A 57,265-nucleotide genomic window follows, 5' to 3' on the forward strand; every position below is an offset into this window, starting at 1 on the left:
CTGCGCCCGCGCCAGCGGCGCCGACAGACTCAAACCCAAGACCAAGCCCGCGCTGCCACAGCGGCGCAAAATAAGCGGCAACAACCCGTTGATTCTCATAGGACGCAGCTTACCGTGAACACACCCCTTTACGACCCATTGTCCCCAGAACTCCCTCAGCATTTGCGCGCCGATCTGCGCCGCGAGCTCATCGCCCGGCGTCAGGCTCTGCCCGACCTGCCGCGACGCCAGACCGAGCTGGCCGAGCGCCTGTTGCAGGTGCTTGACGCCCTGGAGCCCGAAACCCTCGGCGCCTACTGTGCCACGCGCGGCGAATTCGACCCCCTGCCCACCCTGGAGAAGTGGCTGGCTGCGCACCCCGAATGCACCCTCGCCCTGCCCCGCGTCGACGAGGCGACCAAGACCATGACCTTCATCGCCTGGAAGCCCGGCGAGCCGCTGCGCCCTGGCCCCTACGACATCGCCGAGCCCGTCGGCGACGCGGTGATCGAGCCGACCACCCTGCTGGTGCCCTGCGTGGGCTTTGCCGATGTCGGCCTGCGCCTGGGCTACGGCGGCGGCTATTACGACCGCTACCTCTCCGGGCGCGAAGAGGTCTACACCGTCGGCCTGAGCTGGGCCTGCTGCGAGCTGCAGCAGCTCGACATGCAGCCGCACGACCAGCTCATGGATCTGGTGCTCACCGAAGACGGACTCTACGGCCTGGATGCCCTCTCGCTGACCTTGGTCGATTGAACCACCGATTGAGCGCCGCTTGAAGCCGTCTTCCAGCCCGCTTCTCGAACCCGCCGATCTCGCCCTGGACGCCAGCGGCCAGCCCGCCAGCCCCCGCTACGGCGACGTTTACGCCAGCCGCGCAGGTGCCCTGGGCCAGGCCCGCGCGGTGTATCTGGGCGGCTGCGGCCTGCTCGACACCCCCGCGCGCTGGGCAGGCCGTCAGCAGTTCACCCTTCTCGAAACCGGCTTCGGTCTGGGCGTCAATTTCCTCGCCACCTGGGCGGCATGGCGCGCCGACCCACAGCGCTGCGAGCGGCTGCACTACGTCAGCCTGGAGCTGCACCCGGTACGCGCCGCCGATCTGACGGCGCATGCCCCGGCGGAACTGCAGCCCTTCGCCGCCGAACTCGCCGCCCAATGGCCGCCCGCTGTGCGCGGACTGCACCGCATCGAACTCGACGCAGGCCGCGTGCACCTGCTGCTGGCCTTCGGCGACGCCACCGACCTGGCGCCGCGTCTGAGGCTGGCGGCCGACGCCCTCTATCTCGACGGCTTCTCCCCTGCGCGCAATCCCGAGATGTGGACGCCCGAACTGTTCCGCGCCCTGGCCCGGTTGACCCGGCCCGGCGCCCGCGCCGCCAGCTACACCGTGGCCCACGCGGTGCAAAAGGGCATGAGCCAGGCCGGTTTCGATCTAGACCTGCAACCCGGCTGGGGCGGCAAGCGCCAGCGTCTGCAGGCCACTTTCAACCCGCGCTGGAAGCGCACCCGCCACACCCTGCCCGAGCCCTGGCCCGCTGCCACGCCGCGGCATGCCGTGGTCATCGGCGCCGGCATCGCCGGTGCTGCCTGCGCCCAGGCGCTGGCGCGCAACGGCTGGACGGTCGAGGTGCTCGACGCCGCTGCCCAGGCGGCCAGCGGCGGCTCGGCCATGCCCGCGGGCCTTGCCCACCTGCAGCCCTCGGCCGACGACAACCTGCTGTCGCGCCTCACCCGCGCCGGCATGGCCGCGCTGCGCCGCGCCCTGCCGCCCGATGCCGCATCGCTGGCGAGGTTTCAGCCCGCCACCCTCACCGCGGCCAACGCCGCCGAAGCCCGACGCATGCAGCACTGGCAGCACAAGGTGAATCTCCCCCCGGAACTGGCGCAAGGGGCCGAGCATGGCTGGCAGGTGGACAGCGCCGTGCTCGCCAACCAGACCGTCTGCGCCGCATGGCTGGATGCCCCGTGCATCACCCTGCGCTGCAACGCCACCGCCGCCCGGCTGCAACGCGACGGCTCGGCCTGGAGCGTGCTCGACGCCGCCGGGCAGACCCTCGCCCGCGCCCCGCAGATCGTGCTTGCCACCGCCCACCAAACGCCCGAGCTGCTCGCCGCCAGTGGCCTGATCCCCGGCCCCGAGTGGCTGCCTCTGCAAACCCTGCGCGGCCAGGCCCAGGCGCTGCCCGCGCGGTTTTGGCCCGCCCTGCAACATCTTCGGCAGCCTTGGATGGGCAGCGGCTATGTGCTGCGCCTGCCCGAAGCCGCCGCGGGCCGCTTGCAACAAACCGACCCTCCTAACCCCCAGACCGCCCGCGACAACGACTGGCTGCTCATCGGCGCCACCTTCGAGCCGGCCGAGCAGCCCCTCACGTCCGAGCAAGCCTGGGCGCACAACCGCGCCGGTCTGCAAGCCCTCACCACCACGGCCCCGCTGCCCGACCACGCCGGAGCGCTGCGCCACTTCGCAGGCATCCGCGCCTACGCGCCCGACCGCCTGCCCTATTGCGGCCCGCTGCCCGACCTGCGGCCGCTGCTGGCCGCGCCGCAGCGCGCGGCGGGCAAGCAGTTGCACGAACTGCCCCGCCTGCCCGGCATCGCCCTCTGCGCCGGTCTGGGTTCGCGCGGCCTCACCCTGGCCGCCCTGCTGGCTGAAACCCTCGTGGCCGGCCTGGAAGGCACGCCCCTGCCGATCGAAACCGATCTGGCCGACGCCCTCGACCCCGCCCGAATCCCGCTCAAACGCCTGCGGCACCCCCCTTTACCGGGGCACGCCGTATAGACAACGGTCGGCAAAACTGTAAAGTGGGCCGAACAAACACAAAAACCCACTCCCTGGAGGTCGTCATGCTGGGTGAATTCCTTTCCAACGCGCAGTACGCCAGCCTGTTGCAGCGCGGGCGCCAAGCCGGTGAGGGCTGGCTGCAGTTCGATGCGGCCACGCTGCAGAGCCACTACAACCGCCGCCCGTTCCTGCTGGAGCACCGGCTGCAGGAGCATCCCCTGTTCGACATCGACTCGCTGTTCGAGCTGGCGCGACGCATGCCTGAAAGGAAGGTGAGTTTCCGGCGCGGCGACATCGCGCCCGACGCCGACTTCGAGGCCACTTTCCGCGCCCCGCAGGATGGGCTCACGCTCGACCACCTGCTGACGCACTTCGAGTCGCTGAAGGGCTACATCTGCATCAGCAACCCCGAGGTGGACGCGCAGTACCGGCCGGAGATGGAGGGCCTGCTCGCCGAGATCGCCGCGCACGTCCACCCGCTCGACCCGCACATCACCTGGTATTCGACCTACTTTTTCCTCTCGGCCCAAGGCGCGGTGACGCCCTATCACATGGACCGCGAAATGAACTTCCTGCTGCAGATTCGCGGCGAGAAGACCGCCGATCTGTGGAATCAGGCCGACCCGGTCATCATGAGCCCGGCGCAGAAAGACCGGTTGCTGGCCTACGAAGGCACGCGCCCGCCTTACCGGCCCGAATTCGAGCAGCGCGCCGTGCATTTCGCGCTGCGACCGGGGCTAGGTGTGCATCACCCCTTCATCGCGCCGCATCGGGTGTGGACCCATTCGAATCTTTCGGTGTCGCTGGCCTTCACCTTCCGCACCCGCCAGTCCGACCGGCTGACCGCCGCCCACCAGTTCAACAACCGCTTGCGCCGCCTCGGCCTGCAAAACCCAAGACCCGTAGGCGAAAGCGTCTGGGTGGACGGCACCAAGGCACGCGCATTGAAAGTGCTGCAACGCCTGCGCCACCCGCTGCACAACGCGATGCAGTGATTCAATCTCAATCGACGGCGATGGCCTGCCAGGCGGCGAACTGGCGCTGCAGCCAGTCGAGCATGGCCTGCACCTCGGGGCGCGGCTGCGTGTCTGGGCGGGTGGCCAGGTAATAGCCATACCCGGCATCGACCCGGCGCCCCACCGGGGCGATCAGCGTGCCTGCGGCGAGCAGGTCGCGGATCAGGCCGATCTGCCCCATCGCCACCCCCTGCCCGGCCACCGCGGCCTGAATGACCTGATAGGTGTAGTTGAACCGCAGCCAGCGCAGCGGCTCGGGCTGCGGCAGGCCCAGACCCGCATACCAGCCACCCCACGACAGCGCCTGCATGTTGGCGCGGGCGATGGGCGGGGCACCATGCACGCGCACGTCGTCGATCCAGACGCAGCGCGGCAGCGCCTCCAGGCTGGTGGGTGCGCGGTCGGCGAGCACGGGGCTGCACACCGGGGTGATCTCCTCGCCGAACAGAAAGGTGGTGCCCGGCGCGTGCGCCTGGGGGTTGTCGTGGCGCAGGCGGCGAATGGCGATATCGATGTCGCCATGCTCCAGATCGCTGAGGCTGTCGAAGGTTTCGACCGCAATGTCGATGTCGGGATGAGTGGCCTGAAACTCGCCCAGCCGCGGAATCAACCACTGGCTGGCCAATGAGGCGAAGGTGGTCAGCCGCACCCGCGGCCGTCCCTGCCCGGCGCGCAGGGTGTCAACCATGGCGTCCAGGCTGTGCAGCGCCTGCCGCACCACCGCGGCGAACTGCTCGCCCGCGGGCGATAGCCGCACCCTCGGCCCCTCGCGGGTGAACAGCGGCACCCCCACCTGCGCCTCCAGGGTCTGGATCTGACGGCTCAGCGCCGATTGGGTCAGCGCCAACTCGTCCGCCGCAGCGGTGAAGCTGCCCAGCCGCGCCGCGGCCTCGAATCCGCGCAGGTGTCCGGCGTCGATCTGGCGGCTGCGCGGCGTGGCACGCGCGACGTGCGGTGCCGACCTGGCGCTTGCAACATCACTTTTTTGCATGATGATCCTTCGAGATTTGCGCTTTTTTCAAAGGGATCCGTTGCCTAGACTTCCCAATCACAAGGAGCAACGGAACGATTCATCGCTCTTTTGTACCCGGCTGACTTCATGCCTTTTTTACATGCTAGCGGAGAGCATCATGTCGCATACCGAAGTATCCATCCAGCGTGACTGGATCGAATTGCAACTCGGCGACTCGCTGTCGCTCAAGGACGCTGCGGGCCTGAGCCTGCGCATCGAACCGCCGCGCGGCGAGGCCTTACACGGCAGCGCCTGTTGCGTCTGGCTCACCGAAGAAGGCGAGCCCGACGATGTGTTTCTGTGCGAAGGCGATGCGTACCGGGTACGCGGCACGGGCCGGGTGGTGCTCACCGTCTGGCGCGGTGCGGCGCGCTTGCGGCTGACGCCGCCGACCGTCATGCCTGCTCAAGCCGCGAGGCCCAGGAGTCTGTCGGGCTTGGGGCGCGGAAAGCGAAAAATGGGCATGCGGATGCCATGCGGCGGCGGATTTGCAGCCCCATAGCCGTAGCTATGGGGCAAAAAGCCGCTGCCGCAGGGCGCCGCAGGGCGATTTTGCAGCCCGCGATCCTCAAGTCCGACAGACTCCCAGGTCGCGCTCCATCCAGTCGGCCAGCGCGTGGGCCACGGCGTGCGGCGCTTCGGCCATGAGGTTGTGACCGCAGTCGAGCAACACCGTGCGCTGGCGCGGCAAGGCGGCGCGCAGGGTTTCGGCCTGGGCCACCGGGGTCATGCGGTCGTGTTCGCCGAGCAAAAACAGGGTGGGGCCGCCCCATGAGCGCGCGGCGGCTTCACCCCCCTCGTAGCGATCACACGCCCTCAGGTCGGTGGCGAGCAGGCTGCCCTCGGCCCAGTGCGCCTGCTGCCGCAGCAGCAGCTCGCGATAGGCCTGCGGCGACTGAAAACCCGGCGCCGGGGTGAGCGGTTCGGCCTGGGCATAAGACCAGCGCACCACGTTGTCGATCGCCTCCTCCGGCTCCTGCTCGGCCTGCGCCAGCAGCCGACGCGAAACGCGCATGGGAAACGCCGAGCCGAGCAAGGCCAGGCCGCGCAACTGACCCGGACGCTGCCCGGCGGCGTGCAGCGCGATCAGCGAGCCCATGCTGTGCCCGGCCAGCACCACGGGGCCGATCTGCCGGGCGTCGAGCTGCGTCCACACCCAGTCGGCCATGCGTTCGATGCCGGTCAGCGGCGGCCCGGGCGTGTCGCCGTGCGCGGGCAGTTCCAGCGTCACGCACTGCCAGCCGCGAGCCGTAAGCCAATCGGTCTGCACCGACCAGACGCTGGCGTCACCTCCAGCGCCGTGCAGCAGGACAAGGGGAAGAGAAGAAGGATGATGGGCGGACATGGCGATCGGGCGTTCCACAAAGCAGGAACCTGCGGGAATGACCTCTGGTGGGCAGCAGATGCACTGACTATATTTCACCTATTGAAATCAAGAGGAGATGCCATGAAAGTCAGCGACATTCTGCGCGTGAAAGGCCATGTGCTCTTCACCGTTCCCCCTCAGGCCAGTCTGTTGCAGGCGGTGCAGACCATGGCGCAGCACGACATCGGCTCGCTGGTGGTCATGGAGCACGGCAAACTCGTCGGTCTGCTGACCTTCTCCGAGGTCATGGCCGCCGTGGCCGAGGGCGGGGGCGTGCTGGGCGATCAGGCCGTGTCCGAACGCATGGACGTGCACTACGAGGTCTGCGGCCCCGAGACCACCCTCGACACCCTGCGCCGCACCATGCTCGACAGCGGCACGCGCTACATCCCGGTGATGCAGGACGACGCGCTTCTGGGCGTGATTTCCTTCCACGACGTGGCCATGGCCGTGGTGCGCGAGCAGGACTTCGAGAACCAGATGCTCAAGGCCTACATTCGCGACTGGCCCGAGGAAGACACCCGCGCCGACTCGGCCTCCGCTTCCGCGCCCGCACGGAACTGAGATAGAGCCCCCAGGGTCGGCTCGCCGACCCGCCCCCCGTGGGGGTCAAGGAAACTTGGGGCGGCCCTGCGTTTCCTTGAGAAGTCGCGGCAGGTAGCATTCGGGGGCGGCGACCGCTCGCGCCGCAGCCTCCCCATGCCCACCCTGCTCTACCTCCACGGCTTTCGTTCCTCGCCGCAGTCCGCCAAGGCGCGCGCCACGGGGCGGCGCGTGGCCGCGCTCAACGCGCAACGGGCGCAACAGGGGCAGGAGGCGGTGCGCTGGCTCTGCCCGCAGCTCCCGCCCTCGCCGCGCGAGGCCATGCAGCTCTGCGCCGAGCTGCTGGGCGACACGGAAGGTGAAGATCTCGCGCTCATCGGCAGCTCGCTCGGCGGGTTTTATGCCACGCATCTGGCGCATACCCTGGGTAGCCGCGCGGCGCTGCTCAACCCTGCGGTCGATCCGGCGCGCGATCTGCGCACGCAGATCGGCACGCTAACCGCCTGGCACGACCCGTCGCTGTCGTTCACCTTTACCGCCGCGCATGTCGAGGAACTGCACGCGCTGGAAGTCGGCGACCTGAGCCAGCCCGTCCCGAACCCGCAACACTACTTTGTGATCATCGCCCAGGGCGACGAAGTGCTCGACTGGCGCGAGATGGCCGCCCGCTACCGGGGCGCACACTGCACCGTGCTGCCTGGTGGCGACCACGCTCTTTCCGACTACGCCGAGCACCATCTCGACGCCGTGTTGCGCTGGTGCCTGGGAACCTGATCAACGCCTTTCAAGCCAACTCATCATGCGACTTCAAGACCACATCGCTCTCATCACCGGCGCGGCGCAAGGCATCGGCCTGGCCACCGCGCGAAAATTCGCCGCCGAAGGCGCCAGCCTGGTGCTGTGCGACCGCAACGCTGACACGCTGGAACCGGTCGCCGCCGAGCTGCGAGCTGGCGGCACCCAGGTGCTGACACAGGCGCTGGACGTGGGCGATCGCGCCGCGTTCACCGCGCTGGTCGATGCCGCCATTGCCCGCTTCGGCCGCATCGACACCCTGATCAACAACGCCGGCATTACCCGCGACGCCCGGCTGGTAAAAATGACCGACGAGCAGTTCGACGCCGTGATCGATGTCAACCTGCGCGCGGTGTTCCGCTGCACCCAGATCGTCTCTCCGCACATGATCGAGCGCGGCAGCGGCTGCATCCTCAGCGCCTCCAGCGTGGTCGGGCTCTACGGCAATTTCGGCCAGACCAACTACGCCGCCACCAAGGCTGGCATCATCGCCATGACCAAGACATGGGCGCGCGAGCTCGGGCCCAAGGGCGTTCGCGTCAACGCCGTGGCGCCGGGCTTCATCCAGACGCCCATGCTCGCCACCATTCCCGACAAGGTGATGACGCAAATGGCCGAGCGCGTGCCGCTGCGCCGCCTCGGCCAGGCCGGAGAAATTGCCAGTGTCTACGCCTTTCTCGCCAGCAGGGATGCCAGCTACATCAGCGGCGCGGTGATCGAAGTCGACGGCGGCATGACTCTATGAACGTGCTGTTCGAAGACGGCGGCAAGTTTCACGCCGGGCGCATCATGAGCGAGGCCGAGGCCAGCCTTCAGGTCGAGCTCGACTCGGGCAAGCGGCAGAAGATCAAGTCGGCGCAGGCGCTGGTGCGCTTCGACAAGCCGACGCCCGCCGAGCTGATGGCCTGGGCCCAGGCCCAGCAGGAAGAGCTCGACCTGGACCTGCTCTGGGAATTCGCGCCAGAAGACGAGTTCGCCTTCGACCAGGTCGCCGCCGATTACTACGGCGGCACGCCCGACGCCGGGCAGCGCGCGGCCATCCTGCTGCGGCTGTTCGGAGCGCCGCATTATTTCCAGCGGCGCGGCCGCGGCGGGCAGTTTCGCAAGGCTCCCGCGGCGCAGGTGCAGGCGGCGCTGGCGGCCATCGCCCGCAAGCAGGAGCAGTTGCGCCAGATCGACGCCTTCGCTGCCGAGCTTGCTGCCGGGCGCTGCCCGAGCGACATCGCCGACAAGCTCTATGCCATTCTGTTCCGCCCCGACAAGAACAGCGTGGAGTTCAAGGCCGTGGCGCAGGCGGTCAAGAACACCGGACGCGGCGCCCTCACCCTGCTGCGCGATGCCGGGGCCATCACCTCGGCATGGCGCTTCCACATGCAGCGCTTCCTGATGGAGCGCTTTCCCAAGGGCACCGCGTTTCCCGAGCTGCCCATTCCGCCTGTCAGCGACCTGCTGCCGCTGGCCGCGGCGCCTGCTTTCAGCATCGACGACTCGGCCACCACCGAGATCGACGACGCCTTCTCGCTGCAATGGCTCGACGACGGTCGGGTGCGGCTGGGCATTCACATCGCCGCCCCGGCGCTGGCGCTGACGCGCGACTCCGACTGGGAACGGGTCGCGCGCAACCGGCTGTCCACCGTCTACATGCCTGGCGACAAGATCACCATGCTGCCCGACGCGCTGGTGCAGGCTTTCACGCTGGAGGCCGGACGCGACTGCCCGGCGCTGTCGCTGTATTGCACCGTCGGCCCGGACCTGCAGCCCGCCGACTTCGAGACCAGGGTGGAGCAGGTGCGCATAGCCAGCAATCTGCGCCACGACCAGCTCGATGCCGTGGTCACCGAGGAGGCTCTTGCCGCAGACCCGGCGGCGCAAAGCTACCCGCATGCCAGGGAACTCGTCTGGCTTTGGACCTTCGCACAGGCGCTGAAAAAAGGCCGCGAGCAGGTGCGCGGCAAGCCTGAACGCGCGGGCGGCGTGGACTACACCTTCCGCATCGACGGCCTGGAGCAAGGCGCCGAGACCGCCACCGTGCGCATTGAACCGCGCCGTCGCGGCGCGCCGCTGGACACCATCGTCGCCGAGCTGATGATTCTGGCCAACGCCACCTGGGGCGGCTGGCTGGCCGAGCTGGGCATGCCCGGCATCTACCGCAGCCAGAGCGGCTTCGGCGCCAATCTGCGCACCCGCATGGGTCTGAAGCCCGCGCCGCACCAAGGCCTGGGCGTGGCGCAGTATGCCTGGTGCACCTCGCCGCTGCGGCGCTACGTCGATCTGCTCAACCAGGGCCAGCTCATCGCCTGCGCGCGCTTCGGCAAGACCGCGCTGCTGCAGGCGCCGTTCAAGCCGCGCGACCCGCTGCTGTTCGCCATCGTCGAGTCGTTCGAAGACACCTACAAGGCCTACGCCACCCATCAGTCGGCGCTGGAGCGCTACTGGACGCTGCGCTATCTGGCGCAGGAAAAGCTCGACACCTTCGACGCCGCCGTGCTGCGCGAGGGCGCGGTGCGCGTGGACGGCCTGCCGCTGGTGTTCACCGCCGTAGGGGCGCAAGACCTGCCGCGCAACACCCGGGTGCGCGTGCAGATCACCGGCACCGATCTCATCACCCTGGAGGTGTTTGGCCGGGTGATCGGCCAGATCGAAGCGCCGCAGCAAACTGCACAGGCCGATGCCGGCATCAGCGCCGACACGGAGGAGGAAGAAGACGCCGTGGCCCTGGCCGCCCCGATCAGCGTCGCCGTGGACACCGAGGAGGCCGAAGCCGAGCCTGGCGCCGACGCCTCCCGGCAGGCTTCGTAGAATCGCCGCCTCTGCCCTGCCGCCACCGCCGTGCCCGCCTTGAGTCTGCGCTCCTTCAGCCCCCTGCAATGGGCCCTCATCGCCTCAATCGGGGTGCATGTGGCCCTGCTGAGCCTGCGCTTTGCCGCGCCGCAGACCTTCAACCGCATGTTCGACAACGCGCCACTGGACGTGGTGCTGGTCAACCAGCGCACCGAAGATGCGCCAACCAAACCGCAGGCCATCGCCCAAGCCAACCTCGACGGCGGCGGCGACGCCAACAAGGGCCTGGCCACCACGCCGCTGCCCTTCACCGCGGATGTCTCGCACGGCGACGCCGCAGTCCATCAGCAACGCAGCCTGTCCGAACTTGAGCAGAAGCAGCAACAGTTGCTCACCCAGGTGCGGCAGCAGATCGTGCAGCTGGCCCAGACCGTCCGGCAGGAGAGCAATCCTGAAAAACAGCAGGCTCTGGAGGAGAAGCGCCGCCAGTTGCTCGACATGCTCGGCGCCATCGAGCGCCAGATCAGGCAGCAGAACGCCAAGCCGCGACGCCGCTTCATCGGCCCGTCCACGCGCGAAGCCGCCTACGCGCTGTATTACGACAAGCTGCGCACCAAAATCGAAACCCTGGGCACCCGCGAGTTTCCGCAAAGCGGCGGCAACAAGCTGTATGGCAGCCTGATCATGTCGATCACCATCGCTGCCGACGGACGCCTCGTTGCCGCCGACGTGGTGCAGAGTTCGGGCAACCCCACCCTCGATCGTCAGGCCCGCGCCATCGTCGAAGCGGCGCAGCCCTACGGCCGCTTCACCGACGCCATGCTCCGGCAGGCCGATCAGATCGTGGTGATCTCGCGATTTCGCTTCACCCGCGATCAAGGCCTGGAAACCGCCGTCCAGGCTCCGCAGAGCCCGGAGCAAGCTGCCCCATGACCCGGGAGACCGATTGATGACTGCGCTTTACGCCGTGTTCGGCAACCCAATAGCCCACAGCCGCTCGCCGCGCATCCATGCCCTGTTCGCACAGCAGACCGGCGTGTCGCTGCGCTACGAGGCGCGGCTCGCGCCCATCGACGGCCTGGACGCCGCGCTCGACGCCTTTCATGACGAGGGCGGCTGCGGCGCCAACATCACCGTGCCCTTCAAGTTCGACGCCTGGCGTCTGTGCTCCCGCCGCAGCCCGGCGGCGCAACTCGCCCAGGCGGTCAACACCATCGGCTGGGACGAAGGCGGCCTGTGGGGCGACAACACCGACGGCATCGGCCTGATACGCGATCTGGCGCGCGTGCTCGCCGCCGATGCCCACACCCCGCTGCAAGGCCAGCGGCTGCTGCTGCTCGGCGCCGGCGGGGCGGCCAGCGGCGTGCTCGGCCCGCTGATCACGGCCGGCACGCGCGTCATCGCGCTGTGGAATCGCAGCGCCGACAAGGCGCAGGCGCTGGCCGCGCGCCACAGCGCCCTGGCCATGCAACACGGCGTCGATCTGCAGGTGGTGCAGGGGCCGCCCTCGCGCTGGGCCGACGGCGTCATCAACGCCACCTCGGCCAGCCTGGGGGGCAGCTCGCTCGACTTGCCCGAGGGCGTGCTGCACGCAGGCAACTGGGCCTACGACATGATGTACGGCGCGCACGATACGCCCTTCGTCGCCCAGGCCCGCGCCGCAGGCGCGCGCGCGTGGGATGGTCTGGGCATGCTGGTCGAGCAGGCGGCGCAGAGCTACACCCTGTGGCATGGCGAAGCGCCGGACACCGCCCCGGTGCTCGCCACACTGCGCGCCGAAATCACCGCCTCCGCCACGTCCTGACCATGGTCAAGAGAGCTTCCGCGCCGCTGTGGCGCCGTTTGCTGTGGCTGTTCTTCCTCTCAGGCGTGGTGCTGCAGGCCTATTTCGCCCTTCGCATCGCGCTGTGGACGGTCATTCCGCCCTCCAGCACCACCTTCATGCGCGCAGCCGAGTTGCGCATCCTCAAAAGTGGCGACAAGGTCGAGTGGCAGCACGACTGGGTGCCTTACGACGCCATCAGCCCGCACCTCAAACGCGCCGTCGTCGCCTCCGAGGATGCGACCTTCCTCACCAACGACGGCGTGGACTGGGACGCCATCCAAAACGCCTGGGACCGCAACCACAGCAGGCGCAATGAGCGCAGCGGCAAAATCGTCGGCGGCTCCACCATCACCCAGCAACTCGCCAAAAACCTGTTTCTCTCCCCCGAGCGCGACTATCTGCGCAAGGGCCAGGAGCTGATCATCACCTTCATGCTCGAAGGCATTCTGGGCAAGCGCCGCATTCTGGAGATCTACCTCAACAGCGTGGAATGGGGCAACGGCATTTACGGCGCGCAAGCCGCGGCGCAAACCTACTTTCACACCAGCGCCGCCCGCCTGAGCCCGGCGCAGGCCGCGCGGCTGGCCGTCATGCTGCCCGCGCCGCGCATCTATCAGAAGCGCCTGTATTCGCCGTATATGAACGGCCGCACCGCGGTGATCGCCGCGCGCATGTGGGACGTGCAGATACCGCGTTGAACCCGGAGAGTTTTTAAGACAGCGTCGCGGCCTTCAGCCGCGCGCCAGTTCGGCAAACGCGGCGTCGGCCGCGCTCAGAGTCGCCTCGATTTCTACATCGCCATGCGCCGCCGAGACAAACCCGGCCTCGAACATGCTCGGCGCCAGATACACGCCGCGATCGAGCATGGCGTGGAAGAAGCGCTTGAACACCTCGACATCGGCATCGGCCATGTCGGGATAGTTCTGCGGAAGCCGGGTGGAGAAATAGAAGCCGAACATGCCTCCTTCCGAGTCGGTGCAAAACGGCACGCCGTGCCGCGCTGCGGCTGCCTCCAGGCCGCGCATCAGCTTCTGCGTCGTGGCGCTCAGACGCTCGTAGAACCCGGGCTGCTGGATCAGGCGCAACTGCGCCATGCCCGCGGCGACGGCCAGGGGATTGCCCGACAACGTCCCCGCCTGATAGACCGACCCCAGCGGCGACAGCTTGGCCATCACGTCCGCCCGGCCGCCGAAAGCCGCCAACGGCATGCCGCCGCCGATCACCTTGCCCATCACCACCATGTCGGGCCGAATGCCGTAGACCTGTTGCGCCCCGCCCAGTGCCACGCGGAATCCGGTCATCACCTCGTCCCACACCAGCATGGCGCCATGCTCGGTGCACAGCGCGCGCAGCCGCTGGTGCCAGGCCTGCGTGCCCCGGATGAAGTTCATATTGCCAGCGATGGGCTCGACGATGACGCAGGCGATCTCGCTGCCGCGCTTGGCGAACAACTCTTCGATCTGGGCGATGTTGTTGAACTCCAGCACCAGGGTGTGCTTGGCCAGATCGGCCGGCACACCGCCCGAACTCGGGTTGCCGAAGGTGAGCAGGCCCGAGCCCGCCTTGACCAGCAGGCTGTCGGCATGGCCGTGATAACAGCCCTCGAACTTGACGATGGCATCACGCCCGGTGAAGCCGCGCGCTAGGCGGATGGCGCTCATGCCGGCCTCGGTGCCGCTGGACACCAGCCGCACCTGCTCCACCGCTGGCATGAGCTTGCAGATCGCCTCGGCCATGTCGATTTCGTCGGCGGTGGGCGCGCCGAAGCTCAGCGAGCGCGTGGCAGCCTTCTGCACCGCGGCGGTCACCTCCGGGTGGGCATGGCCGACGATCATCGGCCCCCACGAGCCGATGTAGTCGATGTAGCGCGTGCCCTCGGCGTCGATCATGTAGGGCCCTTCAGCGCGGTCGATGAAGCGCGGCACGCCGCCGACCTGGCGAAAGGCGCGCACGGGCGAGTTCACGCCGCCGGGAATGGTGCGCTGGGCGCGGTCGAACAGTTGCTGATTGGTGATGGACATGGTGCTCTTTCTTGAATGGACATCGCCCCGACGAGCAGGGCGATGGAAGTCAAATGGAAAGCGAATGAGATACCGACGTCAGTCAGGCGCGCTGGCCCGGAATGCCGAACGCCTCGCGGATCACTGCAAGGTCGGCGTGCCCGGCTCGCCAGGCATCTCGTCGTCCTCTTCGGTGGGCTGGGCCCAGAAGAAACGGTCGGGAACGACCTGGCCCATGCCCGGGCGGTAGCCGAAATCGAGGCAGTGATCGAGGTATTCGATGGCCTCGTGCACGGCCTGGTCGAGCTTGGCGCCATTGGCCAGAATCGCGGTGAGCACCGCCGACAAGGTATCGCCGGCACCGGTGAACCCGGCCTCGAACAGCTCGAAGCTCTCGCGCAGCAACACGCGCCTGGGGCTCATCAGCACGTTCTCGACCTTGCCTTCGCTGGCGACGATGCCCGTCACCAGCAGGTACTGCACGCCCAATTGATGCGATTTCTGCATCAGCGCGTCGAGCGTGGGCGGCGATTCGCCCTCCCATTCGGGCAGCAGCAACTGAGTGAGCGCGCTCTGGTTGCCGGTGAGCACGCGGGTCTGCGGCAGGATGAGATCCTGCATGGCCTTGATGTAGTCGTCGGTCTGAGATTCGTCGAGCACATGGAAATTGCCGGCATAGGTCACGAGCGGCACCTGGCTGTAGTCGGCCAGCAGTTCGGCCACCGCGTTGACCACATCGACGCTGCCCAAAAACCCGACTTTCCACGCGGAAATCTCGACATCTTCGAGCACGGCCCGCGCCTGCTCCACCACCGCATCGGCCTCGATCTCGATCGTGTCGAAGATCTCTGCGGTGTCGCGCACCCAGAGCGCGGTGGTGATGGGCAAGGGATGGCAGCCTACGGCCGAGCACGATGCCAGATCGGCCGCAAGCCCCGCGCTGCCGCTGGGGTCGGCGGCGTTGAAGAACATCACGGCGGGAGGGGATTCTGTGGATTCGGTCATCATGACGGCATGGTAGTGCCCAGGCGCGGCGGCGCAAGCGCGGGCAACCTTCGCCTTGATCTGCCACACGCCTTGCACGGCCGGGCTCTGTGTCTTGGGTCAAAATGCAACATCGACCCCTAGAATCGTTGAATCTTCTCTCTGACCCCGATACGCTGTGGAAAAACAAGACTATTGCAGTTGGATGTGCCTGATTTGCGGCTTCATTTATTCCGAAGCCGAGGGCCATCCGGAAAGCGGCATTGCACCAGGCACGCGCTGGGCGGATGTTCCGATGAACTGGACCTGCCCCGAGTGCGGTGCACGCAAAGAAGATTTCGAGATGGTGCCGGTTTAATCGGGAACGGCCAGTCAAAACAGCATCGCAGCAGCGTTTTTCCCTTTTCCTCTATCGCAAAGGATGTGCATGGTTGCGCCTACCAGCCCATTCAAAGTGTTGGTCATCGATGACAGCAACACCATCCGCCGCAGCGCCGAGATCTTTCTCAAGCAGGCCGGTTACGAGGTGCTGCTGGCCGTTGACGGCTTCGACGCTCTGTCGAAAGTCAACGACCACCACCCCGATCTGATCTTCTGCGACATCCTCATGCCCCGGCTCGACGGCTACCAGACCGTGGCCGTGATCCGCCGCAGCGGCAAGTTCACCCACATACCCATGGTCATGTTGTCCAGCAAAGACGGCGTGTTCGACAAGGCCCGTGGCCGCATGGTCGGCGCTCAGGACTACCTGACCAAGCCTTTCACCAAAGACCAGTTGCTCGACGCGGTCAAACGCCACCTAAACGCCGCGCTCTCCGGCGCCTGAAGCTCCAAGCCTCGATAGCCATGCCCATCCACAACATTCTCATCGTCGACGATTCCAAGACCGAGCTGTACTTTCTGTCCGACCTGCTCACCAAGCACGGCTACAGCGTGAACACCGCCGAAAACGGCGAGCAGGCGCTGGCCATGCTGGCCGCCGTCAAGCCCGATCTCATCCTGATGGACGTGGTCATGCCCGGACAGAACGGCTTTCAGCTCACCCGCCAGATCACCCGCGACCCGGCCTACGCCGGCATTCCCGTCATCATGTGCACCAGCAAGAAGCTCGAAACCGACAAGGTCTGGGCCATGCGCCAGGGTGCGTCCGACTATGTCATCAAGCCGGTGAATGCCACCGAGCTGCTCGACAAGATTCGCGCCATCGCCTGAACCACGCCCCACTCCTGCCATGTCCAGAGCCTCGCTGCGTGAATTCCAGACCCACCTCGCCCAACGCCTGACGGCCGCGCAGAGCGGGCAGTCCCCTTCGCGCTGGCTGGCCGTGATGGCGGGACAGTGGCGTCTGCTGCTGCCGCTCGAGTTTTCCGGCGAGATCTCGCCGATGCAGCACTGCGCCCCGCTGCCCCATGCCCGGCCCTGGTTTCTGGGCCTGGCCAGTCTGCGCGGACAGGTCTGCGGCATCGTGCATCTGGGTCGCTTTCTGGGTGACATCAGCAGCGCTCTGACGCCGCAGGCGCGGCTGATCCAGTTCGCCTCCGCCCTCGATCTCAACACGGCCCTGCTGGTCGATCAGCTCGTGGGCCTGCGCAATCCGGACCAGATGCAGAAAGACCCCAGTATCGCTCGCGATGCGTCCCGTCCCTGGCTGGGCGACGCCTATATCGATGCCGAGCACAAGCTCTGGAACGAGGTCGATCTGCTGGCTCTGGCCGAGAACGAAGCCTTCCTCAACGTCACCTGAGCCAGCAGATGACGACCTTCGCCTGCTATTTCTCGTAAACCGGCACCGAGCGGTTTACTGCCTCAGTCCATCAGTCTTCACGGAGCGGTCATGTCCTTACTCTCGTCCCTTTTCGGAACGAAATCCAACCAATCGGAAGGCGATACCGAAATCGCCCCGGCGGCGCTCGGTCGCAGTGGACAGGAAACCCTGCAGATCGATTCCAGCATCAGCGACCCCGCCTCCACGTTGCATCAGGCTCAGGGCAGTCGGCCGCTGATCCTGCGGCTGCCCATGATCAGCCGCATGATGCTGGCGCAGCAGCAGCGCTTCTTCGGGGTGCTGCTCGTCATCTCGCTGGTGTTGCTCGGCCTGACCCTGATCGTGGTGCTGCGAGGCGCCTCCGATTCGGCACGCCAGCTCGAGGCCTCGGGCTCGGCGCTGACCCAGTCGCAGCGTCTGGCGCGGTCGATGAACGCGGCGCTGCTGGGCAACAAAGATGCCTTCGCCGCCGTGCGCTCCAGCGCCGAGAAACTCCAGTCGGATATCGCCGTGTTGCGGCAGACCAGCGTTCCGATCGGCGGGCAGGCACTGCTCGACAAGATCGAGCCAGCCGCCGAGTCGAGCGTGAAGAACGCCAATCTGCTCGTCAAGCAGGAGGGCGTGCTGACCACCACCGCGCAGCAGCTCAACGACATCAACCGCCAGACCGACGCCCTGCTCGACAGCGCCGAAACGCTCACCTCGCTGCTGTTGCAGCAAAAGGCGCCACCTGGCAACATCAACGCGGCCAGCCAGCTCTCCATGCTGACTCAGCGCATCGCCAAGTCCGCCAATGCGTTTCTGTCGTTTCAGGGCGTGCGGCCCGAAGCCGTCTTCACCCTGGGCAAGGACCTGAGCACCTTCAGCGACCTCACCAAGGGACTGCTGAGCGGCAACGCCGATCTGCAGCTCTCGGCCATCACCGATCCGCAGTCGCGCCAGCAGTTGCAAAGTCTGATCCAGGCCTACGCCAAGACCGAAGCCTCGGCCCGTACTTTGCTCGCCAATCTGCCCGCTCTAGCCTCGGCGCGTGAGGCGCAAAGCGCCGTGCTGGCGGCCTCCGGCGATCTCTACCAGAACCTCAATCAGTTGCAAGGCCTCTACACCTCCCGCACCGGGGTGAGCTGGCCTGCGATTGCATTCATCGCCTTGCTCGGTCTGCTGGCTATCATCGCCGCGACCGACCTGATCTACATCATGCTCAACGAGGCGCGCCAGCGTGCCTCGCTGATGGAACTGCAGCGTCGCCAGACCGAGCGCCAGGAGCTCGAAGCCAGGCGCACCAACGAATCCAACCAGGCCGCCATTCTGCGACTGATGAACGAACTGCAGACCGTGGCCGAGGGCGACCTCACCCAGCAGGCCACCGTGACCGAAGACATCACCGGCGCCATTGCCGACTCGGTCAACTACACCGTGGAAGAGTTGCGCACCCTGGTGGGACAGGTGCAGCAGACCGCCGACCAGGTGGGTGAAGGCGCCGCCCAGGCGCAGGCCACCTCCGACCGGCTGATGCAACAGGCCGACGAGCAGCTGCAGAAGATTCGTGAAACCGGTCAGTCGGTGCTCGACATGGCCCAGCACATCAACCAGGTCTCGGTGCAGGCGCAGCAATCGGCGCAGGTGGCGAACCAGTCGTTGCAGGCCGCCGAACAGGGTCAGCAGGCGGTGCGCAATTCCATCGACGGCATGAACAGCATCCGCGAACAGATCCAGGACACCTCCAAGCGCATCAAGCGACTGGGCGAGTCGTCGCAGGAGATCGGCGAAATCACCGAGCTGATTTCCGACATTACCGAACAGACCAACGTGCTGGCCTTGAACGCCGCGATTCAGGCCGCCTCCGCGGGCGAAGCGGGCCGCGGCTTCTCCGTGGTGGCCGAGGAAGTGCAGCGGCTGGCCGAACGCTCGGCCGAATCCGCCAAGCAGATCGCCGCGCTGGTGCGCACCATTCAGACCGACACGCAAGACGCCGTGGCCGCCATGGAAAAGAGCACGCAGGGCGTGGTCGAGGGCGCCAGGCTGGCCGACAACGCCGGTGCCGCGCTGACCCAGATCGACCAGGTGTCGCGCCAGCTCGCCGACCTGATTCGCCAGATCGCGCAGCAGACCGAGGTCGAAGCCCGTTCGGCCAACAAGGTGGCCGACAACATCCAGACCATTTTCACGGTGACCGAGCAGACCTCCGAAGGCACCCGCTCCACCGCCTCGCTGGTGCGCGAGCTGGCGCGCGTCGCCGACGATCTGCGCCAGTCGGTCTCGCGCTTCAAGATCAACTGATCCGACTTTTTCGCTTGCTTCCCAACGTCCGCCCCTCGCGTTTTCCGGCATGAACACAGTCCCCGCTTCGAATCCCGCCGTGGCATCCGCCCCTGAGACGGACATGGGGCCTCTGGCCTGGCTGCTCGATCAGATCAGCGACAACCTGCAATCGGCCCGGACCGCGCTCAAGCGCGCGGTGCAGCAGCAGGACGACGGGGTGCTCGGTTCGGCCCAGGCTGAATTGGCGGGGCTGCGCGCCGCCCACACCCAGGTGCACCAGGCTGCGGGCGCCATCGAACTGCTGGGCTTCTTCGGCGCGGCTCGCCTGATGCAGGCCGCCGAGAACGCCCTCGACCGCCTGATCGACCATCCGGAAAAGCTCGACGCCGCTGCGCTGCAACGCTTCGACGCCGGTTTCAACGCCCTGGTCGACTTCCTCGAAGCCCAGCGCGCCGGGAAAAACGAGCCCGCACTCAAGCTCTATCCGCAGTATCGCGATCTGATGGAGCTTGCCCAGGCCGAGCGCATCCATCCCGCCGACCTCTGGGACTACGACTGGTCCTGGCCTGACGCTCCATCCATCACCCCAGGTGCCGCGCTCAACCCCGACGACCGGGCCCAGTTCGAGACGGGCCTGCTGCAGGTGCTGCGCGGGCAGCAAACGGCCCAGGCGATGCAGACGCTCGATGCCGTGGCGCAACGCGCCCAGGGCAGCAGCCAGGGGCCGACAGCCAGTCTGTGGTGGCTGGCTCGTGGCTTGTTCGAAGCCATCGAGAACGGCCTGCTCACGCCCGACCTCGACATCAAGCGACTGCTCAACCGGCTCAACCTGCAATTGCGCAGCCAGCTGCAGGGGCAAAGCCCGGCGCCGCAGCGTCTGGGACACGACCTGGCCTTTTTCTGTGCCGAGGCGATCAACAGCGGCGGCAGGGCGCAGCCCTTGCCCGTGCTTCGCGCCATCGACGCGCGCATGGATCTCTCCGCCGCGCCCTTTGCCGACTACCACCAGAGCCATTTCGGCCTGATCGATCCGGCGCTGGTGCAGCAGGTCAGAAAGCGGGTGCAGACCCTGCGCGAGGCCTGGGGCGCCCTGGCCGGTCATGCCCAGGTCCACGTCGACGCCACGCGTATCGGGCGTCTGAGCGAGCTGGCCCAGGCGCTGAGCCAGCCGCTGCACACCTTGGTACCGGGCAGCGAGGCGCTGCCGCAGTCCCTGGCGGCCCTGTTCAAGAAGATCGGCGCCCAGGCCGACTTTCTCACACCCGAACGTGCGCTCGATGTCGCCACGGCCATCCTGTTCCTCGAAATCACCTTCGCCCATTTCCGCCCGGAGGAGCAGCGGTTTCTGGAGCGCGCGCAGATCCTCGCCCACCGCCTCGACCAGAGCGCCGACGGTCTGACGCCCGACCCGCTCGCCGGTTGGATGGAAGACCTGTTCCGCCAGGCCTCCGAGACCCAGACCATGGGCAGCGTGGTGCAGGAGCTGCGCGCCGACATGAGCACCGTTGAGAAGCTGCTCGACGCCTATTTCCGCGACCCCTCGCAGAAGCCCGAGCTGGCGCAGGTGCCGCATCTGCTGGGCCAGATGCGCGGCGTGTTCTCCGTGCTGGGGCTGGACGTGGCCAGCCAGGCCGTGGGCCATCTGCGCAGCGAAATCGACGGCCTCGTGGCCGAAGACTCACAGCCCGACAGCCAGCGCTTCGACGCCCTGGCCAGCAATATCGGCGTGCTCGGCTTTCTGGTGGACATGCTGTCGTATCAGCCCGAACTGGCCAAGACCCTGTTCGTGTTCGACGACGACAAGAAAGAGCTGCGCGCCGTCGTGCCCTCGACCCGTCGCACCGCGCCACCCACGCCGCAACAAGACGTCGCCCAAGCCGCGCAACAGCTCAAGGACGACATCGCCCAGGGCCTCTCGCCGGACGAAACCCAGCAGCGGCTGGCTCAACTGCGCGCAGAAGCCGCGCTCGCCGGTGTGCCTGACATGCCGACGCAACTGCTCCAGCCAACCAGCCCCGAGCCTCCACCGCCCTCAATCACGCCCTCGCTCGAAGCCGAAACCCAGCCGCCGATGCCGGTCGAAGCGGTGGCCGAGCCGCTGTCGGCAGGCCAGGTCGAAGTCGCCACGCCAACCCCCACTTCGGCCGAAGACGATGCCCAGCAGGAGTTGATCGAGATCTTCCTGGAAGAAGCCCGGGAAGTCATCGGCAACGGCCACGATCTGGTGCAACAACTGCATGCCCACCTCGAAGACGAAGGCGCGCTCACCAGCCTGCGCCGCGCCTTCCACACCCTTATTGATCCAGCCGCATGAAGTTTGAACTTTTCGGTGATCCCGGAGTCAGAGCGTTATGGACAAAGAATTCAACCAAAGGGCAGTTCGCGCATGGTCGGCCTGCGCGACTATGGCGAGGCAGCCTGGGCGCTCGAACAGGTGTTCAACCGGCAGATCGCCGACGAACACCGCGCCTCGCTCGGCCTGCTCGCACTCGCCGGGCAGGCGCTCGACCAGCTCGGTGCATGGACCGAGGCCATCGCGCAAGGCCATGCCGAAAGCTACACCAGCGATGCGCTGCGAAAGGCCGCCGAGGCTTATGCCGCCGGAGCGCCTGCGGAGATGCCGCCCATGCTGGCCGCTGCCGCACCCGCCGAGCCGCCCGCCGAACCCCTGCCGATCCTGTTCGATCAGCCGGTCGAAACGTACCACCCGACCGAGCCAGAGTCTCACCCCGCAGCCGCAGAGCCCGAGAGCGTTGAGCGAGGCACCGAAGAGCCTGACGTCGCCGATCTGCCCGATCACCTTTTCCTCTCCTCCACCGAGCCGCAAGCGCCTACGCCCGCGCCGCCCGCGCCGCCCGAGGCGCCGATGTCGCACGAACTGCCCGCCGCCGAAGAGCCATCGCTCCACCACGAGCCAACCGACTTCAACGCGCTCTTCGAGGGCATCGATCTCGAACTCCCGGCGCCTGAAGCCGAACCTGCCGCCGCAGCCCCGACCGAAGCCCCGACCGAAGCCCCCACCGAGCCGCCCCCCGCCGCTGCCGATCTGGCGGTTGCCGCGCCGGGCGAGCCCACAGCGACTGCGGAAGAAGAACCGGGCTACCGCCTCATCGGCGACCTTCGCATTCCGACGCCGCTCTACAACATCTACCTCGCCGAAGCCGACGAACTCTCCCGGCATCTGCAAAGCGAGATCCACGCCTGGCTGAGCGATCCCGCCCAGCCTCTGGGCGATGCCGCCGTGATCGCCGCGCACAAGCTGGCGGGAAGCTCCGCCACTGTCGGCCTGCGCAGCGTGGCCGAGCTGGCGGGAAGCTCCGCCACTGTCGGCCTGCGCAGCGTGGCCGAGCTGGCGAGCCAGACCGAGCATGCGCTCGACGCCCTGCGCGACCAGGCCCCAAACGCGCCCCGCCCCTCCGACCTCGACGCGCTGGCGCAGGCCAGCAGCGACATCAAGCAGCTGTTGCATCAGTTCGCCGCGGGCTTCCTCAAGCCCGTGCAGACCGAACTGCTGGCCCGGCTCGATGCTCTGCGCGAAGCCGCGCTGGCTCAAAGCGCCACGAGTGCCGAAACGGCCGCGCCTGCAGCCGAGGCTTTCGAGCCAGCCTTCGCTGACCAAGCGCCGATCGCACCACCCCCCTCGGCCACGACGCCCTCACAGGAGATCGCACCAACCTGGACCCCCGAGCCCGCCGCAGCGGACGAGGCCGTGCCCCAGCCGGAAGCCGCACCCCTGTTCACTTCGGCGCCCGACCAACTGATCGACACCATCGACCCCGACCTCTTCCCGATCTTCGAGGAAGAAGCCAACGAGCTGCTGCCCGCGCTGGCCGCCAACCTGCGGCAATGGGAAAAGCACCCGATGGATCCGGCCCCTGCGGCGCAGGCCATGCGTGCCCTGCACACCCTCAAGGGCAGCGCCCGCATGGCGGGTGCGATGCAGCTCGGCGACCTGGCGCACAGCCTCGAATCGGACATCGACAGCCTTACCGCCAATGCGCCGGTGAGCGAGGCCGATCTGGGTGAGCTGCTGGGCCGATTCGACCATCTCAGCACCCGGTTCGACCGCCTGTGCGCCGCCGCGCAACGCGGCGAGAGCCAGCTCAGCGATGCCCCGGCGGCCAGCCAGTCCGAGGTGTTCGCCCCGTCTCTCGCCACCGAGACACCTGCCAGCGCGCCCGCTCCGCAAGAGGCCGTCGCGACCGTTGCGGCCGAGGCGCCGACCCGCGTTCTCGCGCCGCGCATCGCCGCGCAGGCCGTGCGCGTGCGTGCCGGTCTGCTCGATCGCCTGGTCAACCAGGCCGGTGAGATCACCATCTCCCGGGCTCGCCTGGAAAACGAGATCGCCGCCATTCGCACCTCGGTCGGCGATCTGAGCGACAACCTCGAACGTCTGCGCCAGCAAGTGCGCGAAATCGAGATTCAGGCCGAGGCGCAGATGACCGCCCAGGTGCAGGCCGCGCGCGACGAGAACCGCGACTTCGACCCCCTCGAGTTCGACCGTTTCACCCGCGCACAGGAACTCACCCGCATGATGGCCGAGTCGGTCAACGACATCGCCATGGTGCAAGGCACGTTGGGCCGCCTGCTGCGCGAGGTCGACGACGACATGTCGCGCCAGGCCCGTCAGACCCGCGAGCTGCAGCGCGATCTGCTGCGCACCCGCATGGTCGAGTTCGACAGCCTGTCCGAACGTCTGTACCGCACCGTGCGCCAGGCCGCCAAAGACCTGAACAAGGCCGTGCGCCTGGAGATCGTCGGCGGCACCATCGAACTCGATCGCGGGGTGCTCGAACGCGTCGCCGGCAGTTTCGACCACCTGCTGCGCAATGCCGTGGCCCATGGCATCGAGACCGCCGAAGAGCGCCAGGCCGCAGGCAAACCCCCCGTGGGCACCATCACCCTGACTCTGCGTCAGGACGGCAACGAAGTGGTCATCACCCTCGCCGACGATGGCCGCGGACTCAACTACGCCGCCATTCGCGCCAAGGCCGAACGTCTCGGTCTCGTCGCGCCCGGCCAGGCCATGTCCGACGACGAGCTCGCCCAGCTGGTGTTCCGGCCGCATTTCAGCAGCGCCGAAAACACCACGGCCGTGGCCGGGCGCGGCGTCGGCCTCGATGTGGTGCGCACCGAAGTCAACGCCCTGGGCGGCCGCGTGCTGCTCGACAACCAGCCGGGCGCCGGTGCGCGCTTCACCCTGCTGTTGCCGCTGACCACCGCCATCACGCATGTGGTGGTGGTACGCACGGGCTCATCACTGTATGCCGTGCCCGCCAATCTGGTCGACATCGTGCTGCGCTTCAAGCCCGAACAAATCGCCACCGCCGCGCAGGCCCTGAGCATCGACTACGCCGGCAGCACCCTGCCGTTCTACTGGCTGGGCGCGCTGCTCGGGCAGTCGGGCGCCAGTGGCGAGCCCTTCGGCAAGAGCGTGCCGGTGGTGGTGATACGCAGTGCCACGCAACGGGTCGCCGTCCAGGTCGATGAAGTGGTGGGCAACCGCGAAGTGGTGGTGAAAAACCTCGGCCCGCAGCTCTCGCGCGTGCCGGGCTTGGCCGGCATCTCGGTGCTGCCCAACGGCGACGCCGCGCTGATCTACAACCCGGTGGCCCTGGCCTCCGTGTACGGCGATGCCGCCGCCGAACAAATGCGCGCCGCGCTCCTTGCCCCGGCGTCGCACGAGGCCATGGCCGAGCCCGCACCGTCCATCGCGGAGCAGCGCGCCGGTACCGCCCACGCAACGGCTGCGCCGGGCACGGCGCCGCTCATCATGGTGGTCGACGACTCCATCACCGTGCGCCGCGTGACCCAGCGTTTCCTCTTGCGCAATGGCTACCTGGTGCAGCTCGCCAAGGACGGTCTCGACGCGCTGGAACAGTTGCAGCAGACCACCACCCTGCCCGACGTCATCCTGCTCGACATCGAGATGCCGCGCATGGACGGCTTCGACCTCACGCGCAACATTCGCGCCGATGCCCGGCTGAGCAAGCTGCCCATCATCATGATCACCTCGCGCATCGCCGACAAGCACCGCAATTACGCGGCGCAGCTCGGGGTCAATCACTACCTGGGCAAGCCCTATTCCGAAACCGAGTTGCTGCAGCTCATCGAGACCTTCACCTCGGCCGCCGCTTCACCGCAGGCCTGAGAGCTTGTGAACATTTCAGCCATGGCCGCCTTGCACGTCAAAACGCCCCCGCTCTTTGTTGCAAATGCTCGCCATAGCTCGAGCTATGGCTGCGCTTTGCGCCTCGATCGGGAGCGTTTTGACGCGCCTTTCGGTCACGGCCGAAAAATTCACAAGCTCTGAGGAGCCAGTCGGACTTGAGGATCACGGGCTGCAAAATGGCCCTGAGGCGCCCCAAGCCCGACAGACTCCTGAGGCGCTCAACCCACCCTCAGACCTCGCCCTTCACCACCGCATAACGCTCCAGCGTTTCGGCCCGCGCCAGGTCGTGTCGCACGATGGGCGCGGGGTAGGTCACCCCCAAGCTCACCCCGGCGGCCTGCAGCAGCGCCGCCGGTGCCTTCCATGGCGCATGAATGTCGCGCGCCGAAAGCGCGGCCAGCTCGGGCACATAGCGGCGGATGAAATCGCCGTTGGCATCGAACTTCTCGCTCTGCGACACCGGGTTGAAGATGCGGAAATACGGCTGGGCGTCGCAGCCGCTGCTCGCGGCCCATTGCCAGCCGCCGTTGTTGGCCGCCAGGTCGAAATCGTTGAGATGATCGGCAAAGTAACGCTCGCCCCAGCGCCAGTCGATGCCCAAATCCTTGGTCAGAAAGCTCGCCACCACCATGCGCAGGCGGTTGTGCATATAGCCGGTCTCGTTGATCTGGCGCATGGCCGCGTCCACCAGCGGATAGCCGGTGCGGCCCTCGCACCAGGCTGCGTATTGCGCCGGGTCGTTGCGCCACTCGATGCGGTCGTAAGTCGGCTTGAAAGCCGCATTCACCACATGCGGGTGGTGAAACAGGATCTGAAAATAAAAGTCGCGCCACACCAGCTCCGACAGCCAAACCCGCGCACCCTCGCTGCCCGCCTGCTGCCGCGCCCAGGCGATGGCGGCCAGTTCGCGCACCGAAGCCGTGCCGAACCGCAGGTGCACCGAGAGATAGCTCGGCCCCTTGCGCGCCGGGTAGTCGCGCGCCTGGTCGTAGTCGTCGATGCGCCGCTGAAAGTCGTCGACCAGTTCCCGTGCCCCCGTTGCGCCCAGCGGCAGTTTCAGCTCGCGCAGGTTCGTCGGCGCAAAGCCCAGCTCGGACAGCGTCGGCAGCGGCCGCTGCATCCTCGCGGGCAGCGGAGCCAGCCGCTCGGGCTGCACCCGACTGTCGAGCGGATGTTGCGGCTGGGCGTCATAGCGCGCCAGCCAGGCGGTGCGATAAGGCGTGAACACCGAATACGGCTTGCCCTGAGCAGTGAGCACTTCGTCACGCTCGAAGATCATGTGCTCCTTGACCGCATGCAGGTCACGGCCGTCTGCCCGCAAGGCGCGCTCGACGGCTGCGTCGCGCTCGAGCGCGTCAGGTTCATCATCACGGCCGCAGAACACGGCCTGCGCGCCGAGTTCGGCCGCCAGCGCCGGAATGGCCTCGCGCGCGCGCTCGTGGCGCACGATCAGCGCGGCACCGCGCTCGTGCAGCAAGGCGTCGATCTCCGCCACCGCCGCGAGGATGAACTCGACCCGCCGGTCGGCACGCAAGCCCCGCTGCAAAAGCGGATCGAGAATGTCGCGGTCGAAGACAAAGGCCAGCGCCACCTTGTCGCAGACGCGCAGGGCCGCATGCAGCGCCGCGTGGTCGTGCAGGCGCAGATCGCGCCGCAACCAGACCAGGCCCAAAGGCAGACGCCGCGCGCGCAGCGGTTCGGAGGAAAAAGAGGTTTCGGAGGTCATGGCCTTGAGTTATGTCGGGCAAGCCAAAACCATAACCCGACCGCGGCGACAGCGTGCGCCAGCGCGATAAACTCCGGGCTATGAACCCCCGGCCCGATGCTTCCAATCTCAGCAATCAGTTTTTGATCGCCATGCCCGGCATGGCCGACGAAAACTTTGCCGGAACCGTGGTCTACGTCTGCGAGCACTCGCCGCGCGGCGCTCTGGGCCTGATCATCAACCGCCCCTCCGACATCACCGTCAAGGAATTGTTCGAGCGCGTGGGGCTGGACACCTCCGGCCTACCCGCCGCGCAGCCGGTGCTGCAGGGCGGCCCGGTGCAGACCGAACGCGGTTTCGTCCTGCACGAGGCCACCGAAACCGCCTACGCATCCAGCCTCGACATTCCCGGCGGATTGCAGATGACCACGTCCAAGGACGTGCTCGAACACATGGCCGCAGGCGACGGCCCGGCCCGCAGCCTCATTGCCCTGGGCTATTCCGGCTGGAACGCCGGGCAGCTCGAAGAAGAACTCGGGCAGAACGGCTGGCTCACCGTCGAGGCCGATCCGGCCGTGCTGTTCGACACCCCGGTGGAGGCGCGCTTCAACGCCGCCATGGCGCTGCTGGGTTTCAACCCCGCCATGCTGTCCCAGACCGCAGGACATGCCTGACGCAGGCCATGCCTGACATCACCGCTGAAATCACCGTCCTGGGCTTCGACTGGGGAAAGAAACGCATCGGCACCGCCGTGGGCAACAGCATCACCCGCAGCGCCACCGCGCTTCGCACCTTGCGCGGCGATCGCAACGACCTCAAGTTCGACGCCATCGCCGCGCTGATCCGGGAGTGGCAGCCTCAACAACTCGTCGTCGGCCTGCCCTTGCACCCCGACGGTACCGCGCACGACAATACCGCCCACGCTCAGCGCTTCGCGCGCCAGCTCGAAGGCCGTTTCGGGCTGCCGGTGGCGCTGGTGGATGAACGCTACACCTCGGTCGCCGCCGAAGATGGGGGCGCCGACGACGTGGACAGCGCCGCCGCCCAGCTCATCGTCGAACAATACCTGCAGCAACGCTGACCATGTCTTCCGCTCCCGCTTCCCCCATCGCCCCTCCGCCCGATGCCGAGGCCCTCTACGCCCAGTTGCTCGCGCAGGTTCGCAGCACCGTGGCGGCGCAGGCCGAGCCGCCCTTGCTCATCGGCATCTATTCTGGCGGCGCCTGGCTGGCGCAACGTCTGCACGCCGACCTGCTACTCGCGCAACCCTACGGCGTGGTCTCGTCCACCTTTCACCGCGACGACTTCGCCACCCGCGGCCTGCATCCAAGCGCCAACCGCACTGCCCTGCCGGTGCCCATCGCCGACCGCGCCGTGCTGCTGATCGACGATGTGCTGCACACCGGACGCACCACCCGGGCGGCCATCAACGAGTTGTTCGATTTCGGCCGTCCGGCGCGCATCGACCTGGCGGTGCTGGTCGATCGCGGCGGCCGCGAGCTGCCCATCTGCCCGCAGATCGCCGCAGCCACCTTCGCCCTGCCCGATACGGTGTCGCTGGCGCTGCTGCGCGATGAAGACGTGCTCGATGGCATCCGCTTTCGCTTCGATCTGGTGAGCAAATAGACCGAGCTGGTGAACATGACCCGCGCCCACAACCCCCAACTCAACCAGCACGGCGAGCTGCGCCACCTGCTCACCCCCGAAGGCCTGCCGCGCGACGTGCTGCTGCACATCCTCGACACCGCGCAGGGCTTCGTGAGCTTCGGCAGCCGCGAGGTGAAGAAGGTGCCGCTGCTGCGCGGCAAGAGCGTGTTCAACCTGTTCTTCGAGAACAGCACGCGCACCCGCACCACCTTCGAGATCGCGGCGCAACGCCTGTCGGCCGATGTGTTCAACCTCGACATCCAGCGATCAAGCACTTCCAAGGGCGAGTCGCTGCTCGACACCATCGCCAACCTAGAGGCGATGGATGCCGATGTGTTCGTCGTGCGCCACTCCGACAGCGGCGCGCCCTTTCTCATCGCCCAGCACACGCCGCCACATGTGCACATCGTCAACGCCGGCGATGGCCGCCATGCCCACCCGACCCAGGGCCTGCTGGACATGTACACCATCCGTCATTTCAAGGGCGACTTCAGCAATCTCACCGTGGCCATCGTCGGCGACATCGTGCACTCGCGCGTGGCGCGCTCAGCCATTCACGCGCTCACCACCCTGGGCGCCGCCGAGGTGCGCGCCGTCGGCCCCAAGACCCTGGCGCCCGACAATCTGCGCGACATGGGCGTGCGCGTCTGCCATGACATGGCCGAGGGCATCCGCGGTGCCGACGTCATCATGATGTTGCGCTTGCAGAACGAGCGCATGTCGGGCGCGCTGCTGCCTTCCGCGCACGAGTTCAACATGACCTACGGCCTCACGCCCGAGCGTCTGTCGCTGGCCAGGCCCGACGCCATCGTCATGCACCCCGGCCCGATCAACCGCGGCGTCGAGATCGACAGCGCCGTGGCCGATGGCCCGCGCAGCGTCATCCTCGACCAGGTGCGCTTCGGCATCGCCGTACGCATGGCGGTGCTGTCCATCGTCGCCTCCGCGGAAAGCCAAGCATGAGCACCACGCAACTCCTGATCCGCGGCGGCCACCTCATCGACCCGCTGCGCGGGCTCGATGCCGAGGGCGACATCGCCATCGCCGGTGAGCGCATCGTCGCCGTCGGCAAACCACCCGAGGGCTTCGTCCCCGACCAGACGCTCGATGCGCGCGGCCTCATCGTCCTGCCCGGCCTCATCGACCTCTGCGCCCGCCTGGGTGAGCCCGGCTACGAGCACGAGGGCATGCTGGAGACCGAACTCAACGCGGCGCTGGCCGGTGGCGTCACCCGCGTGGTCTGCTCGCCCGACACCGATCCCGTGCTCGACGAACCCAGTCTGGTCGAAATGCTGCGCTGGCGCGCACGCCGCCTCAAGCGCGCCCGCGTCTATCCGCTGGGTGCGCTCACCAAGGGCCTCAAGGGCGAACGGCTGAGCGAAATGGCCGAACTCACCCGGGCGAGCTGCATCGGCTTCTCCCAGGCCGATACGCCCATCACCGACACCAAGGTGCTCTACAGCGCCATGCAATACGCCAGCACCTTCGGCTACAAGGTCTGGCTGCGCGCTCAGGACGCCTCGCTCAGCCGCGGCGGCATCGCCGCCAGCGGCGCCTATGCGCAGCGCCTGGGCCTGAGTGGCGTGCCCGCCATGGCCGAAACCGTAGCGCTGCACACCCTGTTCGAACTCATGCGCGGCACCGGTTGCGCGGTACATGTGAGCAAGCTCTCCAGCGCCGCCGGGGTGGCACTGGTGCGGCAGGCCAAGGCCGAAGGTCTGCCGCTCACCTGCGACGTTTCGATCAACAACCTGATGCTCACCGATCTGGACATCGGCTACTTCGACGCCCGGGCCCGACTCGATCCGCCGCTGCGCCATAGCAGAGACCGCGACGCCCTCCGCGCCGCCCTGGCCGACGGCACCATCGACGCCCTGTGCTCCGACCACACCCCCATCAGCGCCGACGACAAGACCCAGACCTTCGCCGACGCAGCGCCCGGCGCCACCGGGCTCGAACTGCTGCTGTCCACCGCTTTGCAGTTCGCCGCCGACACCCGCCTGCCGCTGGTGCAGGCGCTAGGCTGTGTCGGCCACCGCGCCGCCTGGGCCGCGGGTTTGCCGCCCGCCGCCCTCGAAGTCGGCGCTGCTGCCGAGTGCATCCTCTTCGATCCGCAAGCCCACTGGCGCGCCACGCCCGATGCACTGCAAAGCCAGAGCCGTCATACCCCTCTGGCCGAGCTGGAACTGCCCGGCCGCGTGCGACACGCGGTGATCGACGGCCGCGTGGTGTGGAGCGCGCAGCCTGTCGCAAACCCAGCATGAGCGTCACCGCACGGCATCCCGAAGGTGACGCCCCACTCCCTCGAAGAGTCGAGCGTAGCAAGGTGGGTAGTGCAGCGAGCGCGCCGGGCCGCTCCCAAGCGCTCATCCCGCAACGAGGAGGGTAGGCCAGTGAACACCGTGCCGGATCGCGCCATCGCGCCATCGGCAGCCGCAGAGCTTCCTGCCGATCCGCCTGCTGCGGTGCCCGCACCCGCACTTCGCCGCGTCAGCGCACCGCTGCGTTTCTCCGCACGGCTGGCCCGGCTCAGCGCCCATGCGCTCAAAGGCCAGCGCATCGTGCAGCATCGCTTTCCGCATCTGTCCGAAACCGAAAAGCGCCAGCACATCCGCGACTGGTCGGCGCAGTTGATCCGCCTCAGCGGCATCGCCCTGCAGGTCAATGGCGCCCCCCTGCAGACACCCTGTCTCGTTGCGGCCAACCACGTCTCGTGGATCGACATCTTCGCCATGAACGCCGTCCAGCCCGTGCGCTTCGTCTCCAAGGCCGAGGCCGCGCAATGGCCTCTCATCGGCCCCCTGGTGCGCGGCGTAGGCACCCTGTTCATCGAACGCGAACGCGCGCAGGACGTGGTGCGCGTCATCCACCAGATGGCGCAAAGCCTGCAGCAAGGCCATCACGTCGGCGTGTTCCCGGAAGGCACCACCGGCTACGGCCACAACCTTCTGCCGTTTCACGCCAACCTGTTCCAGGCCGCCTGCGTGGCCGACTGCCCAGCCGCGGTGCAGCCCGTGCTGCTGTTCTACGCCGACCAACGCAGCGGACGCTTCAGCCGCGCCGCCTCGTATGTCGGTGATGAAACCATGGTCGGCAGCCTGTGGCGCATAAGTGCGGCTGCGCCGCTGCGCGTCGAAGTCGACTACCTGCCGCCCCTTAAGGCCCCCACCCGTCGCGCCCTCAGCCAGCAAACCCACGCGGCCATCGCCGAGCATCTCTATCAGCGCCTGCGCGACAGCCGCTGAACCGGGGCGGGCTTCTACAATGTTTGGTTAATCTCCCCGTAGTTCAATGGATAGAACGGCTGCCTCCTAAGCGGCAAATACAGGTTCGATTCCTGTCGGGGGGACCAGTTTCCTCAGCTTTGCCCCTTGATAGGCGGCACGTTCAATTGCACATCGCCGCATTGCGCGCGGTGGCGCAGGGCGTGGTCGATGAGGATGATGGCCACCAGCGCTTCGGCGATGGGGGCGGCGCGGATGCCCACGCAGGGGTCGTGCCGGCCATGCGTTTCCACCGTGGTGGGCGCGCCCTGCATGTCCACGGATTGCCGCGGCAGACGGATGCTCGATGTGGGCTTGATGGCCATCGACGCCACCACGTCCTGCCCGGTGCTGATGCCGCCGAGCACGCCGCCGGCGTTGTTGGAGGTGAAGCCCTGCGGGGTAAGTTCATCGCCATGCTGCGTGCCCTTCTGCGCCACGCTTGCGAAACCCGCGCCGATCTCCACGCCCTTGACGGCGTTTAGGCCCATCAGCGCGTGGGCGATGTCGGCATCGAGCTTGTCATACAGTGGCTCGCCCCAGCCTGCGGGCACGCCGCTGGCCATCACCATGATGCGCGCGCCGACCGAGTCGCCCGATTTGCGCAGCGCATCCATATACGCCTCAAGCTCGGGAACGATGTCGACATTGGGCGCGAAAAAAGGGTTCTGATGCACCGCATCCCAGGTCTGGAAGGGGATGGGCACTTCGCCGAGCTGGGTCATGCAGGCGCGAACCATCACGCCGTGGTGCGCGGCCAGCCACTTCTTGGCCACCGCACCGGCGGCGACGATGGGCGCGGTCAACCTTGCCGACGATCGCCCGCCGCCGCGCGGATCGCGTAGGCCGTACTTGCGCCAGTAGGTGTAGTCGGCATGGCCGGGGCGAAAGGTGTCCAGGATGTTGCCGTAGTCCTTGCTGCGCTGGTCGGTGTTGCGGATGAGCAGGGCGATGGGCGTGCCGGTAGTCTTGCCCTCGAACACGCCGGAGAGGATTTCCACCTGATCGGCTTCCTGCCGCTGCGTCACATGGCGGCTGGTGCCGGGGCGGCGGCGGTCGAGATCGGGCTGGATGTCGGCCTCGCACAGGTCCATGCCGGGCGGGCAGCCGTCGATGACACAGCCGATGGCCGGACCGTGCGATTCGCCGAAGGTGGTGACTGCAAACAGCAGGCCGAGAGTGTTGCCGGACATGGAATGACTTTCAGAGTGAAGATGTGGGCACGTCACTTGAGATGCGGGCGGCGAGCGCCTGCAGCAGCTTGTCGTGCACGCCGCCGAAGCCGCCGTTACTCATCACCAGCACACGATCATCCGGGCGGGCTGCTGCGGCAACTGCCGCCACCAGCGCGCCGAGATCGTCGAACGCCTGCGCTTTGTCGCCCAGCGGCTGCAGCGCTTCGGCGAGATTCCAGCCCAGGCCGCCCGCGTAGCCAAAGCTCAGGTCGGAGTCGGCCAGGGCGCCAGGCAGCAGCGCCTTCATGGCGCCGAGTTTCATGGTGTTGGAACGCGGTTCGAACACCGCGAGAATGCGCGCCGATCGCGCCTGCGGGTCGGCCTGCATCTGCTGCCGCAGCCCGGCAATCGTGGTGGCGATGGCGGTGGGGTGATGGGCGAAGTCGTCGATGACCTGCACGCCGCCCACCGTGCCGCGCAGTTCCATGCGGCGCTTCACGCCCTGAAAGCTGCACAGCGCGGCGCAGGCCTCGTCGGCGAACACCCCGGCGTGCTGCGCGGCGGCAATGGCGGCCAGGGCATTGCTGCGGTTGTGTGCGCCGGTCTGCCCCCAACGCACTTCGCCGATGCGCTGGCCGCGCAGCCTCACCTCGAACTGCTGCTCGCCGCCTAGTGCTGACCAACCCTGCTCGCCATCATCGAAGTGCGCGACCTCGCTCCAACAGCCGCGCGCCAGCACACGGGCCAGCGCTTCAGACTGCGCGTTGACCACGAGCTGACCGCTGCGCGGCACGGTACGCACCAGATGATGAAACTGGGTTTCGATGGCCGCGAGATCGGGGAAGATGTCGGCGTGGTCGAACTCCAGGTTGTTGAGCACGGCCGTGCGCGGGCGGTAATGCACGAATTTGGAGCGCTTGTCGAAAAACGCGGTGTCGTACTCGTCGGCTTCGATGACAAAAAAATCGGTGCCGAGCCGTGCCGAGGCCCCGAAATCCAGCGGCACGCCGCCGATGAGAAACCCGGGATTCAGCCCCGCGACGTCGAGAGTGTGAGCCAGCATCGACGTGGTCGTCGTCTTGCCGTGCGTGCCGGCGACGGCCAGGGTCCAGCGGCCCTGCAGCACATGCTCGGCCAGCCACTGCGGCCCGCTGACATAAGGCAGGCCGGCATCGAGAATCGCCTCCATCAAGGGATTGCCGCGCGACACCACATTGCCGACGACCCACAGATCGGGTTTGAGCGCGAGTTGATCGGCGCCATAGCCCTCGATCAGGTCGATGCCCAACGCATGCAACTGCGTGCTCATGGGCGGATAGACCTGCGCGTCGCAACCGGTCACCCGGTGCCCGGACTCCTTCGCCAGCGCCGCCACGCCGCCCATGAACGTGCCGCAGATGCCGAGAATATGAATATGCATGGCGGGTCATTTTAGGAGCCTGCCCAACTTGAGAATCGCGCGCCGTTCAGCCGCAAGTCCCCGCAAACAGCTTTGCAAGGACAATAGGCGCTCCAACTTTGCCCGCCGCCACATGCCCATCGACCCGAGCGCCACGCCCGCCGTCACTCTCTATCTGGCCTCCGCCAGCCCGCGGCGCCAGGATTTGCTGCGACAGGTCGGCCTGCCCTTCACCTTGCTCGCGCCGCTGCCCGAAGAAGACAGTGAGGCGCTGGAAGCCGCGCTGCCCGGTGAAACTGCCGCCGACTATGTGCAGCGCGTCACCCGGCTGAAGCTGGAGGCGGCGCGCGAGCGGCTGGCCCGACGCCATCCCGGCCAGGCCACCGAGTCGGCCTTGCTGCTGTGCGCCGACACCACCGTGGCGCTGAACGGCCGCGTCTACGGCAAGCCGCGGGACGCGACTGATGCCGCACGCATCCTGCGCACCCTTTCCGGCGCCACGCACGAGGTGCTCACCGCGGTCTGCGTGCAACGCGGCGCGGTGCGCCACGCGGCCCTGCAAACCTCGCAAGTGCGCTTCGCGCCCTTGAGCGACCAGGACATCGCCGATTACATCGCCAGCGGCGAGCCCTTCGGCAAGGCCGGTGCCTATGCCATGCAAGGCCGCGGCGCGGCCTTCGTCGAGCAGATCAGCGGCAGCGCCAGCGGCATCATCGGCCTGCCCCTGTTCGAAACGCTGCGACTGTTGCGCGCCGCGGGCTGGCCGGATGCACCCCATACCCAAGAAGTCAAGACCTCGTCGCCATGAACCCCACGCCCGAAGACATTCTCATCAACATCACCCCGCAGGAAACCCGGGTCGCCCTGGTCGCCCACGCCGCCGTGCAGGAGTTGCACATCGAGCGCAGCCTGGAGCGCGGGCTGGTGGGCAACGTCTATCTCGGACGGGTCGTGCGGGTGCTGCCCGGCATGCAGTCGGCCTTTATCGAGATCGGGCTGGAGCGCACGGCCTTCCTGCATGTGGCCGATCTGTGGCAGCGGCAGTCCATCCCCGTGAATGCCGATGCCTCCGCCGAAGCCCCCGCCGCCCCGGCTGCGCAGCCCATCGAAAAACTGCTCTACGAAGGCCAGACCCTGATGGTGCAGGTGCTCAAGGACCCGATCAACACCAAGGGCGCGCGACTCACCACCCAGATCAGCCTGGCCGGTCGCATGCTCGTGCACCTGCCGCAGGACGACCACATCGGCATATCGCAGAAGATCGACGGCGCCGAGCAGCGCGCAGCGCTGCGCGAGCGCATGAGCGCGCTGCTGGCTGCGGAGGACGGCGGCTCGCAGGGTTTCATCGTGCGCACCAATGCCGAGGACGCCAGCGACGCCGAACTGGCCGAAGACATCGCCTATCTGCGCAAGACCTGGCGCGCCATCCAGCAGCGCGCCCACGACGCAGCCCCCAGCACCCTCGTCTACCAGGAGCTGAGCCTGGCGCAGCGGGTGCTGCGCGATCTGGTGAGCGACGCCACGCGCAGCGTGCAGATCGACTCGCGCGAAAACTTCGAATTACTGCAGGCCTTCGCCGCCGAGTACATGCCGCGCGTGAGCGACCGCCTGCAACTCTACCGCGGCGAGCGTCCGCTGTTCGAGACGGCGAATGTCGACGAAGAGATCGAGCGCGCACTGGGCCGACGGGTCGACCTCAAATCAGGCGGCTACCTCATCATCGACCAGACCGAGGCCATGACCACCATCGACGTCAACACCGGCGGTTTCGTCGGTGCGCGCAACTTCGACGACACCATCTACCGCACCAATCTGGAAGCCACCCAGGCCATCGCCCGCCAGCTTCGGCTGCGCAATCTGGGCGGCATCATCATCATCGACTTCATCGACATGCACAACGCCCAGCACCGCGCCGCCGTGCTCGACGAACTGCGCAAGTCGCTCGCCCGCGACAAGGTGAAAGTCACCGTCAGCGGCTTCTCTCAACTCGGTCTGGTTGAGCTCACGCGCAAGCGCACCCGCGACTCGCTGGCCCACATGCTGCTCGAACCCTGCCCCACCTGCGGCGGCCTCGGGCAGGTGAAGACGGCGCGCACCGTGTGCTACGAAATCCTGCGCGAGATCCTGCGCGAAGCCAAGCAGTTCAACCCGCGCGAGTTCCGCATCGTCGGCGCTGCAGACGTGATCGACCTGTTCCTCGAAGAAGAAAGCCAGCACCTGGCCTCGCTGTCGGACTTCATCGGCAAGCCAGTATCTCTGCAGGTCGAACCCGCGTTTTCGCAGCAGCAATACGACATCGTGCTGACGTAACCCTCCCAGTTGGTTCGCGCCGATTGAACCCAGATTGTCCATGAGGCGGCGCTACGCGCCTGCACGGGCGCTGGCTGTCGGTTTGGGGCCTCTTTGGCCCCGTGCTTCGCGCCCACGCCCATAGCTTGGGCTATGGACTTGTCGCGCGAGGGCAAATCCAGCCCCAACCCGCCGCCCGATTATCCCGTGCCCTAATGAACAAACTGGGTTGAACGCAGGTCTGTGGCCTCATCACACAGCGGCATGGCCATAGGCGCGCTGCGTCATATGCAACAAATCAGTCACGATGTAACGGACTCACGCCCCCGCTCGCCTGCCATCGGCCCCGTGCACGAGGCACCGATGAACCGCACGGTGCGGAAAATATCGGCCACTCCAACTCGGCGAGCCATCAAGCGCCCCCGCAAGATATTGAAATGTATGGAATATAATAATTCAATTATTCTGTTATTTAAGTTAATAAGTATTCTTTTATATTTATGATCTCGCATTCAACACAAAATAAATTCATATAAATAACAAGAAAAATCAGTTTGTTAAGAGTTGCAATCTCAATTGAAATCCTTCTCGCTGAAATCCATCAGCCAAGGGCCGCACGGCGCGCTGTCGAGGCCCAAGACAAACCAAAGGAGGGGATTGTATGAAAAAGCGCATCTTGGCGGCCGTTTTCATCATGGAAGCAAGCTGTCAAATCGCCCATGCCCACGAAGGTGTCCAGCTTTACGGCGTCATCGATATGGGCTTCGAAAGACTGACCTATGACCACACCACACTGAACCGTCTCGGTTCCGGTGTGCAATCCACCGACCGGATCGGGATACGCGGCGCGGAAAATCTAGGGGGAGGTCTGCAAACATTTTTTGATGTCGAAACCGGGTTTTGCGGAAATGGCACCAATTCATTCCCCGGCAGCCTCGTCTACAAAGGCGATGGCAGCGCAGTGGGCTCGAGTTTCTGCTCGGGCGGCGGCTTCATGGGACGCCTCAGCGTTCTGGGATTGAAAAGCCACTACGGTGTTATCAAGGCCGGGCGTTTTTATAGCCTGAACTACGATAACCTCGTCAAGATCGATCCTTTCATGACCGGCATGACCGGAGCCGTGAAAAACATCGATCCTGCGGGTTATAACTTTGTTCGCTTTTCCCAGGCAGTTGGCTACACCACACCGAACTTTGGTGGCGTGACCGGCGCGCTGCTGTATGCCTTTGGAGGTCAACCAGGAAGTTTTTCAAAGGGCCAGTCGTATGAGATGAGCGTGGATTACACATCTAAAACCTTGACTGTGGGTGCGGATTACCTCAAAAGCAATCATCCTTACAGTGCCAGCACGAAATTCAACCCTTATGCCTCCCTAGCCTGGGAATTCGGCCCCGTGACCACGCTGACCCAGGAAAGTTCGTTCAACAACGAGGTCGTTCAACTCTATGGGGGATATGACTTTTCGGTTGCCAAGGTGACCGCGCTCTATAGCGACGAGAAATACGGCCAGGGCTTTCCCTATGCCGCAGGCCAGTCCGCACCGCATCTAAAAATCTGGATGCTGGGTGCAACGGTACCGTTACCGCAAGGCAAACTGCTGGCTTCGATCACCCGTCGCAGCGATGCAAACAAATCCGGAACAACCGCCACGCAAATAGCTGTTGGATATGTCTACCCGCTGTCGAGACGGACGAATCTCTACGCCTCGTATTCGCACATCAGCAATGACAAAGCCACCGACCTTTATGTAGGCGATAACGGTTTTACCTCACAGGGTACCCTCGGCGGCACCAGTTCCACCGGCTTGGCCGTCGGCCTGCGCCATTTCTTCTGATGGCGTCGAGCCATCTCCCACTTTGACTCAGGTGATTCCATGAAACAACCCACCCGACGCGCCCTCATTGGCGCCGCCGCGACGGCCTTCGCTTTGTTGTCCACTGGAGTGGCGCATGCCGAGGCCACAGCACCCGCCGCAGCCACTCAGGCACACTACGGCGCGATTTTCCAGATCGATTCCGGCAGCCCTGGCGCCATCAAAAAAACCATCAACAATATCGAAAACCTGCTCCACGATCCCAGGCTCAAGGGAAAGGTGCAGGTCGAATTGATCGCCAACGCACAGGGTTTCGCTGCCTACGTAAAAAACAACGGTTTCGAGCAGAAACTGCAGTCTCTGCAGCAGCATGGCGTGCTGCTCGCGCAATGCGCAAATACGCTGCGCGAGCTGCATGTTGATCGCAAGGATCTGTATCCCTTCATCACCGTGGTACCCTCCGGCATGGGTGAGATCACCATCCGCGAAGCGCAGGGCTGGGCTTACATCCACCCCTCGGCGCCGAATCCTGGTTTGTGATCGGAGCGCCCCCGCCAAATCAGGCACGGCCCTACGCGAGGCAAAAACTGGGATGCAAGGCATCCCAGTTTTTAACTTGTCAGGCCCTCAAAACATGGCCCTCGCTCACTTCGGGCAGGTCGCCGTGCTGCCGGGCACCTTGCCGACCAGCAGGAGGAAGGAAGAGAACGGGTCCATCGCGCGCATGGCGACCATCTTGGGGCCCTGGAATTCGAGGCGGCCGAACATCATGGCCTTCATCGGGCCGTATTCGCCCTTGCCCATTTCCTCCCACTGCTTGGTGTTGGCGTGCATGAGGAAATCGACGTCGAAGTTGGGCTTGAGGGTGGGTGCCCCGCCGTAGACACACATGGCCTTGTCGTTCTGCAGTTGCAGCTTGAGTTCAACCACCGTGTCCTTGCCGCAGTCGGTGCGGTACATCTCCACCAGCTTGTAGCCACGGCCCTTGTCGTCGTGCATGAACTCGCCCTTGAGGCCGTTGGTCAGCTCGGGGGTGTTATTCCAGGCGGTACAGGCTTCGCTGGCCCATTGGGGCGACATCAGCACCGGGGCGTCGGCCCAGGCGTTGGCGGCAACGGACGAGAGAGCCAGACCGGCGGCCAGACCGAGGGCTTGCACGGTACGACGGGGGTTGAACATGGCTTTCATAAAGTTTTGTCTCCGAGTGGGTTGATACGTTCGCGCAGGGGGTGAGGGTGCCAGACCATGGCGCGACGACATGGCACAAGGCGAAGGGGTCTATGGGTTGAGCAGTTCCTGCGCACGCTGGGCAAAGGCGCTGGCCTGCTTTTCGTCGATGAACAGGCGGACGAACTTGACACAGGCCTGCACGGCCGCGGCGCGACCTTCGGGTGTGTCGGGGTGCTGCTCGATTTTCTGCACCAGCCGGGGGGCCTGGGCCCCGAACTGTTCTTCCACCAGGGCGATGAGCAGGGCGTGCGGATTGGTCGCAGTCGGGCTGGCGGCTACGCCGACTGTTGCTCTGGGCAAAGCGCCAGCCGTCGCCCCAGCCGTACCGCCTGCGCTGAGGATGAGATAGCCCTCGTCGATCAGGCCGCGCAAGGCCTGCATGCAGCGCTGGGGATCGGTGCCCGCCTTGAGCAACTCGGCCACCGGCCTGTGGCCGTCTGCCATGATGAGCAGGTTGCGCTGCCCGGGCAGCAGACCATGGGCGCGGGTGGCAAGCTCGTCTCGACCCTTGGGCGTTTTTTCGAAAATCCAGTCCAGCGGCAAATCAGCAGACATCCACCTCGGGTTCGCGTTGACCGCGAACCTGCCTCCAACATTTTTTTGTCCTTGTCCGCGTCGCATCGCGCGGTAGTGGGCGGAGTATGCCGGTATAGCACCGACTTGGCACCGGGATAAACCAGTAAAAAAGCCCGCGCGAGGCGGGCAGAGAAGCACAGCGGGATGAGCCAGGTCAGGCTTTGGCGGTGGCGGGCAGGCCGGTGATGTAGCCCACGGCGGCGCCGTAACCGTCTTCGTAGTTGGCGTTGATCAGAGGCTCCAGGGTGGTGAACACTTTCGCGTGCAGGCCAGTGGTGTCGGTCACGCCATTGGAGGTGACGGTCTTGATCTCCCAGTCACCGGGATGCTGGAAGTTGCTCATCACATACATCCAGCCGTTGATGTCATCCACGCCCTGCAGGCCGGTGCTCTCCGCGCCCGCAGGCGTGGAGAGGATGCGGCTTAGCGCTTTGGTATCGACGTTGTAGGCCCAGAGGAAGTTGTTGACGTGCATGCCGCTGTCTTCGCCGATGAACAAGGTGCGCAGCTTTTCCGAGAACTTGATGTTGTCGGGGTTGGCGATTTTGTTGGGGTTGGCGAGGTTACCCAGGGCGTCGGGGGTGGCGAGGTCTTCGCCGACCAGCGCCGCAGGCGCGGCCATGTCTACGGGCACCCAGTCGCTGTTCATCGCGGCGCCGCTGGTATCGGTCTGGCCGCCCTTGAGGTTGAGGGCGTACACCGCACCGGCGTTGGGCCCGGCAACCTTGAAGCCGGGAATGCTGCCGTCGACCATCGACTTCTGGATGTAGGACATGGCGGAGTAGGCCACCTTGTCCTTGACGTTGACCGTCGTGCCTTCCATTTTGGTGAAGGCCATGGTGCCACCCATGAGGCCGGCGTAGCGGTGGGTTTCGAGAAAGGCGGCAGCCTTTTCCTGCCCGGGCACGACCTTGATCCAGTTTTTCTTGCCACCCAGCCAGACCTGGGTGTAGCTGGCATCGGCGGGATCGGTGGTCTTCACGTCCATGATGCTTGGCGTTCCACCCGCGGTGGCCGCGGTTTGAGCCATAGCCAGCACTTCGTCGCTGGTGGCGTGACCGAGGTTGACCCACTTCAGAGTGAAGGTGCCAGTGCCCTGCCCCGCGGGGCTGGTCTGCGTAGCCTTGGCGACGTAGAGCGTGCCGGCCGACAGATCGGCGGCTTTGTCGGCGATGAACAGGAACAGACCGCCGTTGGTGGTATCGTCGCCCATCAGGCAGGTGCGCTGGTCAGGCATGACCTGAATGAGCTCGTGCGAAATGCGGCCGAGGCAGTAATGCTTTTTCACCGTGCCGGTGCCATCGGGGTTGACGGTAACTTCGGGCATATGGCCATAGAGGTAGGGATTGGCCTTAACCGGATCGGCCGAGGCGGTGGCGTCGCCGTATAGGTTGTTGATAAAGGCCTGGAACTGGGTATTCTTGGCGATGGCGGCGGCGTCAGGCTCGTATTCCTCGCTGCTGAGGTGCGTACCCCAAGGCGTGATGCTGGCGCCGCAGGTGATCCACAGGCCATTGGCGGGCTTGGTGGGGACGTTGTAATACTTCACCAGACTGAGCTTGCCGGTAGCCGGGTCCTGGTCGAGGGTGAGCACGGCGATCGGAGACGGCAGAGTGCCGTAGGCGGATTGACCCGCCAGATTCAGGCTGGTGTATTCAAACTGCACCACGGCGAACACGGTGTTGCCCTTCACCCCGGGGACTTTGGCACCCGGCACAGTCAGCAGCGAGGTGCCGTCGGGGGCGTCGGAGAAGAACTGGCGCTCCTTGCCCGGCACGGACTTGTCGATGATAGGGTTGCCGTTGATGTCGAAATAGCTCCCGGCGATCACGGTGCCGCCGTTGCCATCGGGCACCGGTTTGCCGGTGATGAAAAACGCCTGATAGCCCAGCGGGTAGTTCTGCACACTGCCATCGCTGTAGGTCACCTTGAGAGCCGAGGCCACGCTGGTGGTCGCCATGTTCGCAGGCACGCTGAGATCGGGAGCTGCCATGGCGCTGAACGCGGTAGCCGTAGGAGTGGCTGCGGCAGCGGTGGTACCGCCACCACCACAGGCCGCGAGCAGGGCCGAGCCGCCGATACCGGCGCTCAAGGGAAACAGGGGAACGCCACCGAACAGCTTCAGGGCCTGGCGTCGCGAAGGATTGGCTGGGACTTGGGACATCTCGAACTCCATCAGGGAAAGGCAGTAACTCGGGTCGTTACCGATGAATACTAAAAGTTACATTTCCACTGTGACAGCTCTATTAACCCCATGACCCCGCTGCGCCCGTTTTTGGGCGGGCGCCTGCGCCAACGTGCGAAGATGTTGTGTTGACGCCTGCCCGACGCTTTGCATGATGCCGAAATCGCTTGCCCGCCACGCCCACCCTCCCCGCAACCCCGTGCGCCGTCTGTGCCTGCAAATGAGCGCAGGCCTGGCCCTGGGCTCGCTGCTGCCCAGGGCCGCTCGTGCTCAGACCGCTTCGCAGGCATCGGCCCCAGAGGCAGCTAGCCTGGGTGACTGGAGCGCCCGCGAGGTGCAGTCGCTGGTTGCGCGCATCGTCGATCGCAACCAACTGCCCGAAGCCCTGGTGACGCGGCTCATCGCCCAGGCGCAATACAGCGCGACGGTGGCACGTCTCATCCTCCCAGGCCCGCCGGGCAAGAAGAACTGGAAGGTCTATCGCAGCCGGTTTCTTGACAGTCTGCGCATCGGCGCGGGCAGCGATTTCATGCAGGAATTCGGCATCTGGTTCCAGCGCGCGCAGGAGCGCTACGGCGTGCCGCCGCACATCGTCGCAGGCATCCTCGGGGTGGAGACGATCTACGGCAGCAACATGGGCAACTTCCGCGTGCTCGATGCGCTCTCGACCCTGGCGCTGCGCTACCCCGCGCAAGCGCCTCGCGACCGCAGTGCCTACTTTGGCGTGCAGCTCGGCGACTTCTTTCAGTGGTGCGCCCGGGACGCACGCGACCCCCTGAAGGTGCGCGGCTCGTATGCCGGGGCCATCGGCATGCCGCAGTTCATGCCCGAGAGCATCCTGAAATACGCGGTGGATTTCGACGACGACGGCGGCATCGATCTGATCAACGACCCGGCGGATGCCATCGGCTCGGTGGCCAGTTATCTCGCGGCCAAGGGTTGGGTGCGCGGCCAGCCCACGCATTTCCCGCTGCAACTGCCGCAGAGTCTGCCACCCGATACGCTGGCCGCCCTGCTCGCCCCCGACATCACCCCGACGTTCACCGCCGACCAGCTGGTGGCGATGGGGCTGCCCCTGCTGCCGCAGGCCCGCGCCTATGCGGGCAAGCTCGCCGTGGTGCAACTGCCCAATGCCGGGGCCGACCCCGACTATGTGCTGGGCACCGACAATTTCTACGTCATCACGCGCTACAACCAGTCGGCCTTCTATGCGCTGGCGGTCATCGAGCTGGGCGAGGTGGTCTCAGCCGCCGCCACTGCCGCGAAAACTCAATCCTGAGGCGTGGCGCTGAGCTGGCGTATGCCATCGAGCACGATGGCGCTGAGCTCGGCCACATCCTGACCGAGACGGCGTGCAGCGGCCTGGTCGCCGACGTCGAGCGCAGCCTTGGCCTGGCGGGCCAGTTCGTGGATTTCGGCATGCTGTTCGAGCAGCAGCCCGTAGCGCGGATCGCGCCCGTAGTACAGCCGCCCCTGGCCATGGAGCCACAGGCCCAGGTGGCACTGGTTCTCGGCCTCCGTTTCGAGCACGTGTTCGGGAAAGGGTGCTTCGCCGCGCACCGCCTGCTGCAGCCGCTCGACCCGGCGTCGCTGCGCGACCTCGACCTCATGCGGAAATGCGGCGGCGTGCAAATGGGCTACGGGCCGCACCCAGGTCTGCACCCAGGTGGGCACGGCCTCGGCCGGCAGCGGCCGGGCGATGGCATAGCCCTGCGCCAATGTGCACTCCATCGCCGCGAGCACCGAGAGGTGTTCCAGCGTTTCGGCGCCTTCGCCGATGACCTCCAGGCCCAGCAGATTGGCGGCGGTGACCACGGCCGAGACGATGGCGAAATCCTTCGGGTCGTTGACCATGTCGCGCACGAAGGACTGGTCGATCTTGATGGCCTGCGCCGGCAGTTGCTGCAGATAGGTGAGCGAGGCCGAACCGGTGCCGAAATCGTCGAGCGCCACGCGCACGCCCAAGTCCTGGCAGGTCTGCAGCACCAGCCGCGCCTGCTCCAGATTGCGCAGCGGTGCCGATTCGGTCACTTCGAGCATCAGGCTGCTGGCGGCAAAACCGGGGTGGTTACGCAGCGCCAGTTGCAAATCGTCGAGAAACTCGGGGGCCAGCAGATGCTCAGCGCTGATGTTCACCGCGATGTGCAGGTCCAGCCCCTCGGCCTGCCATTGCGCGCCCTGGGTCAGCGCCTGGTCGAGCACGAAACGGCCGATGGCACGCGCCATGCGCCCATGGTCGAGCACGCTGGCGAAATCCGAAGCCACCCTCTCCTGCTCTTCTTCGCCCCGCAGGCGCAGTAGCGCCTCCACGCCCACCACGGCAGGGCGGGCGGGGTCGCCGCCTATGGCCACGATGGGTTGATAGCGCAGCAACAGCCGACCTTGCTGCAGCGCGCTCTCCACGCTTTCGAGCAGATGTTTTTCGCGCTGCGCCCTGAGCTCGAAGTCGGGCTTGAACCGCAGGTATCGATCACGGCCGGCCGACTTGGCCGCGTAAAGGGCCAGGTCAGCGCGGCGCAGCAGGGTTTCGGCATCGCCACCGTCTTCCGGGTAGAACGCGCAACCCAGGCTGACCGAAATCGACGCCTGCCGCCCCACGCCCAGATCGAAGGGCTGGCGCATGGCGGCGAGAATGCGCTGCGCCGCCGCCTCTGCCGCTGCCTCGCCGTCAAAGCCGTCGGTCAGCAGCACGGCGAACTCGTCGCCTCCCATGCGCGCCATCACCTCGCCCTCGCGCAGAATGGCCTGCAGGCGCTGCGCCGTCTCGCGCAGCAAGGTGTCGCCGGCCGAGTGGCCATAGGCATCGTTGACCTGCTTGAAACCATCGAGATCGAGCAGCAGCAGGGCAAACCGCCCTTGCCGCTTCCACGCCGATTCGAGGGCCTCTTCCAGCCGTTCGCGCAGCAGCGCGCGGTTGCCCACTGCCGTCAGTGGATCGGTGATCGCCAGGGTGCGCAGCCGCCGCTGCTGAGCCAGTGCCTGGGTCTGCTCGCGAACGATCTGGCTCCTGGCGTAGCGGTACAGCGCGGTGAGCAACAGCAGTAGAACCACCAGACCCACCATCGGCGGCCAGATGGTGCGCAGGTATTGCGACCACAACAGGCTGCGCGGCACCGAGACGGCCACCGCCAGATCGGAATGCGTCTGCAGACGTTGCCAGCTGCCCATGCGCGTCTCGCCATCCGCAGCGACCCAGGCGTCGTAGTGTGCGCTGTCTGCGGCCGGATGGTCGATCAGCGACTGTAAAAATCCGCCTCGCTGAGGGCTGGCAAAAAACGACTTGCTCTGGGGCGCAGGCCAGCGCGCCAGCACATGGCCGTCGTCGCGCGCCAGCACGGCGGCCAAACCGGTGTAGGGCAGCGCCGTGTTGGCCAGGCTCTGCTGCAGGAAAGTCTGGGTGCTGACGGCGGCAATCACGTAGAAGGCCGGATGCTTCTGGCCTGCCGGAATTTCGCGCACCAGCGGAATGATCCAGTGGCCCGTCAAAGGGCCGATCAGCGGACGGCCGATGATCAGCCCGGTTTTCTTGGGCAACGCTCTCAGCCGGTCGAGCGCTGCCATCAGCGCCGGGTAGTGGCGGAGATCGGGCAGATTGTCCGACCGCATCGAACTGCCCAGCAGACGGCCATCCATCGACACCACGTTGACCGAAAGCGAGCCCGGCAGCAGAGCCTGGCGCCGCTCCAGCAGAATCTGCAGCACCTCGGGATGATCCAGCAGATCAGCCTTGTCCTCCAGGTCGGCGCCCGTGGCCTCGAGCACGGAGGAATAGCCCTGGAAATACGACTGCGTGGCTGTCACCAGAAAGCTGGAACTGGTGTCGAGAGCGTCGTACATAATCTGGCGCTGGTTGCGCCAGGCGGTTGCGGCATAGAGCAGCGCCAACACAATGAACGCCGTGAACAGCCCCCAGTAGGTACGCTGCAACCAGCGCTGGGCGATGGGGCCCGGAGCCAATCGCTGATCGCGGGGCGTGGAAAAGGGCAACTCGGCCTGTGGGTCAACGGCCTGCGACTCCGCCCCGTACGTCAGCGTATCGGGCGCGGAGCCTCGGGTGATCGGCTCGGAACTCATGCAGGCGGATGGGACATGACGGCGGCTTGATGGGGCTTTGGCGTGCTTCTGCCACCCCACCGCACTTTACATGGCAGGGGTAGGCTGGGCAACGCCCGGCCCTGGGGGCGCTCACAGTTCCTGTTCCAGCGCCACCGGCTGCTTGCGTGCATTGAGTGCCACATGAATCCCAGCGAAGATCAACAGAGCCGCCCACAGGTGGTACCAGTGAATGGTCTCGTGCAGAAACAGCCAGCTCAGAAGCGCGGCGAACAGCGGGGCGAGATTGCCGAAGTACGCCGGAATCTGCGCCCCCACGCGCCCGACCGCGCTCCCCCAGCACCAGTAGGCCAGCAGCGAAGGCAGTACCGCCACATAGGCCAGCGCCAGCCACACCGGGCCGCCCCAGTGCGTGACCTGCCCGCCGATCCAGCGTTCGGCCAGCATGAAAGGCAGAATGGACAGCACGCCCCAGATCATCTGCGCCGCCAGTGAGGTCATCGGTGCCAGGCCCAATGGCCGCTGCCGCAGCTCCCAGGTGTAGATGGCCCAAAGGAACACCGCGACCAGCATGATGAGGTCGCCCGGCGCGACATGCAGTGCCGCCAGATGCGCCAGATCGCCCTTGGCCACCACCAGCGCCACCCCGGCAATCGACAGCAGCGCGCCCACCCATTGCGCCCATCCCACCGCCTGCTTGTAGAACGCACCGCCGATGAGCAGGATGAACACCGGCGCACTCGACGTGATGAGCGAGACATTGAGCGGGGTGGTGGTCTCCAGCGCCACATACTGCAGCGAGTTGTAGCTGCCCACGCCCAGCATACCCATGATGGCCAGCGACACCCACCTGCGCCGCACCACCGCGCGGTGGCGCCACAGATCGGGGCCGACGATGAGCAGCGCCAGCAGCAAGGCGAATAGCCAGCGGTAGAAACTCAGAGCCAGCGGCGGAATCTGCCCCACCATCAACCGCCCGACCACGGCGTTGCCAGCCCAGAACAGCGGCGGCAGGGTGAGCAACAAGGCGGTTTGCGGATCGAGCAGGCGTGGTTTATCGTGTGGCATGGGTGCATTATTTCAGTGCGTTTCAGTGCGCGTGTTTTTCTGCTTGTCGCCATCATGCGTATCGCCATCGTCTCCGACATTCACGGCAACCTGCCTGCCCTTGAAGCGGTGCTCGCCGACATCGCCGGGCGCGGTGCCGATCTCACGGTGAACTGCGGTGACCTGCTCAGCGGCCCGCTGTGGCCGCGTGAAACCGCTGAGCGGCTCATGGCGCTGAACCTGCCGACCATCGCAGGCAACCACGAGCGACAGTTGCTGGCCTGCGCTCGACGCCCCGGCGGCGCGTCAGATCAATATGCGTTCGAGCACACCACGGCAGCACAACGCGAATGGCTGGCCGCGCTGACCGGTCGGTTGGAGCCGGTGCCCGGGGTCCTCATGGTGCACGGCAGGCCAGACAGCGATCTGGAGTATCTGCTCGACACGGTCGATGCCGCCGAGCCCTCAGGGGTGCGGGCTGCTACGCCCGGCGAGGTGGGCGAGCGCGTGCGCGGCGTAGGGGGCGGAACTCGTGGTCTGCGGCCACAGCCATCATCCGGGTGTGATGCAGCTTCCCGGCGGCCCGCTGGTGGTCAACCCCGGTAGCGTCGGCCTGCAGGCCTATGACGATGACCACGGCGGACTGCACTGGATACGCAACGGCAGCCCGCATGCACGCTACGCCCTGTGCGAGCGCAGCGGCAGCGGCTGGAGCGTGGCGCTGATCGCCGTGGCCTACGACTGGGAGCAAGCCGCTGCGCAGGCCCGGCGCAACGGCGCGTACGACTGGGCGCTATGGTTGCAGAGCGGCTGGGCTGCGGCGACATGAGGCGCGCGCCGGTAGAGATTCAGTCGAAAACCTCGGCATCCGCCAGACGCGGCGCTGCAGCATCCTTGGCCGCAAGCTGCGGCGCACTGCCTGCCAGCGGCCAGTCTATGGCCAGATCGGAGTCGTTCCACACCACGGCGCGCTCGTGCTCGGGGTACCAGTAGTCGGTGGTCTTGTAGAGAAAGTCGGCGGTGTCGCTCAGCACCACGAAGCCGTGGCCGAAGCCGGGCGGCACCCAGAGCTGGCGCTTGTTATCGGCGCTCAGCTCCACGCCCACCCATTGCCCGAAGCGCGGCGAGCTTTTGCGCAAGTCCACCGCCACGTCCCACACCGTGCCGGAGACGGCGCGCACCAGCTTGCCCTGCGGCTTGACCAGCTGGTAGTGCAGACCGCGCAGCACACCCTTGGCGGATTTGGAATGGTTGTCCTGCACGAACTCGACATCCAGCCCGGTATCTGCGGCGAAGGTCTTGCGGTTGTAGCTCTCGAAGAAGAAGCCGCGGTCGTCACCGAAGACCTTGGGCTCCAGGATGAGCACTTCGGGCAGGGCCGTGGGAATGACGTTCATACCTTCTCCTCCGCCAGCAGCCGCAGCAGGTACTGGCCGTAACCGTTCTTTTTCATCGGCGCGGCAAGCGCTTGGAGCTGGGCGGCGTCGATCCAGTGGTTGCGGAAGGCGATCTCCTCGGGGCAAGCCACTTTGAGACCCTGGCGTTTCTCGATGGTGGCGATGAAATGCCCGGCTTCGAGCAGGCTGTCGTGGGTGCCGGTATCGAGCCAGGCGTAGCCGCGACCCAGGGTCTGCACCTGCAGCGTGCCCTGCTGCAGATAGACGCGGTTGACGTCGGTGATCTCCAGCTCGCCGCGAGGAGAGGGCTTGAGGCTGGCGGCGATGTCGACCACCTGGCTGTCGTAGAAGTACAGGCCGGTGACGGCGTAGCTGCTCTTGGGATGGACGGGTTTTTCTTCGATGCTGATGGCGCGGCCCGTGGCGTCGAACTCGACCACACCGTAGCGTTCGGGGTCGTGCACGTGGTAGGCGTAGACGGTGGCGCCTTCGGTCTTGGCATGGGCCTGTTTGAGCGAGACCTGCAGGTCGTGGCCCCAGAACAGGTTGTCGCCCAGCACCAGGCTGCAGGCGGCGTTGCCGATGAAGTCGCGGCCGATGATGAAGGCCTGCGCCAGACCGTCGGGGCTGGGCTGCACCGCATACTGCAGGTTCAGGCCCCATTGGCTGCCGTCGCCAAGCAGTTGCGCAAAGCGCGGCGTGTCCTGCGGGGTGGAGATGATGAGCACGTCGCGGATACCGGCGAGCATGAGCGCCGACAGCGGGTAGTAGATCATCGGCTTGTCATACACCGGCAGCAGTTGCTTGCTCACGGCTTGGGTGACGGGGTACAGGCGCGTGCCGGAGCCACCGGCGAGGATGAGGCCTTTGCGGGTCTGAGTCACGGGAGGAGTCATGCGGGGAGTTCGTCGATGAGTCGTTGCACCTGGGTTTGCCAGGGCGGCAGGGTGAGGCCGAAGGTGGCTTGGAGTTTGTCGCATGCCAGGCGCGAGTTGGCCGGGCGCGGGGCGGGAAGCGGAAATTCGGCCGTGCTGATCGGCTGCACCGCGTCAGGCGTGCAGCGCAGCGCCATGCCGCGCGCTGCGGCCTGCGCCAGGACGAACTGCGCATAACCATGCCAGGAGGTGCTGCCCTGCGCGGTGAGGTGGTACAGGCCGCTTGCGCGTTGGGCCAGCGCGGCGTCGCTGCGCAGCAGGTGGAGCATCAGAGCAGTGGTGTCGGCGATGAGCTCGGCACTGGTGGGCGCGCCGATCTGGTCGGCCACCACGCGCAGGCTGTCGCGCTCGGCGGCCAGGCGCAGCATGGTCTTGGCGAAGTTGCTTCCGCGCGCGGCATACACCCAGGAGGTGCGCAGGATGAGGTGGCGGCAGCCGCTGGCGGCAATCGCCTCCTCTCCAGCGAGCTTGCTGCGGCCGTATGCGCTTTGCGGCTTGGGCGCATCGGTCTCGGCATAGGCGGCGGCGTTCGTGCCGTCGAAGACGTAGTCGGTGGAGTAATGCACCAGCCAGGCGCCGGTTTGTGCGGCATGGTCGGCGAGCACCTGCGGCGCGGCGGCGTTGATGCGCTGGGCCAGTTCGGCCTCGGTCTCGGCCTTGTCCACGGCGGTGTAGGCGGCGGCGTTGACGATGACATCGGGCTGCTGCCGCGCCAGCAGGGCGCGCAGGCCGTCGAGGTCGGCCAGATCGGCCTGGGCGCGGGTCATCGGCAGCACCTCGCCCAGCGGCAGCAGGGCGCGGCGCAGTTCCCAGCCGACCTGGCCGTCGGCGCCGAGCAGCAGCAGGCGCGGGGTGTTCATGCTTTCGCGCCGTACTGCTTGCCGATCCACTGGCGGTAGGCGCCGCTGGTGACATGCGCCACCCAGTCGGGATGGTCGAGGTACCACTGCACGGTCTTGCGCAGCCCGGTGGCGAAGGTCTCCTGCGGCGTCCAGCCGAGCTCGCGTTCGATCTTGCGCGCGTCGATGGCATAGCGGCGGTCATGGCCGGGGCGGTCAGTCACAAAGGTGATCTGGGCCTTGTAGCTGCCGCCGTCGGCCTTGGGGCGCAGCTCGTCGAGCAGGTCGCACAGGGTGTGCACCACGTCGAGGTTCTTCACCTCGTTGCAGCCGCCGACGTTGTAGGTCTCGCCGAGAACACCGGCTTCGAGCACACGGGCGATGGCGCGGCAGTGGTCTTCCACATACAGCCAGTCGCGCACGTTCTGGCCGTCGCCGTACACCGGCAAGGGTTTGCCGGCCAGGGCGTTGTGGATCATCAGCGGAATGAGTTTCTCGGGGAACTGATAGGGGCCGTAGTTGTTGGAGCAGTTGGTCGTGAGCACCGGCAGGCCGTAGGTGTGGTGCCAGGCGCGCACGAGGTGGTCGCTGGCGGCCTTGCTCGCGCTATAGGGGCTGTTGGGGGCGTAGGAGGTGGTCTCGGTGAAGGCGGGGTCGGTGGGGCCGAGGCTGCCGTAGACCTCGTCGGTGGAGACGTGCAGGAAGCGGAAGGTGGCTTGGTCGCCCGCGGGCAGCGTGGCCCAGTGGGCGCGGGTGGCTTCGAGCAGCTCGAAAGTGCCCTGCACATTGGTGCGGATGAAGTCGCCGGGGCCGTGAATGGAGCGATCGACATGGCTCTCGGCGGCGAAGTGCAGCACGGCGCGCGGGCGGTGCGCGGCCAGCAGCGCGGCCACCGCGGGGCGGTCGCAGATGTCGACGCGGGCGAAGTGATAGCGCGCATCGCCCTGCACGCTGGCCAGGCTCTCCAGGTTGCCGGCGTAGGTCAGCGCGTCGAGCACCAGCACGGGCTCGTCGCGCTCGGCAAGCCAGTGGTGCACAAAGTTGGCGCCGATGAATCCGGCGGCTCCGGTGAGGAAGATCATGATCTGAGTTGTCGTTGGAAGGTTGCGCCTCGATCATTTAGCACGCATCGACCCAGATTGTTCATTAGGGCATGGGATGATGGCGAGGTGGATTGGGGATGGATTTGGCCCCGGGCGACAAGCCCATAGCCCAAGCTATGGGCGCGAAGCGCGGGGGCAAAGACGCCCCAAGCCGACCGCCAGCGCCCATGCAGGCGCGAAGCGCCGCCTAATGGACAATCTGGGTTCAAGCCTGTACTTTATCGAAGTGCCAACGATGACCTTCGTTGTCAGCACTCGACGATGTTCACCGCCAAACCGCCGCGGGCGGTTTCCTTGTACTTGGTCTGCATGTCGGCGCCGGTGTCTCGCATGGTCTTGATGACCTGATCGAGCGAGACGATGTGCCGCCCGTCGCCGTTGAGCGCCATGCGTGCGGCGTTGAGCGCCTGCACCGAGGCGATGGCGTTGCGCTCGATGCAGGGCACTTGCACCAAGCCGCCGACGGGGTCGCAGGTCAGGCCGAGGTGGTGTTCCATGCCGATCTCGGCAGCGTTCTCGACCTGCTCGGGTGTGCCGCCGAGCACGGCGCACAGGCCCGCGGCCGCCATGGAGCAGGCCACGCCGACCTCGCCCTGACAGCCGACTTCGGCGCCGCTGATCGAGGCGTTTTCCTTGTAGAGCAGGCCGATGGCGCCTGCGGTGAGCAGAAAGTCGATCACCCCCGCGTCGCTCGCGCCGGGGACGAAGCGGGTGTAGTAATGCAGCGCGGCGGGGATGATGCCGGCGGCGCCGTTGGTCGGCGCGGTGACCACGCGGCCACCGGCGGCGTTTTCTTCATTGACCGCGAGAGCGAACAGATTGACCCAGTCGAGCAGTTGCAGGGGATCGGCCCGCGCGCCGGGCGGCAACTGCACGCCTGTGGCAGGGATGGGCAGCGTGCCGCCCAGGCGCTGGTACCAGTCGGCGGCACGGCGGCGCACCTTCAGCCAGCCGGGCAAGGCGCCCTCAGTCGCGCAGCCGCGCGCCACGCAGGCCTGCATCACCCGCCATATGGCGAGCAGGCCCGCATCGATGTCGGCATCGGTGCGCCAATGCCGTTCGTTGATGCGCATGACGGCGGCGATGCTGCCATGCTGCCGCGCCAAGACGAGCAGCTCGGCGCCGCTGTGGAAGGGCAGCGGCAGCACGGTGGTATCGGGGGCGATGGCCTGCTGTCGGCTGCCGTCGGTGGCGAGCTGCTCGCTCACGACAAAGCCGCCGCCGACCGAGTAATACACCCGCTGCACGAGTTCAGCGCCATGAGCATCGAAGGCGGTGAAGCGCATGCCGTTGGCATGCAGCGGCAGCGGCTGCAAGGCATAAAATTCGATGTCGCGTGCGGGGTCAAAGTCGACCACGGGTCCACCGGCAAGCGCCAGCCGGTGCTGCGCGCGCAGCTCGGCAATGCGCTGAGGCACGCTGTCGACATCGACGGTATCAGGCGCCTCGCCCATGAGGCCGAGCATCACCGCGGTGTCGCTGCCATGGCCCTTGCCCGTCGCCCCGAGTGAGCCGTGCAGGGCGCAGCTCAGACGCGCGGTGCGATCGAGCAGGCCCACCTGCCGCAGGTAGTCGACGAACAGCTTGGCCGCGCGCATCGGCCCGACGGTGTGTGAGCTGCTCGGCCCGATGCCCACCTTGAACAGATCGAACACCGAGACGGCCACGGAGCGTTCCTCAGATCAAACCTGCGCGGCACAGGCTGCGGCCAAATCCGCAGCGAAGGCATCGACCGATTCCGGCGTGGTATCCCAGGCGCACATCAGGCGGCAGCCGCCGTCGGCGATGAATTCGTAGAAGCGCCAGCCCTTGCCGTGCAGGGCGTCGATGACGGCACGCGGCAGATGGGCGAACACCGCATTGGCCTCGGGCGGGTGCATCACCCGCACACCGGGCACAGCATGGATGGCCGCGTACAGGCGCTGCGCCATGGCGTTGGCGTGGCGCGCATGACGCAGCCAGGTGTCGTTTTCCAGCATGCCCAGCCAGGGCGCGGAAATGAAGCGCATCTTCGAGGCGAGTTGTCCGGCCTGCTTCACCCGCCAGGCGAAATCGGCGGACATCTCGCGGTCGAAGAACACCACGGCCTCACCCACGGGCAGGCCGTTCTTGGTACCGCCGAAGCACAGCACGTCCACGCCGGCGCGCCAGGTGATGTCGCTCAGATGACAGCCCAGCGTGGCCACGGCGTTGGCGAATCGCGCCCCGTCCATGTGCAGCTTGAGATGGTGGCGCTTGGCCATGGCGGCAATCGCGCGCACCTCCTCGACGCTGTAGACGGTGCCCAGCTCGGTGGCCTGGGTGATGGACACGACCTTGGGCTTGGGGAAGTGGATGTCGCTGCGCTTGGTGACCAGGGCGTCGATCGCATCGGGCGTGAGCTTGCCGCGACGCGCCTGGGCACTGTCGTTTTCGGTGATCAGCAGCTTGGAGCCGCCGGAGAAAAACTCCGGGCAGCCGCACTCGTCGGTTTCGATATGCGCCACGGGCGTGCAGATCACCGAGTGATAGCTCTGACACATGGACGCCAGCGCCAGCGAATTGGCCGAGGTGCCGTTGAACACGAAATAAACGTCGCAGTCGGTCTGGAACAGCTCGCGCAGCCGGTCGGAGACGCGGTGCGTCCAGCCGTCGTCGCCATAGGCCGGCTGATGGCCCGAGGCATTGGCCTGCAGCAGCCAGTGCAGGGCTTCGGGGCAGATGCCGGCGTAGTTGTCGCTGGCGAAATGTTGTTGGATTTCAGGGGTTTGCATGAAGGGCTCAGGCGTAATCGCTGATGGGCAGGCAGGCGCATTGCAGGTTGCGGTCGCCCCAGGCGTTGTCCACCCGGCCCACCGGCGGCCAGTACTTGTTCGCCTTGAGCGCAGGCGTCGGGAACGCGGCCTGCTCGCGGCTGTGCGCATGCGGCCACTCCGCGCCGAGCACACTGGCGGCGGTGTGCGGCGCAGCCTTGAGCGGGTTGTCGTCCTGCGGCCATTCGCCGCGCTCGACCCGGGCGATCTCGGCGCGGATGGCGATCATGGCCTCGATGAAGCGATCGAGTTCGGCGAGCGATTCGCTCTCGGTCGGCTCGATCATCAGCGTGCCCGGCACCGGGAAGCTCATGGTCGGCGCGTGGAAGCCATAGTCCATCAAGCGCTTGGCCACGTCTTCGTTGCTGATGCCGGTGGCGTCTTTCAGCGGGCGCAGATCGAGAATGCACTCGTGCGCCACGCGGCCGTTCTCGCCGGTGTAGAGCACGGGATAGTGGGCTTTGAGCTTCTCGGCGATGTAGTTGGCCGACAGAATGGCCACGCGGCTGGCCTGGGTGAGGCCATCAGCTCCCATCATGCGCATATACATCCACGAAATGGGCAGCACGCTGGCATTGCCCAGAGGCGCGGCGCTGACCGCCCCAACGGCATCCTTGCGATCGATACCCGCCGAACGGTGCACCGGCAGGAAGGGCGCCAGATGCGCGCGCACGCCGATCGGCCCCACACCCGGGCCGCCGCCGCCGTGCGGTATGCAGAAGGTCTTGTGCAGATTCAGGTGCGACACGTCCGCGCCGAACTCGGGCGGGCTGGCCAGACCGACCAGCGCGTTCATATTGGCGCCGTCCACATACACCTGCCCGCCATGCTGATGGATGATGTCGCAGATGGCGCGCACCTCGGTCTCGAACACGCCGTGGGTGCTCGGGTAGGTGATCATGCAGGCGGCCAGGTTGGCGCTGTGCAGCTCGGCCTTGGCGCGCAGATCGGCCAGATCGACGTTGCCCTGAGCATCGCAGGCGGTGACGACCACCCGCATGCCGACCATCTGCGCCGAGGCCGGGTTGGTGCCGTGGGCGGAAGACGGAATGAGGCAGACATCGCGATGCCCTTCACCCCGGCTGGCGTGATAGGCGCGAATGACCAGCAGCCCGGCGTATTCGCCTTGCGATCCGGCGTTGGGCTGCAGGCACATGGCGTCGTAGCCGGTGGCCGCGCACAGCCATTGTTCGAGCTGCTGCGCGAGCTGGGCGTAGCCACGGGTCTGATCGGCCGGGGCGAAGGGGTGGATGGAAGCGAACTCGGGCCAGGTGATGGGCACCATCTCGCTGGTGGCGTTGAGCTTCATGGTGCAGGAGCCCAGCGGAATCATGGCGCGATCGAGCGCGATGTCCTTGTCGGCCAGGCGGCGCAAATACCGCAGCATCTCGGTTTCGCTGTGATAGCGATGGAACACCGGGTGGGACAGAAACGCGCTGCTTCGCGCGAGTTGCTGCGGCCAGCGTGGCGCCACGCCTTTTTCGGCTGCGGCAAGCAGCGGCGCCGCGTCCACGCCAAAACAGGCCAGGATGTCGGCCAGATCGTCGCGGGTCACGGTTTCGTCCAGCGACACCGCAACATGCTGCGCGCCGATGCGGCGGAAGTTGATGCCCCGCGCCAGCGCGGCGGCATGCACGGCCTCGGTGCGCGCGCCGGTGTGCACCGTCAGGGTGTCGAAAAACTCGCCATTGAGCACCGGCAACCCGGCCTGCTCCAGGCCCTGGGCCAGCAACACGGTGTAGGCATGCACCCGCTGAGCGATGCGTTTGAGCCCCTCGGGGCCGTGATAGACCGCATACATGCTCGCCAGCACGGCGGGCAGCACCTGTGCGGTGCAGATATTGCTGGTGGCCTTTTCGCGGCGGATGTGCTGCTCGCGGGTCTGCAGCGCCAGACGATAGGCAGGCTGGCCGTGCGCGTCCTGGCTGACCCCGACCAGACGACCGGGCAGCGAGCGCTTGAGCGCGTCGCGCACCGCCAGATAACCGGCATGCGGGCCGCCGAACCCCAGCGGCAGGCCGAAGCGCTGCGTGGTGCCGCAGGCGATGTCGGCGCCGAGTTCGCCGGGCGACATCAGCAGCGTAAGCGCCAGCAGATCGGCCGCGACGATGACGAGCATGCCCCGCGCCTTGAGCGCGGCGATGCGTTCGCGGTCATCGCGCACCGCGCCGTCGGCGCCGGGATATTGCAGCAGCACCCCGAAATAATCGCCTTCCAGCGCTTCATCGGCAGCGCCGCTGACCACCTCGATGCCAAGCGGCGCGGCGCGGGTATGCAGCACTTCGAGGGTTTGCGGCAGCACGTCGTCAGCGACGAAAAAGCGTTGCGACCTGCCCTTGGTCGACCGCAGCGCCAGGGTCATGGCCTCGGCGGCGGCGGTGGCCTCGTCGAGCATGGAGGCGTTGGACACGTCCATGCCGGTGAGATCGGCCACCATGGTCTGGAAATTGAGCAGCGCTTCCAGCCGCCCCTGGCTGATCTCGGGCTGATACGGGGTGTAGGCGGTGTACCAGGCCGGGTTTTCCAGCACGTTGC

At 66.5% G+C, this 57,265-nt stretch carries 49 protein-coding genes, 1 tRNA gene and 1 pseudogene (2 of these 51 only partly in view); 31 read left to right on the plus strand and 20 right to left on the minus strand.

Annotation, left to right across the window (positions count from 1 at the left end; translation table 11 throughout):
- A protein-coding gene (locus tag ASC45_RS00270; protein WP_082454154.1) for a lytic transglycosylase domain-containing protein crosses the window boundary here: on the minus strand, nt 1-99 show its 5' end (the start). The gene continues 1,998 nt to the left of window position 1, outside the view; the window shows 99 of its 2,097 coding nt (coding positions 1-99); its start codon is at nt 97-99; the stop codon falls past the left edge of the window.
- A gap of 15 nt (nt 100-114) precedes the next feature.
- On the opposite strand from ASC45_RS00270, the gene ASC45_RS00275 reads away from it, so the two are divergent.
- From ASC45_RS00275 to ASC45_RS00285, 3 genes are all read left to right on the plus strand, one after another.
- A complete protein-coding gene (locus tag ASC45_RS00275; RefSeq protein WP_055449042.1) occupies nt 115-735 on the plus strand; it encodes a 5-formyltetrahydrofolate cyclo-ligase in 621 nt (206 codons plus the stop codon).
- 19 nt (nt 736-754) lie between these two features.
- Entirely contained in the window at nt 755-2,758 is a 2,004-nt protein-coding gene (gene mnmC, locus ASC45_RS00280; protein ID WP_055449043.1) for a bifunctional tRNA (5-methylaminomethyl-2-thiouridine)(34)-methyltransferase MnmC2/FAD-dependent 5-carboxymethylaminomethyl-2-thiouridine(34) oxidoreductase MnmC1, read from the plus strand.
- A gap of 65 nt (nt 2,759-2,823) precedes the next feature.
- On the plus strand, nt 2,824-3,756 hold the full coding sequence (locus tag ASC45_RS00285) for a hypothetical protein (RefSeq protein WP_055449044.1): 933 nt from the start codon (nt 2,824-2,826) through the stop codon (nt 3,754-3,756).
- 7 nt (nt 3,757-3,763) lie between these two features.
- On the opposite strand, the gene ASC45_RS00290 is transcribed toward ASC45_RS00285, so the two are convergent.
- Nucleotides 3,764-4,768 (minus strand): LysR substrate-binding domain-containing protein, encoded by a 1,005-nt coding sequence (locus ASC45_RS00290; protein ID WP_055449045.1) that lies wholly within the window; start codon nt 4,766-4,768, stop codon nt 3,764-3,766.
- Nucleotides 4,769-4,907: 139 nt separating this feature from the next.
- Here ASC45_RS00290 and ASC45_RS00295 point away from each other — a divergent pair, with 139 nt between their 5' ends.
- Nucleotides 4,908-5,291 carry a DUF2917 domain-containing protein gene (locus tag ASC45_RS00295; protein ID WP_072242937.1) on the plus strand — a complete coding sequence of 128 codons (384 nt, stop codon included), beginning with the start codon at nt 4,908-4,910 and terminating at the stop codon, nt 5,289-5,291.
- A 66-nt stretch (nt 5,292-5,357) separates the two neighbouring features.
- On the opposite strand, the gene ASC45_RS00300 is transcribed toward ASC45_RS00295, so the two are convergent.
- Nucleotides 5,358-6,134: an alpha/beta fold hydrolase gene (locus tag ASC45_RS00300; protein ID WP_055449046.1), complete on the minus strand. Its 777-nt coding sequence runs from the start codon at nt 6,132-6,134 to the stop codon at nt 5,358-5,360.
- Between the two features lie 102 nt (nt 6,135-6,236).
- Here ASC45_RS00300 and ASC45_RS00305 point away from each other — a divergent pair, with 102 nt between their 5' ends.
- From ASC45_RS00305 to mtgA, 7 genes are all read left to right on the plus strand, one after another.
- Nucleotides 6,237-6,719, plus strand: coding sequence for a CBS domain-containing protein (locus tag ASC45_RS00305; protein WP_055449047.1), 483 nt, complete (start codon nt 6,237-6,239; stop codon nt 6,717-6,719).
- Nucleotides 6,720-6,854: 135 nt separating this feature from the next.
- On the plus strand, nt 6,855-7,472 hold the full coding sequence (locus ASC45_RS00310; RefSeq protein WP_055449048.1) for a YqiA/YcfP family alpha/beta fold hydrolase: 618 nt from the start codon (nt 6,855-6,857) through the stop codon (nt 7,470-7,472).
- A 25-nt stretch (nt 7,473-7,497) separates the two neighbouring features.
- Complete coding sequence (gene fabG, locus ASC45_RS00315; RefSeq protein ID WP_055449049.1) at nt 7,498-8,238, plus strand: 3-oxoacyl-[acyl-carrier-protein] reductase; 741 nt, start codon at nt 7,498-7,500, stop codon at nt 8,236-8,238.
- Nucleotides 8,235-10,292, plus strand: coding sequence for a ribonuclease catalytic domain-containing protein (locus ASC45_RS00320; protein WP_055449050.1), 2,058 nt, complete (start codon nt 8,235-8,237; stop codon nt 10,290-10,292). The genes fabG and ASC45_RS00320 overlap by 4 nt, the downstream gene beginning before the upstream one ends.
- Nucleotides 10,293-10,322: 30 nt before the next feature.
- A complete protein-coding gene (locus ASC45_RS00325; protein WP_055449051.1) occupies nt 10,323-11,207 on the plus strand; it encodes an energy transducer TonB in 885 nt (294 codons plus the stop codon).
- Between the two features lie 16 nt (nt 11,208-11,223).
- Nucleotides 11,224-12,078, plus strand: coding sequence for a shikimate dehydrogenase (gene aroE, locus ASC45_RS00330; protein ID WP_055449052.1), 855 nt, complete (start codon nt 11,224-11,226; stop codon nt 12,076-12,078).
- A 2-nt stretch (nt 12,079-12,080) separates the two neighbouring features.
- A complete protein-coding gene (gene mtgA / locus ASC45_RS00335) occupies nt 12,081-12,797 on the plus strand; it encodes a monofunctional biosynthetic peptidoglycan transglycosylase (RefSeq protein ID WP_055449053.1) in 717 nt (238 codons plus the stop codon).
- Between the two features lie 33 nt (nt 12,798-12,830).
- On the opposite strand, the gene hemL is transcribed toward mtgA, so the two are convergent.
- Nucleotides 12,831-14,120, minus strand: coding sequence for a glutamate-1-semialdehyde 2,1-aminomutase (gene hemL / locus ASC45_RS00340; protein ID WP_055449054.1), 1,290 nt, complete (start codon nt 14,118-14,120; stop codon nt 12,831-12,833).
- A gap of 120 nt (nt 14,121-14,240) precedes the next feature.
- The gene (thiD, locus tag ASC45_RS00345) at nt 14,241-15,104 is read right to left on the minus strand and encodes a bifunctional hydroxymethylpyrimidine kinase/phosphomethylpyrimidine kinase (RefSeq protein WP_245609892.1); all 864 of its coding nucleotides are present in this window, start codon (nt 15,102-15,104) and stop codon (nt 14,241-14,243) included.
- Between the two features lie 184 nt (nt 15,105-15,288).
- Between thiD and ASC45_RS00350 the strand changes: the two genes are divergently transcribed.
- The 7 genes from ASC45_RS00350 to ASC45_RS15965 all read left to right on the plus strand — a co-directional run bounded on the left by ASC45_RS00350 (nt 15,289) and on the right by ASC45_RS15965 (nt 25,261).
- On the plus strand, nt 15,289-15,441 hold the full coding sequence (locus ASC45_RS00350; protein WP_013106818.1) for a rubredoxin: 153 nt from the start codon (nt 15,289-15,291) through the stop codon (nt 15,439-15,441).
- A gap of 69 nt (nt 15,442-15,510) precedes the next feature.
- Nucleotides 15,511-15,909: a response regulator gene (locus ASC45_RS00355; protein ID WP_055449452.1), complete on the plus strand. Its 399-nt coding sequence runs from the start codon at nt 15,511-15,513 to the stop codon at nt 15,907-15,909.
- 20 nt (nt 15,910-15,929) lie between these two features.
- Nucleotides 15,930-16,295, plus strand: a complete 366-nt coding sequence (locus ASC45_RS00360) for a response regulator transcription factor (RefSeq protein WP_055449055.1) — start codon at nt 15,930-15,932, stop codon at nt 16,293-16,295.
- A 19-nt stretch (nt 16,296-16,314) separates the two neighbouring features.
- Nucleotides 16,315-16,827, plus strand: a complete 513-nt coding sequence (locus tag ASC45_RS00365; protein ID WP_055449056.1) for a chemotaxis protein CheW — start codon at nt 16,315-16,317, stop codon at nt 16,825-16,827.
- 90 nt (nt 16,828-16,917) lie between these two features.
- On the plus strand, nt 16,918-19,128 hold the full coding sequence (locus ASC45_RS00370) for a methyl-accepting chemotaxis protein (RefSeq protein WP_055449057.1): 2,211 nt from the start codon (nt 16,918-16,920) through the stop codon (nt 19,126-19,128).
- Nucleotides 19,129-19,207: 79 nt separating this feature from the next.
- A complete protein-coding gene (locus ASC45_RS15960; RefSeq protein WP_245609893.1) occupies nt 19,208-21,424 on the plus strand; it encodes a FimL-related protein in 2,217 nt (738 codons plus the stop codon).
- A gap of 72 nt (nt 21,425-21,496) precedes the next feature.
- Nucleotides 21,497-25,261: a hybrid sensor histidine kinase/response regulator gene (locus ASC45_RS15965; RefSeq protein ID WP_245609894.1), complete on the plus strand. Its 3,765-nt coding sequence runs from the start codon at nt 21,497-21,499 to the stop codon at nt 25,259-25,261.
- Nucleotides 25,262-25,511: 250 nt separating this feature from the next.
- Here the strand turns inward: ASC45_RS15965 and ASC45_RS00380 are convergent, their stop codons facing one another.
- Nucleotides 25,512-27,008, minus strand: coding sequence for a cryptochrome/photolyase family protein (locus ASC45_RS00380; RefSeq protein ID WP_055449058.1), 1,497 nt, complete (start codon nt 27,006-27,008; stop codon nt 25,512-25,514).
- An 80-nt stretch (nt 27,009-27,088) separates the two neighbouring features.
- On the opposite strand from ASC45_RS00380, the gene ASC45_RS00385 reads away from it, so the two are divergent.
- The 7 genes from ASC45_RS00385 to ASC45_RS00415 all read left to right on the plus strand — a co-directional run bounded on the left by ASC45_RS00385 (nt 27,089) and on the right by ASC45_RS00415 (nt 31,986).
- Nucleotides 27,089-27,661 carry a YqgE/AlgH family protein gene (locus ASC45_RS00385; protein WP_055449059.1) on the plus strand — a complete coding sequence of 191 codons (573 nt, stop codon included), beginning with the start codon at nt 27,089-27,091 and terminating at the stop codon, nt 27,659-27,661.
- Nucleotides 27,662-27,669: 8 nt separating this feature from the next.
- Nucleotides 27,670-28,068, plus strand: coding sequence for a Holliday junction resolvase RuvX (ruvX, locus tag ASC45_RS00390; RefSeq protein WP_072242939.1), 399 nt, complete (start codon nt 27,670-27,672; stop codon nt 28,066-28,068).
- A gap of 2 nt (nt 28,069-28,070) precedes the next feature.
- On the plus strand, nt 28,071-28,613 hold the full coding sequence (gene pyrR / locus ASC45_RS00395) for a bifunctional pyr operon transcriptional regulator/uracil phosphoribosyltransferase PyrR (RefSeq protein ID WP_055449061.1): 543 nt from the start codon (nt 28,071-28,073) through the stop codon (nt 28,611-28,613).
- A 15-nt stretch (nt 28,614-28,628) separates the two neighbouring features.
- Nucleotides 28,629-29,597 (plus strand): aspartate carbamoyltransferase catalytic subunit, encoded by a 969-nt coding sequence (locus ASC45_RS00400; protein WP_055449062.1) that lies wholly within the window; start codon nt 28,629-28,631, stop codon nt 29,595-29,597.
- On the plus strand, nt 29,594-30,898 hold the full coding sequence (locus ASC45_RS00405; protein ID WP_055449063.1) for a dihydroorotase: 1,305 nt from the start codon (nt 29,594-29,596) through the stop codon (nt 30,896-30,898). Before ASC45_RS00400 ends, ASC45_RS00405 begins: the two co-directional genes overlap by 4 nt.
- Before the next feature lie 129 nt (nt 30,899-31,027).
- Nucleotides 31,028-31,879, plus strand: coding sequence for a lysophospholipid acyltransferase family protein (locus ASC45_RS00410; RefSeq protein ID WP_245609895.1), 852 nt, complete (start codon nt 31,028-31,030; stop codon nt 31,877-31,879).
- A gap of 32 nt (nt 31,880-31,911) precedes the next feature.
- A tRNA-Arg gene (locus ASC45_RS00415) sits at nt 31,912-31,986 on the plus strand.
- Nucleotides 31,987-31,992: 6 nt separating this feature from the next.
- On the opposite strand, the gene aroC is transcribed toward ASC45_RS00415, so the two are convergent.
- Entirely contained in the window at nt 31,993-33,090 is a 1,098-nt protein-coding gene (gene aroC, locus ASC45_RS00420) for a chorismate synthase (protein WP_055449064.1), read from the minus strand.
- Between the two features lie 10 nt (nt 33,091-33,100).
- Nucleotides 33,101-34,492: a UDP-N-acetylmuramate:L-alanyl-gamma-D-glutamyl-meso-diaminopimelate ligase gene (gene mpl / locus ASC45_RS00425; protein ID WP_055449065.1), complete on the minus strand. Its 1,392-nt coding sequence runs from the start codon at nt 34,490-34,492 to the stop codon at nt 33,101-33,103.
- A gap of 112 nt (nt 34,493-34,604) precedes the next feature.
- Here mpl and ASC45_RS00430 point away from each other — a divergent pair, with 112 nt between their 5' ends.
- From ASC45_RS00430 to ASC45_RS00445, 4 genes are all read left to right on the plus strand, one after another.
- Complete coding sequence (locus ASC45_RS00430) at nt 34,605-35,279, plus strand: Maf family protein (protein ID WP_055449066.1); 675 nt, start codon at nt 34,605-34,607, stop codon at nt 35,277-35,279.
- On the plus strand, nt 35,276-36,781 hold the full coding sequence (rng, locus tag ASC45_RS00435) for a ribonuclease G (RefSeq protein WP_055449067.1): 1,506 nt from the start codon (nt 35,276-35,278) through the stop codon (nt 36,779-36,781). Before ASC45_RS00430 ends, rng begins: the two co-directional genes overlap by 4 nt.
- Before the next feature lie 640 nt (nt 36,782-37,421).
- Nucleotides 37,422-38,594 (plus strand): porin, encoded by a 1,173-nt coding sequence (locus ASC45_RS00440; RefSeq protein ID WP_055449068.1) that lies wholly within the window; start codon nt 37,422-37,424, stop codon nt 38,592-38,594.
- Between the two features lie 39 nt (nt 38,595-38,633).
- On the plus strand, nt 38,634-39,113 hold the full coding sequence (locus tag ASC45_RS00445; protein ID WP_055449069.1) for a DsrE family protein: 480 nt from the start codon (nt 38,634-38,636) through the stop codon (nt 39,111-39,113).
- 105 nt (nt 39,114-39,218) lie between these two features.
- Here ASC45_RS00445 and ASC45_RS00450 read toward each other — a convergent pair whose 3' ends face one another.
- From ASC45_RS00450 to ASC45_RS00460, 3 genes are all read right to left on the minus strand, one after another.
- Complete coding sequence (locus ASC45_RS00450) at nt 39,219-39,761, minus strand: SCP2 sterol-binding domain-containing protein (RefSeq protein ID WP_055449070.1); 543 nt, start codon at nt 39,759-39,761, stop codon at nt 39,219-39,221.
- A gap of 90 nt (nt 39,762-39,851) precedes the next feature.
- Nucleotides 39,852-40,358 carry a hypothetical protein gene (locus tag ASC45_RS00455; RefSeq protein WP_055449071.1) on the minus strand — a complete coding sequence of 169 codons (507 nt, stop codon included), beginning with the start codon at nt 40,356-40,358 and terminating at the stop codon, nt 39,852-39,854.
- A 175-nt stretch (nt 40,359-40,533) separates the two neighbouring features.
- Nucleotides 40,534-42,543, minus strand: coding sequence for a PhoX family protein (locus ASC45_RS00460; RefSeq protein WP_055449072.1), 2,010 nt, complete (start codon nt 42,541-42,543; stop codon nt 40,534-40,536).
- Nucleotides 42,544-42,718: 175 nt separating this feature from the next.
- Here ASC45_RS00460 and mltB point away from each other — a divergent pair, with 175 nt between their 5' ends.
- Nucleotides 42,719-43,843 (plus strand): lytic murein transglycosylase B, encoded by a 1,125-nt coding sequence (gene mltB / locus ASC45_RS00465; RefSeq protein WP_245609896.1) that lies wholly within the window; start codon nt 42,719-42,721, stop codon nt 43,841-43,843.
- On the opposite strand, the gene ASC45_RS00470 is transcribed toward mltB, so the two are convergent.
- Together ASC45_RS00470 and ASC45_RS00475 are read right to left on the minus strand one after the other, a co-directional pair.
- Nucleotides 43,834-46,638: an EAL domain-containing protein gene (locus tag ASC45_RS00470; RefSeq protein WP_055449074.1), complete on the minus strand. Its 2,805-nt coding sequence runs from the start codon at nt 46,636-46,638 to the stop codon at nt 43,834-43,836. The two genes, mltB and ASC45_RS00470, sit on opposite strands and share 10 nt — an antisense overlap.
- Nucleotides 46,639-46,749: 111 nt before the next feature.
- On the minus strand, nt 46,750-47,685 hold the full coding sequence (locus ASC45_RS00475) for a DMT family transporter (protein ID WP_055449075.1): 936 nt from the start codon (nt 47,683-47,685) through the stop codon (nt 46,750-46,752).
- Between the two features lie 54 nt (nt 47,686-47,739).
- On the opposite strand from ASC45_RS00475, the pseudogene ASC45_RS00480 reads away from it, so the two are divergent.
- Nucleotides 47,740-48,493, plus strand: a pseudogene (locus ASC45_RS00480) (metallophosphoesterase family protein).
- Nucleotides 48,494-48,512: 19 nt separating this feature from the next.
- On the opposite strand, the gene rfbC reads toward ASC45_RS00480, so the two are convergent.
- The 7 genes from rfbC to gcvP form a co-directional block, all read right to left on the minus strand.
- On the minus strand, nt 48,513-49,061 hold the full coding sequence (gene rfbC / locus ASC45_RS00485) for a dTDP-4-dehydrorhamnose 3,5-epimerase (RefSeq protein ID WP_055449076.1): 549 nt from the start codon (nt 49,059-49,061) through the stop codon (nt 48,513-48,515).
- The gene (gene rfbA, locus ASC45_RS00490) at nt 49,058-49,957 is read right to left on the minus strand and encodes a glucose-1-phosphate thymidylyltransferase RfbA (protein WP_055449077.1); all 900 of its coding nucleotides are present in this window, start codon (nt 49,955-49,957) and stop codon (nt 49,058-49,060) included. The genes rfbC and rfbA overlap by 4 nt, the downstream gene beginning before the upstream one ends.
- Complete coding sequence (gene rfbD / locus ASC45_RS00495; RefSeq protein WP_055449078.1) at nt 49,954-50,856, minus strand: dTDP-4-dehydrorhamnose reductase; 903 nt, start codon at nt 50,854-50,856, stop codon at nt 49,954-49,956. The genes rfbA and rfbD overlap by 4 nt, the downstream gene beginning before the upstream one ends.
- On the minus strand, nt 50,853-51,917 hold the full coding sequence (rfbB, locus tag ASC45_RS00500) for a dTDP-glucose 4,6-dehydratase (protein ID WP_055449079.1): 1,065 nt from the start codon (nt 51,915-51,917) through the stop codon (nt 50,853-50,855). Before rfbB ends, rfbD begins: the two co-directional genes overlap by 4 nt.
- A gap of 269 nt (nt 51,918-52,186) precedes the next feature.
- Complete coding sequence (locus ASC45_RS00505; protein ID WP_055449080.1) at nt 52,187-53,605, minus strand: L-serine ammonia-lyase; 1,419 nt, start codon at nt 53,603-53,605, stop codon at nt 52,187-52,189.
- A 15-nt stretch (nt 53,606-53,620) separates the two neighbouring features.
- Nucleotides 53,621-54,691 carry a threonine aldolase family protein gene (locus ASC45_RS00510; RefSeq protein ID WP_055449081.1) on the minus strand — a complete coding sequence of 357 codons (1,071 nt, stop codon included), beginning with the start codon at nt 54,689-54,691 and terminating at the stop codon, nt 53,621-53,623.
- Between the two features lie 7 nt (nt 54,692-54,698).
- Nucleotides 54,699-57,265: the 3' portion of an aminomethyl-transferring glycine dehydrogenase gene (gcvP, locus tag ASC45_RS00515; protein WP_055449082.1), read on the minus strand. The gene runs 310 nt beyond the window's last position; only the last 2,567 of its 2,877 coding nucleotides appear in the window; the start codon falls outside the window, past its right edge; its stop codon occupies nt 54,699-54,701.

It is taken from the genome of Thiomonas bhubaneswarensis (genome assembly GCF_001418255.1).
GTDB lineage: Bacteria > Pseudomonadota > Gammaproteobacteria > Burkholderiales > Burkholderiaceae_C > Thiomonas > Thiomonas bhubaneswarensis.

Bases quoted from the DNA above. Each gene is read 5' to 3' on its own strand.
- ASC45_RS00285 (WP_055449044.1), top strand. From the start codon at position 2,824: ATGCTGGGTGAATTCCTTTCCAACGCGCAGTACGCCAGCCTGTTGCAG.
- ASC45_RS00385 (WP_055449059.1), top strand. From the start codon at position 27,089: ATGAACCCCCGGCCCGATGCTTCCAATCTCAGCAATCAGTTTTTGATC.
- ASC45_RS00360 (WP_055449055.1), top strand. From the start codon at position 15,930: ATGCCCATCCACAACATTCTCATCGTCGACGATTCCAAGACCGAGCTG.
- ASC45_RS00455 (WP_055449071.1), bottom strand. From the start codon at position 40,358: ATGTCTGCTGATTTGCCGCTGGACTGGATTTTCGAAAAAACGCCCAAG.
- ASC45_RS00450 (WP_055449070.1), bottom strand. From the start codon at position 39,761: ATGAAAGCCATGTTCAACCCCCGTCGTACCGTGCAAGCCCTCGGTCTG.
- ASC45_RS00355 (WP_055449452.1), top strand. From the start codon at position 15,511: ATGGTTGCGCCTACCAGCCCATTCAAAGTGTTGGTCATCGATGACAGC.
- ASC45_RS00310 (WP_055449048.1), top strand. From the start codon at position 6,855: ATGCCCACCCTGCTCTACCTCCACGGCTTTCGTTCCTCGCCGCAGTCC.
- pyrR (WP_055449061.1), top strand. From the start codon at position 28,071: ATGTCTTCCGCTCCCGCTTCCCCCATCGCCCCTCCGCCCGATGCCGAG.
- ASC45_RS00290 (WP_055449045.1), bottom strand. From the start codon at position 4,768: ATGCAAAAAAGTGATGTTGCAAGCGCCAGGTCGGCACCGCACGTCGCG.
- aroE (WP_055449052.1), top strand. From the start codon at position 11,224: ATGACTGCGCTTTACGCCGTGTTCGGCAACCCAATAGCCCACAGCCGC.
- rfbC (WP_055449076.1), bottom strand. From the start codon at position 49,061: ATGAACGTCATTCCCACGGCCCTGCCCGAAGTGCTCATCCTGGAGCCC.
- ASC45_RS00300 (WP_055449046.1), bottom strand. From the start codon at position 6,134: ATGTCCGCCCATCATCCTTCTTCTCTTCCCCTTGTCCTGCTGCACGGC.
- ASC45_RS00470 (WP_055449074.1), bottom strand. From the start codon at position 46,638: ATGAGTTCCGAGCCGATCACCCGAGGCTCCGCGCCCGATACGCTGACG.
- mtgA (WP_055449053.1), top strand. From the start codon at position 12,081: ATGGTCAAGAGAGCTTCCGCGCCGCTGTGGCGCCGTTTGCTGTGGCTG.
- ASC45_RS00350 (WP_013106818.1), top strand. From the start codon at position 15,289: ATGTGCCTGATTTGCGGCTTCATTTATTCCGAAGCCGAGGGCCATCCG.
- ASC45_RS00380 (WP_055449058.1), bottom strand. From the start codon at position 27,008: ATGACCTCCGAAACCTCTTTTTCCTCCGAACCGCTGCGCGCGCGGCGT.
- ASC45_RS00305 (WP_055449047.1), top strand. From the start codon at position 6,237: ATGAAAGTCAGCGACATTCTGCGCGTGAAAGGCCATGTGCTCTTCACC.
- ASC45_RS00400 (WP_055449062.1), top strand. From the start codon at position 28,629: ATGACCCGCGCCCACAACCCCCAACTCAACCAGCACGGCGAGCTGCGC.
- aroC (WP_055449064.1), bottom strand. From the start codon at position 33,090: ATGTCCGGCAACACTCTCGGCCTGCTGTTTGCAGTCACCACCTTCGGC.
- rfbD (WP_055449078.1), bottom strand. From the start codon at position 50,856: ATGAACACCCCGCGCCTGCTGCTGCTCGGCGCCGACGGCCAGGTCGGC.
- ASC45_RS00295 (WP_072242937.1), top strand. From the start codon at position 4,908: ATGTCGCATACCGAAGTATCCATCCAGCGTGACTGGATCGAATTGCAA.
- ASC45_RS00320 (WP_055449050.1), top strand. From the start codon at position 8,235: ATGAACGTGCTGTTCGAAGACGGCGGCAAGTTTCACGCCGGGCGCATC.
- ASC45_RS00365 (WP_055449056.1), top strand. From the start codon at position 16,315: ATGTCCAGAGCCTCGCTGCGTGAATTCCAGACCCACCTCGCCCAACGC.
- rfbB (WP_055449079.1), bottom strand. From the start codon at position 51,917: ATGATCTTCCTCACCGGAGCCGCCGGATTCATCGGCGCCAACTTTGTG.
- thiD (WP_245609892.1), bottom strand. From the start codon at position 15,104: ATGACCGAATCCACAGAATCCCCTCCCGCCGTGATGTTCTTCAACGCC.
- ASC45_RS00510 (WP_055449081.1), bottom strand. From the start codon at position 54,691: ATGCAAACCCCTGAAATCCAACAACATTTCGCCAGCGACAACTACGCC.
- ASC45_RS00460 (WP_055449072.1), bottom strand. From the start codon at position 42,543: ATGTCCCAAGTCCCAGCCAATCCTTCGCGACGCCAGGCCCTGAAGCTG.
- mltB (WP_245609896.1), top strand. From the start codon at position 42,719: ATGCCGAAATCGCTTGCCCGCCACGCCCACCCTCCCCGCAACCCCGTG.
- mpl (WP_055449065.1), bottom strand. From the start codon at position 34,492: ATGCATATTCATATTCTCGGCATCTGCGGCACGTTCATGGGCGGCGTG.
- rfbA (WP_055449077.1), bottom strand. From the start codon at position 49,957: ATGACTCCTCCCGTGACTCAGACCCGCAAAGGCCTCATCCTCGCCGGT.
- ASC45_RS15965 (WP_245609894.1), top strand. From the start codon at position 21,497: ATGGTCGGCCTGCGCGACTATGGCGAGGCAGCCTGGGCGCTCGAACAG.
- ASC45_RS00440 (WP_055449068.1), top strand. From the start codon at position 37,422: ATGAAAAAGCGCATCTTGGCGGCCGTTTTCATCATGGAAGCAAGCTGT.
- ruvX (WP_072242939.1), top strand. From the start codon at position 27,670: ATGCCTGACATCACCGCTGAAATCACCGTCCTGGGCTTCGACTGGGGA.
- ASC45_RS00405 (WP_055449063.1), top strand. From the start codon at position 29,594: ATGAGCACCACGCAACTCCTGATCCGCGGCGGCCACCTCATCGACCCG.
- hemL (WP_055449054.1), bottom strand. From the start codon at position 14,120: ATGTCCATCACCAATCAGCAACTGTTCGACCGCGCCCAGCGCACCATT.
- ASC45_RS00445 (WP_055449069.1), top strand. From the start codon at position 38,634: ATGAAACAACCCACCCGACGCGCCCTCATTGGCGCCGCCGCGACGGCC.
- ASC45_RS00430 (WP_055449066.1), top strand. From the start codon at position 34,605: ATGCCCATCGACCCGAGCGCCACGCCCGCCGTCACTCTCTATCTGGCC.
- rng (WP_055449067.1), top strand. From the start codon at position 35,276: ATGAACCCCACGCCCGAAGACATTCTCATCAACATCACCCCGCAGGAA.
- ASC45_RS00475 (WP_055449075.1), bottom strand. From the start codon at position 47,685: ATGCCACACGATAAACCACGCCTGCTCGATCCGCAAACCGCCTTGTTG.
- ASC45_RS00370 (WP_055449057.1), top strand. From the start codon at position 16,918: ATGTCCTTACTCTCGTCCCTTTTCGGAACGAAATCCAACCAATCGGAA.
- fabG (WP_055449049.1), top strand. From the start codon at position 7,498: ATGCGACTTCAAGACCACATCGCTCTCATCACCGGCGCGGCGCAAGGC.